The 57,671-nt window shown below is 43.5% G+C and carries 45 protein-coding genes and 2 riboswitches (2 of these 47 running past the window's edge); of the genes, 21 read left to right on the top strand and 24 right to left on the bottom strand.

From position 1 onward, the window contains the following. Positions 1-55, bottom strand: the 5' portion of a protein-coding gene (locus DFP82_RS05325; RefSeq protein WP_227686660.1) for a DUF2062 domain-containing protein. It extends 521 nt beyond the left edge of the window; the window shows 55 of its 576 coding nt (coding positions 1-55); it begins with the start codon at positions 53-55; its stop codon lies off the left edge, out of view. Between the two features lie 325 nt (positions 56-380). Here DFP82_RS05325 and DFP82_RS05330 point away from each other — a divergent pair, with 325 nt between their 5' ends. The 4 genes from DFP82_RS05330 (at position 381) to DFP82_RS05345 (ending at position 6,583) form a co-directional block, all read left to right on the top strand. After that, positions 381-3,392, top strand: a complete 3,012-nt coding sequence (locus DFP82_RS05330; RefSeq protein ID WP_110922696.1) for a ComEC/Rec2 family competence protein — start codon at positions 381-383, stop codon at positions 3,390-3,392. Positions 3,393-3,624: 232 nt separating this feature from the next. After that, positions 3,625-4,677, top strand: a complete 1,053-nt coding sequence (gene sppA / locus DFP82_RS05335) for a signal peptide peptidase SppA (RefSeq protein ID WP_110922697.1) — start codon at positions 3,625-3,627, stop codon at positions 4,675-4,677. 157 nt (positions 4,678-4,834) lie between these two features. Then, positions 4,835-5,725 (top strand): alpha/beta hydrolase, encoded by an 891-nt coding sequence (locus DFP82_RS05340; protein ID WP_110922698.1) that lies wholly within the window; start codon positions 4,835-4,837, stop codon positions 5,723-5,725. Between the two features lie 66 nt (positions 5,726-5,791). Continuing rightward, positions 5,792-6,583, top strand: coding sequence for a CPBP family intramembrane glutamic endopeptidase (locus DFP82_RS05345; RefSeq protein ID WP_245905647.1), 792 nt, complete (start codon positions 5,792-5,794; stop codon positions 6,581-6,583). Between the two features lie 66 nt (positions 6,584-6,649). On the opposite strand, the gene dusA is transcribed toward DFP82_RS05345, so the two are convergent. The 3 genes from dusA to DFP82_RS05360 form a co-directional block, all read right to left on the bottom strand. Further along, positions 6,650-7,624 (bottom strand): tRNA dihydrouridine(20/20a) synthase DusA, encoded by a 975-nt coding sequence (dusA, locus tag DFP82_RS05350; RefSeq protein WP_110922699.1) that lies wholly within the window; start codon positions 7,622-7,624, stop codon positions 6,650-6,652. A gap of 100 nt (positions 7,625-7,724) precedes the next feature. Beyond that, positions 7,725-9,026 (bottom strand): MFS transporter, encoded by a 1,302-nt coding sequence (locus DFP82_RS05355; protein ID WP_110922700.1) that lies wholly within the window; start codon positions 9,024-9,026, stop codon positions 7,725-7,727. Between the two features lie 250 nt (positions 9,027-9,276). Further along, positions 9,277-10,908, bottom strand: coding sequence for a phospholipase D family protein (locus tag DFP82_RS05360; protein WP_110922701.1), 1,632 nt, complete (start codon positions 10,906-10,908; stop codon positions 9,277-9,279). A gap of 620 nt (positions 10,909-11,528) precedes the next feature. Here DFP82_RS05360 and DFP82_RS05365 point away from each other — a divergent pair. From DFP82_RS05365 to DFP82_RS05380, 4 genes are all read left to right on the top strand, one after another. Next, entirely contained in the window at positions 11,529-12,803 is a 1,275-nt protein-coding gene (locus tag DFP82_RS05365) for an O-succinylhomoserine sulfhydrylase (protein WP_110922702.1), read from the top strand. Between the two features lie 80 nt (positions 12,804-12,883). Next, positions 12,884-13,213 carry a YbaB/EbfC family nucleoid-associated protein gene (locus tag DFP82_RS05370; RefSeq protein WP_110922703.1) on the top strand — a complete coding sequence of 110 codons (330 nt, stop codon included), beginning with the start codon at positions 12,884-12,886 and terminating at the stop codon, positions 13,211-13,213. 218 nt (positions 13,214-13,431) lie between these two features. Beyond that, positions 13,432-14,025, top strand: a complete 594-nt coding sequence (recR, locus tag DFP82_RS05375; protein WP_110922704.1) for a recombination mediator RecR — start codon at positions 13,432-13,434, stop codon at positions 14,023-14,025. Between the two features lie 136 nt (positions 14,026-14,161). Further along, positions 14,162-15,481 (top strand): ribonuclease D, encoded by a 1,320-nt coding sequence (locus DFP82_RS05380; RefSeq protein WP_110922705.1) that lies wholly within the window; start codon positions 14,162-14,164, stop codon positions 15,479-15,481. Positions 15,482-15,538: 57 nt separating this feature from the next. Here the strand turns inward: DFP82_RS05380 and DFP82_RS05385 are convergent, their stop codons facing one another. The 5 genes from DFP82_RS05385 to gcvT all read right to left on the bottom strand — a co-directional run bounded on the left by DFP82_RS05385 (position 15,539) and on the right by gcvT (position 22,018). Continuing rightward, positions 15,539-16,213 carry an esterase/lipase family protein gene (locus tag DFP82_RS05385; RefSeq protein WP_110922706.1) on the bottom strand — a complete coding sequence of 225 codons (675 nt, stop codon included), beginning with the start codon at positions 16,211-16,213 and terminating at the stop codon, positions 15,539-15,541. Positions 16,214-16,375: 162 nt separating this feature from the next. Then, positions 16,376-19,273, bottom strand: coding sequence for an aminomethyl-transferring glycine dehydrogenase (gene gcvP / locus DFP82_RS05390; RefSeq protein ID WP_110922707.1), 2,898 nt, complete (start codon positions 19,271-19,273; stop codon positions 16,376-16,378). 66 nt (positions 19,274-19,339) lie between these two features. Beyond that, positions 19,340-20,098: a nitroreductase family protein gene (locus tag DFP82_RS05395; protein ID WP_181416252.1), complete on the bottom strand. Its 759-nt coding sequence runs from the start codon at positions 20,096-20,098 to the stop codon at positions 19,340-19,342. 262 nt (positions 20,099-20,360) lie between these two features. Then, positions 20,361-20,741, bottom strand: a complete 381-nt coding sequence (gcvH, locus tag DFP82_RS05400) for a glycine cleavage system protein GcvH (protein ID WP_110922708.1) — start codon at positions 20,739-20,741, stop codon at positions 20,361-20,363. A gap of 98 nt (positions 20,742-20,839) precedes the next feature. Continuing rightward, positions 20,840-22,018 carry a glycine cleavage system aminomethyltransferase GcvT gene (gene gcvT, locus DFP82_RS05405; RefSeq protein WP_110922709.1) on the bottom strand — a complete coding sequence of 393 codons (1,179 nt, stop codon included), beginning with the start codon at positions 22,016-22,018 and terminating at the stop codon, positions 20,840-20,842. Between the two features lie 169 nt (positions 22,019-22,187). After that, positions 22,188-22,335, bottom strand: a riboswitch (glycine riboswitch). Positions 22,336-22,388: 53 nt separating this feature from the next. Continuing rightward, positions 22,389-22,528: riboswitch (glycine riboswitch) on the bottom strand. Positions 22,529-22,765: 237 nt separating this feature from the next. On the opposite strand from gcvT, the gene DFP82_RS05410 reads away from it, so the two are divergent. The 5 genes from DFP82_RS05410 (at position 22,766) to DFP82_RS05430 (ending at position 28,099) form a co-directional block, all read left to right on the top strand. Next, the gene (locus DFP82_RS05410; RefSeq protein WP_110922710.1) at positions 22,766-23,086 is read left to right on the top strand and encodes a YcgL domain-containing protein; all 321 of its coding nucleotides are present in this window, start codon (positions 22,766-22,768) and stop codon (positions 23,084-23,086) included. 259 nt (positions 23,087-23,345) lie between these two features. After that, positions 23,346-23,990, top strand: coding sequence for a hypothetical protein (locus DFP82_RS05415; protein WP_110922711.1), 645 nt, complete (start codon positions 23,346-23,348; stop codon positions 23,988-23,990). 356 nt (positions 23,991-24,346) lie between these two features. Continuing rightward, positions 24,347-25,210, top strand: coding sequence for an AAA family ATPase (locus DFP82_RS05420; RefSeq protein WP_110922712.1), 864 nt, complete (start codon positions 24,347-24,349; stop codon positions 25,208-25,210). Between the two features lie 105 nt (positions 25,211-25,315). Then, positions 25,316-26,539 carry a vWA domain-containing protein gene (locus tag DFP82_RS05425; RefSeq protein WP_110922713.1) on the top strand — a complete coding sequence of 408 codons (1,224 nt, stop codon included), beginning with the start codon at positions 25,316-25,318 and terminating at the stop codon, positions 26,537-26,539. A 363-nt stretch (positions 26,540-26,902) separates the two neighbouring features. Beyond that, entirely contained in the window at positions 26,903-28,099 is a 1,197-nt protein-coding gene (locus DFP82_RS05430) for a globin domain-containing protein (protein WP_110922714.1), read from the top strand. A gap of 128 nt (positions 28,100-28,227) precedes the next feature. Here DFP82_RS05430 and DFP82_RS05435 read toward each other — a convergent pair whose 3' ends face one another. From DFP82_RS05435 to DFP82_RS05465, 6 genes are all read right to left on the bottom strand, one after another. Beyond that, on the bottom strand, positions 28,228-29,043 hold the full coding sequence (locus tag DFP82_RS05435) for a phosphodiester glycosidase family protein (RefSeq protein WP_110922715.1): 816 nt from the start codon (positions 29,041-29,043) through the stop codon (positions 28,228-28,230). A 72-nt stretch (positions 29,044-29,115) separates the two neighbouring features. Continuing rightward, a complete protein-coding gene (locus tag DFP82_RS05440; protein WP_110922716.1) occupies positions 29,116-30,930 on the bottom strand; it encodes an FMN-binding glutamate synthase family protein in 1,815 nt (604 codons plus the stop codon). A gap of 203 nt (positions 30,931-31,133) precedes the next feature. Then, positions 31,134-32,258, bottom strand: a complete 1,125-nt coding sequence (gene rtcA / locus DFP82_RS05445) for an RNA 3'-terminal phosphate cyclase (RefSeq protein ID WP_110922717.1) — start codon at positions 32,256-32,258, stop codon at positions 31,134-31,136. A gap of 185 nt (positions 32,259-32,443) precedes the next feature. Beyond that, complete coding sequence (locus DFP82_RS05450; RefSeq protein WP_110922718.1) at positions 32,444-32,668, bottom strand: hypothetical protein; 225 nt, start codon at positions 32,666-32,668, stop codon at positions 32,444-32,446. Positions 32,669-32,872: 204 nt separating this feature from the next. After that, positions 32,873-34,630: a DUF4209 domain-containing protein gene (locus tag DFP82_RS05460; RefSeq protein WP_110922720.1), complete on the bottom strand. Its 1,758-nt coding sequence runs from the start codon at positions 34,628-34,630 to the stop codon at positions 32,873-32,875. A 175-nt stretch (positions 34,631-34,805) separates the two neighbouring features. Then, positions 34,806-36,038: an RtcB family protein gene (locus tag DFP82_RS05465; protein ID WP_110922721.1), complete on the bottom strand. Its 1,233-nt coding sequence runs from the start codon at positions 36,036-36,038 to the stop codon at positions 34,806-34,808. 287 nt (positions 36,039-36,325) lie between these two features. Here DFP82_RS05465 and rtcR point away from each other — a divergent pair, with 287 nt between their 5' ends. Together rtcR and DFP82_RS14805 are read left to right on the top strand one after the other, a co-directional pair. Next, positions 36,326-38,035, top strand: a complete 1,710-nt coding sequence (rtcR, locus tag DFP82_RS05470; RefSeq protein WP_110922722.1) for an RNA repair transcriptional activator RtcR — start codon at positions 36,326-36,328, stop codon at positions 38,033-38,035. 46 nt (positions 38,036-38,081) lie between these two features. Next, positions 38,082-39,074, top strand: a complete 993-nt coding sequence (locus DFP82_RS14805; protein WP_110922723.1) for a Hint domain-containing protein — start codon at positions 38,082-38,084, stop codon at positions 39,072-39,074. Between the two features lie 75 nt (positions 39,075-39,149). On the opposite strand, the gene DFP82_RS05480 is transcribed toward DFP82_RS14805, so the two are convergent. Further along, positions 39,150-39,977 carry an IclR family transcriptional regulator gene (locus DFP82_RS05480; protein ID WP_110922724.1) on the bottom strand — a complete coding sequence of 276 codons (828 nt, stop codon included), beginning with the start codon at positions 39,975-39,977 and terminating at the stop codon, positions 39,150-39,152. A 176-nt stretch (positions 39,978-40,153) separates the two neighbouring features. Between DFP82_RS05480 and DFP82_RS05485 the strand changes: the two genes are divergently transcribed. The 3 genes from DFP82_RS05485 (at position 40,154) to DFP82_RS05495 (ending at position 44,002) form a co-directional block, all read left to right on the top strand. Next, the gene (locus tag DFP82_RS05485; protein ID WP_110922725.1) at positions 40,154-41,338 is read left to right on the top strand and encodes an acyl-CoA dehydrogenase; all 1,185 of its coding nucleotides are present in this window, start codon (positions 40,154-40,156) and stop codon (positions 41,336-41,338) included. A 188-nt stretch (positions 41,339-41,526) separates the two neighbouring features. Further along, positions 41,527-42,735, top strand: coding sequence for a CaiB/BaiF CoA transferase family protein (locus DFP82_RS05490; protein ID WP_110922726.1), 1,209 nt, complete (start codon positions 41,527-41,529; stop codon positions 42,733-42,735). Between the two features lie 196 nt (positions 42,736-42,931). Next, complete coding sequence (locus DFP82_RS05495) at positions 42,932-44,002, top strand: histone deacetylase family protein (protein WP_110922727.1); 1,071 nt, start codon at positions 42,932-42,934, stop codon at positions 44,000-44,002. Positions 44,003-44,097: 95 nt separating this feature from the next. Here the strand turns inward: DFP82_RS05495 and DFP82_RS05500 are convergent, their stop codons facing one another. Further along, entirely contained in the window at positions 44,098-44,862 is a 765-nt protein-coding gene (locus DFP82_RS05500) for an IclR family transcriptional regulator (RefSeq protein WP_110922728.1), read from the bottom strand. A 217-nt stretch (positions 44,863-45,079) separates the two neighbouring features. Here DFP82_RS05500 and DFP82_RS05505 point away from each other — a divergent pair, with 217 nt between their 5' ends. Both DFP82_RS05505 and gabT read left to right on the top strand, forming a co-directional pair. After that, positions 45,080-46,579, top strand: a complete 1,500-nt coding sequence (locus DFP82_RS05505) for an NAD-dependent succinate-semialdehyde dehydrogenase (RefSeq protein ID WP_245905656.1) — start codon at positions 45,080-45,082, stop codon at positions 46,577-46,579. Between the two features lie 212 nt (positions 46,580-46,791). After that, positions 46,792-48,066, top strand: a complete 1,275-nt coding sequence (gabT, locus tag DFP82_RS05510) for a 4-aminobutyrate--2-oxoglutarate transaminase (protein ID WP_110922730.1) — start codon at positions 46,792-46,794, stop codon at positions 48,064-48,066. 73 nt (positions 48,067-48,139) lie between these two features. Here the strand turns inward: gabT and DFP82_RS14865 are convergent, their stop codons facing one another. Beyond that, entirely contained in the window at positions 48,140-48,271 is a 132-nt protein-coding gene (locus DFP82_RS14865; protein WP_281269543.1) for a hypothetical protein, read from the bottom strand. 120 nt (positions 48,272-48,391) lie between these two features. On the opposite strand from DFP82_RS14865, the gene DFP82_RS05515 reads away from it, so the two are divergent. Next, on the top strand, positions 48,392-49,834 hold the full coding sequence (locus DFP82_RS05515) for an APC family permease (protein ID WP_110922731.1): 1,443 nt from the start codon (positions 48,392-48,394) through the stop codon (positions 49,832-49,834). Positions 49,835-49,930: 96 nt separating this feature from the next. Here DFP82_RS05515 and DFP82_RS05520 read toward each other — a convergent pair whose 3' ends face one another. The 6 genes from DFP82_RS05520 to DFP82_RS05545 form a co-directional block, all read right to left on the bottom strand. After that, complete coding sequence (locus tag DFP82_RS05520) at positions 49,931-51,310, bottom strand: NAD-dependent succinate-semialdehyde dehydrogenase (RefSeq protein WP_110922732.1); 1,380 nt, start codon at positions 51,308-51,310, stop codon at positions 49,931-49,933. An 85-nt stretch (positions 51,311-51,395) separates the two neighbouring features. Next, positions 51,396-52,502: an agmatine deiminase gene (aguA, locus tag DFP82_RS05525; protein WP_110922733.1), complete on the bottom strand. Its 1,107-nt coding sequence runs from the start codon at positions 52,500-52,502 to the stop codon at positions 51,396-51,398. Positions 52,503-52,551: 49 nt separating this feature from the next. Further along, entirely contained in the window at positions 52,552-53,421 is an 870-nt protein-coding gene (gene aguB, locus DFP82_RS05530; RefSeq protein WP_110922734.1) for an N-carbamoylputrescine amidase, read from the bottom strand. 192 nt (positions 53,422-53,613) lie between these two features. Next, on the bottom strand, positions 53,614-55,107 hold the full coding sequence (locus tag DFP82_RS05535; protein ID WP_110922735.1) for a Na+/H+ antiporter NhaC family protein: 1,494 nt from the start codon (positions 55,105-55,107) through the stop codon (positions 53,614-53,616). 173 nt (positions 55,108-55,280) lie between these two features. Continuing rightward, complete coding sequence (locus DFP82_RS05540; protein WP_110922736.1) at positions 55,281-56,612, bottom strand: NAD(P)/FAD-dependent oxidoreductase; 1,332 nt, start codon at positions 56,610-56,612, stop codon at positions 55,281-55,283. Position 56,613: 1 nt separating this feature from the next. Then, on the bottom strand, positions 56,614-57,671 hold the 3' portion of the coding sequence (locus DFP82_RS05545) for a glutamine synthetase family protein (RefSeq protein ID WP_110922737.1). Its footprint extends 286 nt past the window's final position; only the last 1,058 of its 1,344 coding nucleotides appear in the window; the start codon falls outside the window, past its right edge; it ends in the stop codon at positions 56,614-56,616.

Consider the following 57,671-nt stretch of genomic DNA (forward strand, 5'->3'; position numbering starts at 1 on the left):
TTTCTAGAATTTTCTCTGGTGTAGGAAGCAGGCTTTTTAGACGTTTTTGGGGCACAAGATTGCCTTTAATCGTTAACTACAGCCCGACCAATTATCTTGATGGACTGTTATAAGGTAATATTATTAATAAAAAATACGGGTGAAATTATATAGTATGATAATGTCAGAATATCGTCATCGTACTATGTATGAGCAGTATAGGGTAATATAAATATAAATGCCATTGTATGACGTATTAGCTACCGCTCGTTTGGACTCGATTTTATGCCAATACTTCTCTGTGGTGGCAGGTTGTTTATGATGGTAGGTTGCTGCCCATCGTAACCAATGACTATATTTAGTCATATCATAATATTTATATCATCAAGCAAGGAGTGCTGGTGTATTGGTTAATCTGTAGCTTGATTATTAGCACTATGATGGGCGTGTTGGCAGTTTCAGATAATATGCCAATGAGTCTGTTGTCCATGGATATTGCTAACGTCTCTATCGTACCTTTAGCCCTAATGGCGCTTGCTATCGTTTTGATTATCCTTGTTCAATTCAATATACCTTCCGTCAATATTAACCGTTCCTCGCAAAAACATTCTAGCTATTCTCCACTTTATCCTAAACTATTATGTCGTATTGCTCATCATTTGGTAGTCGCTATATTAGCGATTGGATTGCTTATTGGTAGCACGATGCAAGCTTTACTCAGCCACCAGCAAGCAGAAATGACAGCCGTCACTGATAGTATGCGTGTGCAAGCGTTGGTGACCATTGAGGGGATAAGTGATAGCGTCTATGATGCAAATACAGAGAGTGGCTATCGACAAGTGGCGGTTATTAGTCATATATCACCGCTGGTATCAGAGTTAACATCGCAAGACTTAGATGATATTACCGTTGGTTTTTTAGGCGATGGCAAAAATAGCCTAAGTGACAATACTTCAAATAATGATACGTCGCATGATAACTATTCAGATAGCAGTGACAATGGCAATAAGGGTATAGAGTACCGTGTATTACTCAATGCTTATCCAAAAAAATCCCTATCTACAACGTCTCCAGATAATCATCAGTTTACAAAATTAAATCATTTGCAGCCAGGTGATCAGTTGTTTATGAGTTTGACGCTTGCACCACTGGCTACTTCTGAACAAGCCCTAAACAATCCGTCTGGTTTTGATAGCTATCGTTGGCTGCGAGGTCGTCATATTGATGGTATCGCAAATATATTGGCGGCTAGTACATTGCCCGTTACTGATGGCGATAGTGAATCGTCAAACATAGCACCTACTTCCGATAGCTATCTTCAACGTTTGCGTACTCGTATTGACCAAGGGCGTTGGCAATTGCGGCAGCATTTTCATACCGATTGGAGTGATAAAACCACAGCAGAGCAGCAAGCAAAAGCCGTCACGCTCAGTTTATTGACAGGCGACCGCAGTTTAATCAATCGCGATACTAAGGATTTGTATCAGCTGGCAGGTATCTCGCATTTACTGGCAATATCAGGGACGCATGTATTGTTTTTAGCGATTGTCCTAGCTGGAGGTGCGGTTTTACTTTTTGATCGATTCTGTCCAGTTGTTTATCGCTATATACCACGTTGGCAAGTGCGTTGGTGGGTGATGATTGGTGCTGCTTTTGTCTATGCATTATTCACAGGGTTTGATGTGCCCGCTGCCCGTACTGCGTGGATGCTACTGGCAATAGGCTTGATGCGTTTAACCTTATTACCTATCAGTACTATGCGTGTATTGTTTGCACTGGCAGTATTAATGGCATGGCTTGATCCTTATGTGCTATGGCAAGCAGGGTATTGGTTGTCTTTTATCGCAGTGGCACTGCTACTCAAATACGAAGACACATCCTATAAATATAGGCAAGCCTCTGTATTTACTCATCAAGCTGGCGCCCATAAATCCAATGCCATAAATGGCTTGGCTAAACGTATTTGGATGATAGGTAGACGCATATTTAAACTACAGTTTTGGTTGTTTATTACTTTACTGCCTATTACGTTACTGCTGTTCGGCAAGGCCTCACTATGGGGACTTTTCATCAATCTATTTGCTATCGGCTTATTTGGTTGGGTGATTGTACCGCTCAATCTGCTGGCAGGGCTTTTTTATCTGTTTTCACCTACTATCGCCGATAGTATTTGGGCGCTAGTCATTGCCATTATTGCAAGCTTGCATGAGCTAATGATATGGCTAACGTCATTACCTTCATTGTCAGAAGCATGGCTCTATACACCAGTGAATATGGCGATTTTGTTAATGGTATTGCTGAGCATCTTGCCTTGGCTGTTACCACGTGGGTTTGTCAGTCGTTGGCTAGTGTTGCCGCCATTGACTATGCTAATGATGACGGTCTATGCCAATCAGCAATCACTAACGATGACGCCAACGTTATATATACTACCAACGGGCGATCAATATATAAGCGCCGCTTTGTTGCAATATCCTATTATCAATTCTGAAAATACCAATAATGAGAGTGTCAGTTGGCTGTTTTTAGCTGATCATAGACCGAAAGCCACGCGAACGATGCCAAGTAACTTGACGGTAGAGAAGCTCTCGACGATGTTGGAGCAGCAATTGGGCAGTTTATCGATTAATAAGCTAGAGGGTATTACCGTACAGAGTGGTAGTGTTGGATTAACGGCTACGCTGACAACTGATGATAAGCGTGCTGACATCAATACTACAGGTTCTGAGTTATTACTATTGACGGTTGCACAGTTAAATCAGAAGCTACCTATTAATCAGTACTGGCAGGCAGGGCGTTTTGATCGTTGGCCTGCACTTCAGCGCTCATATAAGGTCACTAGTCAATCTAAGAGTAAGTCAAATATTAGCGTGCAAGGTTGCGAGCAGGGTAAAACATGGCAGCTACCAAATGGCGACTTGTTCATACAAGCATTGACAGGTTGGCGCACAATAGATGATGAAAGTGTTTGGGATTGCACGCTCGCTATAGATACTGGCCTACCGATACAAGTATTAAGATATAATGCCGCTGATCCACTCAGGTCATTACCTGCAGCTATACAAACACTGCCATCAAATATTTCACCATTGATGGATAGAACAGTGCCTACTTCATCACGTCTGGTTTTGAATGTAGATACTCATCAGCGTATTTGGCAGATGTGGGAGTTGCTGTGTTCAATGGAGCCACTATCTGATCAAGCAGCCACTGGTCAAACACCTATTAATCCAATAACCATTAATCAAAGAACAATGCCATCTAATACCACATGGCTGGGACACAGTACATCGCATATAACCGCCAATGTACTAGGCCTTCAAAGTATCAATGACATCATGACCTATGATGATAAAGCGCTGGAGGTGGCACTATCTATAGATGATAACGCTCAGAGCAAATTCTCATACTAAATTATAATAATACCTCTCAAAAAATTGCTCATACTCTTAGCGTTACAATATGGTGATATTTCACAGTTATACTATTGAACCATGATGGAAATGCGACCATACTTACCAACCTATTAATATAAATGACGCTTGCATTACAAATGCGTCGAGAGTAAGAACTAGCTTCTTACTACATTTATATTCTATATCATCTCTTTTATCGTTTTAGATTGTTTCTGACTTAGGAAGTTATATGCCCAACTGGCCACCAGACCCTAACAAACGTCCTGACACTTCGGCAAATCAGCCAGCACCCATGCAGCAATCAAGCCAACCGACTGGACAAGAGTGGCGACTGCTGGAAAACACATTGCTGGCTAGTGTGGTTGAACAGCGCCGCGCTCGTCGCTGGAGTATCTTTTTTAAATTATTGACCTTTGGTTATATCTTATTGATATTTTTGACCCTTGGCCGTGGTTGCAGCAGTGCCTCAACAGGCATGGATGCAGTCGACAACAGTGAGCCACATTTGGCCGTGGTTGAGCTACAAGGTGTCATCAGTAGCGGCGATGTGGCCAATGCCTATGATGTCAACGAAGCATTGACCCGTGCTTTTGAAAACAGTAATTCAAAAGCTGTTGTGCTAGATATCAACTCACCTGGTGGCTCACCTGTACAGTCTGATGAAATTTGGCAGACTATGATGGAGTTGCGTCAAGAGTATCCAGACAAAAAGCTTTATGCAGTGATTGGTGATATTGGTGCTTCTGGCGCTTATTACATTGCTTCTGCAGCAGACGAGATTTATGTCAATCCATCAAGTTTAGTTGGCTCTATCGGCGTGATTATGTCGAGCTATAATATCGAAGGCTTGATGGATAAAGTCGGCGTAAAAGATCGCACTTTGACCGCTGGTGAGTATAAAGATATCTTAAGCTTATCGCGTCCATTGACTGACTATGAAGAAGGTCATGTCGAAAAAGTATTAGCAAATACGCACAAGCATTTCATCGATGCAGTGAAAGAAGGCCGTGGCGACCGTCTAAAAAATCCTGAACAGAACAAGTTGTTCTCAGGACTATTTTGGACAGGTGAGCAGTCTATCGAACTTGGTTTAGCAGACAAGAAAGGTAGCATCGCGAGCTTAGAAAAAGAGTTAGATCTTGATACGGCGATTAACTACAGCCCAACAGATCCTTTTGAGTCATTTATGGATCGTTTTGCTATTAAGTTAGGTGCAGGCATTGGTTCTAGTGTCAATCTTGATGTCCTAACAAAAGAAGATGGCAATGTGGAGATGCGTTAAGCATTTTGTATTTTAGATTTACTGTGTATGATTGATAAGGCTGAGCGTATGATTATGCTCAGCCTTCTTATTTATATATTAGATATGTCAGGTATGTCAGATTTAATCATGATAAATGACACATAAGCTATCCATAATGATTCGATGAGAGCCTGTTATGACTGATGAACGCAATTTTCAGACCTTTGCCACTTTACCTATCTCTAAAATAACAAACAAACCTGTTATTCATTTTGCGCATGCCAACGGAATGCCAAGTGCTGTTTATCAGCCATTTTTTGAGAACTTAGCAGAGTTTTTCACGATTGAATATATTGCAATGCTGGGCGATACTCCAGGTTATCCCGTAGATGATCACTGGCGTAGTCTCACAAACCAAATTATTGATAGTGTGAAAAGCGCTTGTGAGAAACATGGCGTCACACAAGTAGTGGCAGTTGGTCACTCACTTGGGGCAATGTGTACCATGCAAGCATTGTATCGCGAGCCAAAGTACTTTGCGCAAGCAGTCCTCATGGATCCACCTTGGATTTATGGCAAGGTCAGTTTGTTCTGGCATTTAGCAAAGACAGCAGACAGACTGCCGTTGATGAAGAACCGTTTGATGGATAAGTTATCACCCGCTGGAATATCTAAGCACCGCCGTGATGTGTGGGATAGTCGAGCGGATGCTTATGAACAGATGCGCCATAAGGGGTTTTTTAAGAATTTTGATGAGCGCAGTTTTCAAGGCTATATTGACCATGGCTTACACCAACGTGCTGACGGTAAAGTAACCTTGGCCATTCCCAAATCTAGCGAAGTTGCCGTATTCCGTACCAACCCATCTTGGTATTGGCTGGCACCAAACCGTGGTCCTAAGGTACCTGTTACCTTGATTATTGGTGAAGACAGCATATTCTTAAAACGTCACTTCCCTCAGCAAGTGCAGGCACGGTTAGGGGTGCCTTATACCACTCATGCAGGTGGTCATATGTTCCCGCTTGAATATCCTGACTCTGTATCGCTGCAAGTATTGTCATTGATTGAGCAGCAACTGTTAAAATAGTCGCCAATTCTTATTGATGATTTTTATAGACATGGGCTGAAAACCAGACTTTTGAGTAACGACTTTATGCTAAAAAATGCTACTGACGCAAACAAGCAAGTTGCATCGCTTAACCATGTACCACTGTTTTCACACTTGGGTGCATTCCTACTGACGGTAGGCATGGTGATGGTGTTTTTTATCAGTCAGTTATTAGGGATATATGTCGCTGGCAAGTTGGTGTTACCTGCCACTCAAAACGCAACAGTAGGCGATATATTCTTATTTGGCGGTAATGATGGCACGGTTGTGAGCCTCTCTATCATTATAGGTTGTGTGTTAATAACAGCGATTACTGTCTCTGTCATTCGTTTGAGGGGAGGCAGTGTGCGTCAGTATCTGGCGCTAAAGTCATTTTCACCTGCGGCAGGGCTGAAAATGGCTGGGCTGCTATTGATATTTATGATTGCCAGTCAGGCGTTGACGTACTTTCTCGATGAGACGCCATTGGTATTTGTGGATCCGCTATACCAATCTGTCAGTTCGGTATGGCTGTTGGTCTTTGCAATGGTCATCGTTGCACCATTATATGAGGAGCTGGTCTTTCGTGGTATCTTGTGGACGGCTATCGCAGAACAGTTCGCTGATTCCTCTTATTCAACAAAGTATCGAGGCGCAATCGTTGCCAGTATTGTGACCAGTTTGATATTTGCAGTGATCCATGTGCAGTATGGTATTTATGAAATCAGCACCATTGTCGTATTGGCATTGGTATTTTGCTATGCACGTGTCAAATCAGGGTCGTTATTATTGCCAATACTATTGCACATCGCTAATAACGGTGCGGCGATGTGGCAATATATGGCGCAAGCAGCTTAAATAAACAGTTATGGTTCCTAACGTTTGAATATATCTTTATTGTCGTTCTTATGATGATAAAAGCGACTACATATCAGGATTCAATAAGAAGACTTCATCTGCCGCGCGTTTGATATCATCAATGGTCAGCTGAGGTTTGCCACTCAATGCCTGACGCCATTTACGTGCACCCATAAGTCCTTGGAACAATCCTAAATAATGACGTGTCATCGTAGGTAGAGGCTCACCTTTGGCGAGTTGCTCTTCGAGGTAGGGATAAAGCTGCGATAGAATCTCTGAGCGTTTAGGTGCTGGCTCGTCGCTCCATAAACTATTGGCTTCTGCTAATAAGTAAGGATTGTGATAAAACGCTCGTCCAATCATGACCCCATCGATATGCTGCAAGTGCGTTTCAATATCAGCGATGGTGTCAATCCCACCATTAATCTCAATATCAAGTGCTGGAAAGTCTTGTTTGAGGCGATACACATCTTCATAGCGGAGTGGTGGTATCTCGCGATTCTGCTTAGGACTCAGCCCTTGTAGCCACGCAGTACGTGCATGAACGATGAATCGCGTACAGCCAGCCTCGGCGACGGCCTGCACAAAATCTACCATAAACTCATAACTGTCAAAGTCATCAATACCGATGCGATGCTTAACCGTCACCGGAATATCGACTGCTGCTTGCATATGTTTGACTAAGTCTGCAACTGTATGAGGCTCTGCCATTAGGCAAGCGCCTATCTTATTATGCTGTACGCGATCTGATGGGCAACCAACGTTGATATTGACTTCATCATAACCATGCTGCTGTGCAAATTCAGCGCATTGAGTCATCTCGCCGTTGTCAGCGCCACCTAGCTGCAACACTAACGGATGCTCTTGTGTATCAAAGCGCAGATGGCGTGCGCGATTGCCATGTATTAGGGCACCCGTACTGATCATCTCTGTATATAAATACACGTGTGGATTAAAGAGCCGTGCAAAGTACCGATAATCTGTGGTTGTCCAATCGATCATTGGTGCGACAGAGAGTCTTTTATTGGTCATATCAACCATGATTGTTAAGCCTTAATATTCTAATCTTTGAGGGTGTGGAGTTTCGTGCAAAAATGTTTATACCAAATAACGGTACAAATATTTTAATGAGTATCCCGATCTAGATAATCTGGTCGATTTTTTTGGCTTCTGGCAAATTATAGAAGTAAATGCCCATTATTATTCCAATAAAACCGATGAACGCAATGTAGAGTGCTGGTGAGAAAGCCACATAAAGAGTGGCATAGCCAAGCCCGAAAGGTACTAACACCCCGACAATGCCGTACGCTATATTATAACAAAAAGCCATTCCTGTGAGTCTGACATTGGTTGGAAATAACTGCAAGATAATGGCTGGTATCATACCAATGATGCCAGCACAAAATCCTAACAGCGCATACATAATGAGGATGTAGTCACCGCTCAACTGTAGATGATAAAAGAATGCCAGCATCTGGACGATTAATAGAATAGAACCAATGGTCAAAATTTTACCAAAATTTTGATGGTTAGAGATTATTCCATAAAAAATACAGCCAAGAATCATGAATATAATACCTAGACTGTGTGAAAATCCGAACAGGTCGCTATCTAACGTAAAGTGCATCTCAATCAAATCAGGCAATAAGAGTACGACCACAGTCGTTACGCTAGAAACAATAAGCGTGAGAATCATACCAATAAACAGTGAATGTTTGCAGTGCTTGAAGAGTAGGCGGAATGGTTTGGCAACATAGTCGTTTGGTTGCGAGTTTTTCATTTCAAGGAAAAACGGCGACTCATCAATCCATCGCCATGCCAATAATGGCATAAGGCTTAAGGCAGCCGCGATGAAAAATGGTAAACGCCAACCGTAATCAGCCAATTGCGCCGTCGTCATGGCACTGGTCAGCCAAAGAAAAAAGGCATTAGAGAATAATACCCCTACATAGAAACTGGCACTGACATAACTACAGACGACCGATGAATAAAGCCGTGGCACATGCTCTGCTACAAAAATCCAAGCGAGTGGTACATAAATACCAAATGCCATACCTTGTATAAATCGTAAAGTGATAAATAAGATGGGTGCAATCAAACCCCATTGTGCATAAGTAGGTAAGCTTGCCATTGCCAATAGGCTGAGTGCAGTGACTAATATACTGATTAGTAGTATGGGTTTGCGACCTTTTATATCACCATAACGGCCAAAAACAATGCCACCAATCGGGCGTGCGAAATAGCCAATCGTAAACAGTCCAAGCCCTTGTATCTTTGTAATAGTCGGGTCGATGTTAGCAGGAAAAAAAGCGGCCGCCACAATATCTGAGATATATAAATAAATCAAAAAATCAAAAAACGCCACTGCACTACTAAAGCAGATAAACATTACTGTATTTCTGTCTCTAGAAGACATCAGTGCATATTGGGAACGGGAAGGCATAATAGATCACGCATATATAAAGGCATTCGTTAAGCCGGTTATTATCTAGATAACCGGCCATAATAAAAAACGACAAATCAGTATGAATAGATAGTGATTTGTCGAAAAAATAAAGGTTTGGGAGCTAATATATGAATATGATGAAACAGATGTCTAAGTTACAAAGGTTCTGAGAGTAAGCGAAAATCACTCACTCAGTCATTCTAATTTACCTCTAAATAGTCATTTCGAGGGTTATCAAGTATGAGCGCTACAATAGCCAGTCAATAGGTAACCATGACATGATAGTCAGCCAAACATGATCACTGACATCGACACGCGGCTCTGAATCGTAAACCACTTTTTTACCATTTTCCATGGTTTGCCACTGCAGGTTGCCATTGTCTAATAACTTCACTTCATAAGCTTTGCTTAATAAATCGTCGCCAAGTGCGCCATGCAACTGTCTCGCTAGCTCATCATCATTGATAATCACACCCATTTCGGTATTGATATTGGCAGATCGAGGGTCAACATTATATGAGCCAATGAATACTTGGTGGTCATCAACCGCAAAAGTCTTTGCATGTAGGCTGGTTGAAGACTGACTGCGCGCTTTCCACAGCTTATTTTCACGTTGTTCTTCAGAAGCAGTCGATTTTAGCTCATAGATTTTGACACCGGCACTGAGCAGGCTAGGACGCCATTGGCTATAGCCGGAATGCACAGCTGTTACGTCGGTTGCATCAAACGAATTGGTTAAGATTTTGATATCAACACCAGCTTCGGACAGTTTTACTAGGGTATTGACGCCGTCTTTAGTAGGCACAAAATAAGAGGAGATAATCGTTAGCTGCTTGGTTGGTGTACCTAGTAATGTCCGTAGTTGATGCACCAAATTGGTGTCAGCAGGGACAGCTTTTGTCAGTTTACCAACATCATCACTCAAAAACTGCATGTCTGTCCAACGAAAGGGCACACGCTTATTGATCAAATCGCTGTCTATCGTTGAGTCTTCGATGGCTGTTTTATAAATCGTTAAATCGCTTTCTGACTTTTTGTCATCTAAACCAAGTTTGTCTAACGCTGATAAAAAATCAGACGGTGCGCTATCATCAGCGGTGACTAGAGTTTCGATATCAAATGATAGTGGTGATGACCAATAACTGGTAAAGCTGTTATCAATGTCTGCGACTACTCTACCAATCAGTAAAACATCTAAATCGGCAAATTGGCTGTTTTTATCATTACTTAGGTATTCATCGCCAATATTACGTCCACCAATAATAGTAATCTGCTTATCAAAGGTCATGCTCTTGTTATGCATACGGCGGTTGATACGTGGCAAGCCCGTGACGTAATTCAATGTTTGAAATTTACGGTGCATAAGGGGGTTGATGATACGTACCGCAATATTAGGGTGGCTGGCAAAACGCAGTAAATGCTGATCGAATGTCGCGTTATTATTAAAATCATCTAATAATAAACGCACAAGCACGCCACGCTCAGCAGCTTTCCATAAATCTCTTAACAGTAATTGGCCTGCTTGATCATTGTGCCAAATATAATACTGTGCATCGATATTGCGTGTGGCCATATCCGTCAATATACTGCGAGACGCAAATGCATTGGCACCAGTCACGATAGGGTGGTAGCCTGACAATTCTGGATGAATATCATTCTGCTCACTAACGGCTGCCACTAGATCGATGTTGCTGGTTATAGATGTTTCATTGTCTTGGCTGCTTTTAGGTTGATATAGAGCATCGACCCGCGCTGATAGTGCTTGGCTTTCAGGCAGATGTGGTTGCTTCGGTAAGCTTTGGCACCCAACAAGTCCTAAGGTAAGTCCAAGCGTTAGACTCAACGATAGATTACTTGGATCTATACTGAACATCGACATAAATGAGTTACCTTAGTGAGCTTTAATGTAATAAAAATTCCGTTAAAAATGAGCATGATATATCTGTGTTTGCTGACAGAAAATAGTGCCAATTATGGGACAAATAATAAAACTGCCCAAGGTGGAACTTAGATCGCCGCTAAGCTTATCAGCTGTCGGCATCTATGCCTATTATAAATACGTTATTTTTGTTAGATTTAACGGCTCATTTATTGGTTGTTTAACTACTCTTTAATCTTTATTAATCTTCAAACCTATCTTGATATAGAGGTATATCGGTATTCAAAAATAACATTTGATAATCATCTGAAACCAGCTGTTTGGAATAAGTTGGCATGATATGATAACGCTGGTGTATTAGGGCGTGTCTTCATTTCAAAAATGGTGATAAAAATGAGATAAACTGCCGTCAAACAAGAAAAATAGCGCAGATGATATCGGGATATTAACCGGCTATTTGACGATGTTTGGCAAGATTTAGCCATTTTTAGCCCATTGAAATGACTATCGAGTGAATTGAAGACACGGCCTAGGTCAATAATTAAAAAATAATCAGTCATTTTTATTACAGTCAAATTTATAACTATCAAGTCTATAACTATCAAAGTAACGGAAGATTTATGAGCCAGTCGCAAACCAATGATGAAAGCAATGCAAACAAATTAGATCCAAACTGGCGCAACGATGCCTTAGATTTAGGGCTAGATTATGGTATGCAGACCATTGCCGTACGAGCAGGGCAACATCGTACGGACGAAGGTGAACATTCAGAGCCTATTTTTACCACTAGCTCTTATGTTTACACGTCTGCTGCTGATGCCGCTGCGCATTTTGATGGCACCAAGACGGGCAATGTTTATTCACGTCATACCAACCCAAGTGTACGTACCTTTGAGCGTCGTCTAGCCGCCCTCGAAAATGGTGAGCGCGCAGTTGCGACGGCTTCAGGTATGGGTGCGATTTTGACCATGTGTTTGGCCTATTTGAAAGCAGGCGATCACCTACTGGCGGCCAATCAATTATTCGGTTCCTCTATTGGTCTATTCAACAACTATATGGCCAAGTTTGGTGTTGAAGTTAGCTACGTTGATTGCTTCGATAACGAAGCATGGGCGAATGCCGTTCAGCCAAATACCAAGGTTATTTATTGCGAGAGCCCAAGCAATCCGTTGGCGCAGATTTGCGACCTTGGTTATCTCAGTCAATTATGTAAAGCCAATGATATTTTATTGGTGGTTGATAATTGCTTTGCCACGCCAGCATTACAGCGCCCGTTAGATTTGGGTGCCGATGTGGTGATTCACTCTGCAACTAAATATTTAGATGGTCAAGGTCGAGTACTTGGCGGCGCGCTGGTCGGTAGCGACAAGCTCATGCAAGAAGCGTTTACCGTGGTACGTTCAGGCGGTATTAGTATGAGCCCATTTAACGCTTGGGTGTTTACCAAAGGCCTTGAAACGCTTAAATTGCGTATGCAAGCACATTGTCAAAATGCCAATCAAGTGGCTGATTTCTTAGTCAATCACCCTAATGTAAGTACCGTGCATTTCTCAGGATTGAGCGATCATCCGGCTCATGAGCTTGCTACGCGCCAACATCATATGAAAGGTGGCTATGGTGCTATCATGGGTTTTGAAGTAAAACCAACTGCTGACCTTGACTCAAAAGCTGCCGCTTGGCATGTCATTGACTCAACACGGATGGTGTCTATCACCAATAACTTGGGCGATGCGAAAACAACCATTACCCATCCGGCGACCACCACACATTTCCGTCTGACTGCTGAGGCTCGTGCAGAAGCAGGCGTCAAAGATGGTCTTATCCGTCTGTCTGTAGGTTTAGAAGACGTAGAAGATATCATCAAAGATTTGGCGCGTGGTTTAGACAGTTTGTAAAGATAACGGTATAATCGCTGTTAGCACCTTATATTAGTAAAATATCAATCATTTATTATTAAAAAACAAAAGAGGCAACTATGAATATTCAAGCATTAATGCAACAAGCACAAACGATGCAAAAGAAAGTCGAAGCAAACGTTGAAAACGCTAAGAAAGATCTTGCCAATAAAGAAGTGCACGCAGAAGCGGGTAGTGGTCTAGTAAAAGTAACTATGACTGGTCGCCATGTCGTTAAGCGTTTAACCATCGACCCAAGCTTGCTCGAAGACGAGCCAGACATGATCGAAGACTTAATTGCTGCTGCTATCAATGATGCCGTTCGTCAAGCAGATGACTTGTATGAAGAAACCATGGCTGGCGCAACATCAGGTATGGGTTTACCACCAGGTATGCAAGGCATGTTCTAATATCTATTCCAAACATAACATAACTTGTTAGACTTACTGAACCCACTAGGTTGGTACTAGTCTTCCAAGTTATTTTTAATTTTTGGTATGGATAGTCAGCTTGTTTTATAGTTAATTGGCGATATGTCAGCTGACTATAATGTCTAGTAAATGGGGTTGTTATCGACACGATACGACCCCATTTTTATAGCTACGGTTTATAGATAAAGGAAGTGGTTTTGCTGACAGCCAAATTTGATCAGCTGGTCAAACAGCTACGTATTTTGCCAGGCGTCGGGCAAAAAAGTGCCCAACGTATGGCGTTACATCTGCTCACCAAAAAACGCCCACAAGGCATGGCGCTCGCCCAAGCACTTGATGATGCGATGCGTGATATTGTTGAATGTCAGCGTTGTCATAGCTTCAGCGATGAGGCTATCTGTCCGTTGTGTCAAGATCCTAGACGTGATGATGGATTGTTATGTGTGGTCGAAACGGCTGCAGATGTGATGGCGATAGAGCAGACAGCAGGTTATCGTGGACGTTATTTTGTCTTAGGCGGGCACTTATCACCTATCGACGGCATCAGTGCTGATGATTTAAATATTGATCAGTTGGTCTGGCGTGTCAAACAAGAGCCTGTCGAAGAGTTGATACTGGCTACTGGTACTACTGTTGAAGGACAGACCACCGCACACTTTATCAGTGAAGCAGTTAGCCGTCATGTCAATAAAGTCACGCGCTTGGCGCAAGGCGTACCGATGGGCGGTGAGCTTGAGTACTTAGACAGTATGACGCTTGGTCAAGCCATGCAAAACCGCTCATTTTTATAGACTTGTTATAGTATTTTTATCACCGTCAAGTCTTGCCCATTTGATTTTATGGTACTGTTATAATTGTTTTATTATTTCATTTTATCAAAACGTGGTTTAGCGTTTTATTTTCTCTTATTTATGCAGGTATCTGCCCGTGTCCAACCATGTTTCGAACGCTTCTACCCATTCAAACACTCAAGACGACGCTTGTGTTGCCAATGATGATGTATCCCGTCAATCACTTAATACCAACGTCGATTCAGCAGTGTTACCGCCACAACCAGATATCGATGCGTTACTAGACATCGCTGATGAAGCTGCTGTCACATGGGTGCGTGAGCAAGGTGGTCTGGCTCAAGTCATTGATGCATTGGCTACTTGTGGCCGCGTCGCATTAGATACCGAATTTATCAAGCGTGATACGTATTATCCACGATTGGCTTTGGTTCAACTGAATACAGGTGACCATATTTATTTGCTAGATGCGCCGCAGTTGCAATTGGCTGAACTGTGGCAGGCGCTGAGTGAAGTGGATGTAGCTATTTGGCATGCATGCGGCGAAGATTTAGGTATTTTTTATCTGTTGTCTGGTTGTCCGCCATTGACTAATATATTTGACACGCAAATTGCGTTGTCTTATTTAACTGGTCAACTGCAGATGGGTTATCAGCAAGCGCTTGATGATCAGTTGGATATGCATATTGATAAAGAACAAAGCCAGTCAGATTGGCTACAGCGCCCGCTATCGGATGAGCAAGAGCAATATGCGATTGATGATGTGCGGTTTTTACCAGCGTTGTATTTAAACCTTGAATACGAGCTAAAAAAACAAGGTCTGTACGATTATGTATGGGCAGATTGTCAGCTTTATGCCAGTGATTTGTATAATACGCAGCACGTTGAAGATGATGCGATGTACTTAACGATGGCAGATTATCGTTATAACTCGCAGCAGATGGCGATACTCAAAGGAGTTGCTACGTGGCGAGAAGAGCTGGCACGTGCGACCAATCAACCTCGTACGTTTGTGATAAAAAAACAAGCAGTACGCGAAATTATCACCGAAAAGCCTAACAGTATGCGAGAGCTTGCGCATAAAACAACGATGCATCGCAGTATGTTGCGACTGTATGGTGAAGAGTTGCTGAAGGTCATCAAAGACGCAAAGAGTTTGCCACCTGCTGAGCATCCCGATTGTCTATTACCACCTTATCGTTCAAAAAACAAAGTCCTATCAAAAGCCGTGCAACAAGCGATAGATGATCAAGCGCAGAAAATCGGTGTGCCTGCTAATGTGCTGATGCGTAAAAAATGGCTCGCTCAACTGTATGAAGTTGTGGCTTTCAACAAAGGCATCAGCGAGTTACCACAAGGGCTAAAAGGTTGGCGCAATCATTGGATAGTGCATACCTTGATTCCAGTCATAGAGAAGCACAAAACTGAATTACAGCAAGGTATGGGGGTTCATGCTTAATAAGCATGAATGTCTATTGGAGTTTGAGCGTTGTCAATCATCAAAATGTTATAACGATCAGCGTTCAAATTGTCCATTTTGTAAAAAATACATTGCCTGTTTCGCAACGGATTTGTGGACTAGCATACCCGTATGTGAGACATGCATCACGATATGATCGGCAGCTGTATCAATCTTAGTCTCTGAGATATAGACCGTGCCATCATGAGCGAGCTTTTCTGAGGGTGTCTCTACGTCCGCTTTACGCAATTTTCGATTATGATAGGCTAGGATAGGTTGCCCTAAGCCTTGCGCTTTATTGCCAGCTATGACGCCAAGTTCAATACCTTTTGGCAAAGGCGCAACCGTGCCATCCAAAGCTTGCTCGTATGATTTACCGACAATCGAAGGAGTGAGTCGCCAAATATAATCGCCACTAATGCTGCCATTATGTGGCGTGCCTAGAGTCACACAGCGTCCAATTTTCCACTGAGGGTAGTGCGCTATAAAATCACGAATAATTAGCCCGCCTAAGCTATGACCAATGAGGTCAATTGGCTTGGCAGGATTGTGATTGCTCTCAAGCCAAGCGTTTAAACGTTGACTATTAGTCTTGATTCCATCACGCATACTGCGATAGCCGTATTGATGAGTCTCAAAACCTGCGGTTTGCAAACGTTTGGCTAATGGTCGCATAATCCATGCTGTTTGATGCAGGCCATGAATAAGAATAACGCGATTTTTCTGTTGCATGTTTACTCCAACACCATAAAAGTAATTTTGTGATACTCATCAATACTATCATCATTTTCTGATGTTATTTAATAGTGTACACACAAAATAAAACCTCCAAGCCAGCTACTGACTTGGAGGTTTTTTTATAAAAAACTACTTATGATTTATCAAAGACTACGATTACAAATAGTTTTCGATACTTGGGCAAGAACACATGAGGTTCTTATCGCCATAAGCGTCATCGACACGTGCTACGCTTGGCCAGAACTTATGAGCGCGGATATAAGGAAGCGGGAATGCAGCTGTGTCACGGCTGTATGGGTGCGTCCATTCGCCGCTAGTCACCATAGCAGCAGTATGCGGTGCGTTGACCAATGGGTTGTCTTCTAGCGTCCAACCATTTTCGCCAGCTTTGGCTTGTAATGCTTCGGCCTTGATAGACTTGAGCGCGCTGATAAAGCGGTCTAGCTCTTCTTTTGACTCAGACTCTGTCGGCTCAATCATCAAGGTGCCAGCAACTGGGAAGCTCATCGTTGGTGAGTGGAAACCATAATCCATCAAGCGCTTAGCGATATCGCTTTCACTGATGCCAGTATCTTCTTTTAACGGACGAATATCGATGATACATTCGTGAGCGACGCGGCCGTTTTTACCTGTATATAGCACAGGGTAGTGGTCTTTTAGTTCAGCGGCCACGTAGTTGGCATTTAATAGTGCCATCTCAGTCGCTTTTAGCAAACCATCACGGCCCATCATGGCGATATACATCCATGAGATTGGTAAGATGCTTGCTGAACCATAAGGCGCTGCCGATACTGCTGAGCAGTCCTTTTGCGCGTTATGCACAGGGCTTAGCGTATGGTTGGCCATAAATGGTGCTAAATGCGCCTTCATACCGATAGGACCCATACCTGGACCACCGCCGCCATGTGGGATACAGAAAGTTTTATGCAAGTTCATGTGCAGTACATCTGCGCCGACATCTGCAGGCTGCATCATGCCTACCTGAGCATTCATGTTGGCGCCATCCATATAGACCTGACCACCATGCTTATGAATCAAATCACAGATATGACGAATGCCTTCCTCGAACACACCATGCGTTGATGGGTAAGTGATCATCAAAGCACCTAGACGCGCGCTATGCTCTTCACATTTAGCAGTCAAGTCATCGATATCCACGTTACCATTGTCATCAGTTTTGACCACGACCACTTTCATGCCCATCATCATAGCAGTTGCTGGGTTAGTACCGTGCGCTGACATTGGAATCAAGCAAACATCACGGTCAGTCTCACCCAAGGATTCATGATAGCGGCGGATGGCAAGCAGACCTGCATACTCACCAGAAGCGCCAGAGTTTGGCTGCATAGACACATCATCGAAACCAGTAATGGCTTTGAGTTGGTCTTGTAAGCTATCAATCATTGCGATATAGCCAGTGACTTGATCACGCGGTGCAAAAGGATGCACATTGGCGAATTCAGGCCAAGTGATCGGTAGCATCTCACTGGTCGCATTCAATTTCATGGTACAGCTACCAAGTGAAATCATGCTACGGTTCATCGCCAAATCTTTGTCTTCAAGCGACTTCAAATAACGCAGCATTTCATGCTCGGTGTGATGCGAGTTAAATACTGGATGTGTCAAGATATCATCGGTACGTAAGTGTGCACTATCAAGCGATACACTGGCTGCTTCAGGCAAATCATGTGTTTTGCTGACAAACAGCTGAGTTAAGACATTAAAGTCTGTTTGATCACTGATTTCACTGAATGAAACGGCTAGTTTGCTGTCGCCCAGACGCCATAAGTTGTAACCAACATTGTCCGCGTTTTCAAAAATCTGAGTCGCCAGACTTTCTGAACCACAATCAACCACAACGGTATCGAAGAACTGATCATGTACCACATTTAAGTTGCTGTCGTTAGCACCTTTAATGACATCTGCAAAGGCAGTAGCAAATGCATGGATACGCGTGGCGATACGTTTAACACCAGTTGGACCATGATACACAGCATACATACCTGCCAAGTTGGCAAGCAATACTTGTGACGTACAGATGTTTGAGTTGGCTTTTTCGCGGCGGATATGCTGCTCACGAGTCTGTAATGCCATACGTAGTGCAGTATTGCCTTGCGAATCTTTTGATACACCAATGATACGGCCAGGCGCTGAGCGTTTGGCTTTGTCAGAGAAAGCAAAGTAAGCCGCATGTGGACCACCGAAGCCCATTGGGATACCAAAGCGCTGTGTGCTACCCAAAGCTACGTCTGCACCCATATCAGCTGGTGATTTTAGTAGCACCAAGCTCATGATGTCACTAACGACACTGACGTAGGTTTTGTTTTCTTTAACAGCTGCGATGACGTCTGTTAAGTCTTTTACATCACCTTCAACACCGACGTATTGGAATAATGCACCAAAATAATCGCCAGCTTTAGCAGTTTCAAAATCACCAACGACCACTTCCCAACCAAAGTACTTAGCACGGGTATTGATGACATCTAATGTTTGTGGATAGACACGATCATCAACAAAAAACTGCATCGATTTGCTTTTGCTCACGCGCTTTGACATCGCCATGGCTTCAGCAGCTGCAGTTGCTTCGTCAAGTAATGAGGCACCAGCAAGTTCAAGACCTGTTAGATCGATACAAACTTGTTGAAAGTTAAGCAAGGCTTCTAGACGACCTTGCGCAATTTCAGCTTGATAAGGGGTGTAAGCGGTGTACCAACCTGGATTTTCGAGAACGTTACGCTGAATGACAGCAGGCATACGCACAGGCGAGTAACCTTGACCGATATAGCTTTTCTTAACGGTGATGTCATCTGCCATCGTACGCAGTTTCGCTAATGCGGCATGTTCACTCATCGCAACTGGCAAGTCTAACTCTTTGTGCAAACGTACTGGCTCAGGCACGGTATCATTGATAAAGCTGGCCATATCTTGATAACCAACAGCGCTCAGCAGATCAGCTTGCTTGGTGTCATTTGAACCTAAATGACGGTAGACAAATTCAGCTTCGTTGAATAGTCCTTGAAAAGTATCAAACGTCGGGTTTTGAGAGATAGTCATGATAGTCCTTGATTAAGGGAGTAATAAAGTAGTAAAGAGATTAACTAAAAATAACGGCGTGGTGCATTAGACGTAGTGCACAAACTGATCTTGATCAAAGCGGTACTGGGTGTCGTAAACACCATTGTCAGCGCGCTCGCCAGCACCAATCATCATAATGATATGTTGATCGTTGTTTAAACCTAATAGTTGCTTCATGGCAGGCTCATCGAAGCCGCCCATCGCACAGCTGTCAAAGCCATGTGCTCGTAATGCTAGCATTAGGTTTTCCGCCGCGAGCGAGGTGTTGTTGGTTGCCCAGTTTTTGGTGTCTTCAAAAGTATAATAAGGCGATTTAATCGGACCTTTTAAGCGTCTGACCACTTGAGTCGCGCCCCATTTAGCCGCTGATACCACATTAACTGGACCCCGTAAAAAGTCCAGTGCGACGACTTTGGTATAGTAGTCTTTGACCTTTTTTGGTACAGGCTTGTCAGGGTATTCACGTAGGATTTGCTGAGCATGACTTTGCCAGATATCAGTACGAGCGACGACCGCGATCAGGCGTGCTGATGTCTCTGCCGCGTTTTGATTCATACAGTTCTTCACCGCACGTTTGCGATTATCAACATCATCGATGACATAAAATTCCCACGGCTGTAGATTGCTAGAATTCGGCGCCAACATGGCCAAACGCAAACAGTCTGCTAATACATCATCAGGTATGGGCGTGTCCGTAAAACGACGAACAGAACGGCGTGATTCAACCACGTCGCGAAACGCTTGTAGCTGCGGTGTATGAGTAGGCGTTGCAATGTTGTCTTTAAGGTCAGTGTTGGTGCTCATATTAGGATCCATGCTGGGGATTGAATGATCAACTTGAGTCATTATTGAGTGCACTTCTTCAATATCATCTGACAAGTGATTGATACGAATAAATCAAATAGCGGTTGGAAGTAATAAACGGTATGCAGGTTTTGAGAGTAAAGCGTACAGATACCAGCTGCTGCTAGTATCTGTCATTATTCGAGTTTTCGATGTAATAAGGTATGATAAATAGTGACCTCTAACCCTAGCGCTGCTAGTAGATTAGAGTGTCGGGCTGATATTACAGCTCGTTTTCGTACTCATCAGCAGTCAGTAATGCTTCGTAGTCAGCGATGTTGTCAGGCTTCATTCTAAAGAACCAACCTTCACCATATGGGTCAGAGTTGATGATTTCAGGATCATCTTCTAGTGCTTCGTTGATTTCCACAACTTCACCTGAGATAGGGGCATAAACGTCAGAAGCGGCTTTTACTGATTCAACCACTGAGATTTCATCATCAACAGCGATGATGTCGCCGACGTCTGGTAATTCAACAAATACCACGTCACCCAGTAGGTCTTGAGCGTGGTCAGTGATACCAACAGTGATAGTGCCGTCGTCTTCTAAGCGTAACCATTCGTGGCTGGCAATGTATTTTAGTTCTGCTGGGATGTTGCTCATGGTCTCTCTCCTACGTGATAGAGGTTAATTAACAAGAATAGTAAAGCAAGAGTAGTAAAGCTAAATCTAATAGAGGCTAATAATAGAATTTATAAAGCCTATGAGTCAAACTGCTGCTTGCCATTACGGACAAACGGTAGTTTAAGAACGCGTACATCAACGAATTTACCTTTGCCGCGCAGATCAACTTGGACGTTATCATCGTCTGATACGCTAGCGGGAATACGGGCAATCGCGATTGAGTTTTTGAGGCTAGGGGAGAATGTACCACTGGTAATGATACCAGTCTGCTCATTGTCTGTGCCTTGATTGATGGTCACTGTCATGCCTTCACGCAATACGCCGCGAGTCGTTAGTAGTAGACCCACTTGCTTCATTGCAGTGTTGTCATCTTTTGACTGCTTGCGTTTGCTAACCATGGCAGCACGGCCGACGAAGTCACGCTCGTCTTTTAGCGCTAGTGTCCAGCCCATGTTGCATTCATAAGGGCTGATCGAGTCGTCCATGTCATGACCATATAGGTTCATACCGGCTTCCATGCGCAAGGTATCACGTGCACCGAGGCCCGCAGGTCTGATGCCATTGGCTTTTAATTGCTCAAAGAACGTTGGTGCATCATCGCCATGCATGATGACTTCGACACCATCTTCACCTGTGTAACCAGTACGCGCGACGAACCAATCTGTGCCTTCGATATCTGTTAAGTCAGCACCAACGAAAGGCTTGAGTCCTGCTAAGGTATCTGCCCAGCTAGGTTTGGCTTGTGCCAGTTTCTCTACGGCGTTTGGACCTTGAACAGCAATCATCGCAAGCTCAGGGCGCTCAGTGATAGCAATGTCAAAGCTTTCGGCGACTTTATGGAACTGTGCCATGTCTTTATCGCGAGTGGCAGCATTAGAGACGATACGGTATTCAGTGGCTTCTTCATTCATTAGATAGACGATCAAATCATCGATGACGCCACCTTGCTCATTTAGCATGCCAGAGTAGAGGGCTTTACCGACAGTTTTTAGTTTCTCAACATCGTTGGCCAGCAGTTTCTGTAGCCATGCTTTTGCATCGCTGCCTTTGATATCAGCCACGACCATATGTGAGACGTCAAACATCCCTGCGTCAGTACGAACGGCTTCATGCTCTTCTATTTGTGAGCCATAATGAATCGGTAATTCCCAACCAGAGAAATCCACCAGTTTGCCGTCACTGTCGACGTGAGACTGATATAGAGGAGTGCGTTGAGGCGCTTGATTTTGAGCTTGGTTATCTTGAGTATCGGTCATAACAAATCCTTATGTGTACATCAGTCATACTCAAAAAGTATAGAAACGGATGCGCATTATCATAGTAGTGAGAAGCAACATTGCAAGGCGCAAGTATTACATCAAAGGGTGGCACAAAAAATAAATAGAAAACCGTAGACCAAACAGACGCTGAACGTCGGTTTAAGCAATAGCCCTATCTGTCCTGTGACCTGAGATTTTCAACACGAATCATCACTATGTGGTTTTTAATCTAAACCTGCTATTGATGATAGCGTATTTTCTCCCCTTCGGTGGGTAAAACGTCGTCCGTTTTACCGCTCTCCAGATTTGTTATGCCTAATGTTTGAGTTATGCACGCTTGATGGCGTTTAACTAAACAATAATGACATGTGTTTTTTCAGTCCTTTTACCTGAGCGATTGGCAGGGTAGATGCGCCTTCGGTGGTCGTATAGCAATTATAGACATCGTATGACCAATGCGGTTTGATACGAGGCAGATGCTTACTGACTCTCTCCTGAAAAACGCTTTTATTATGAAAGGTTAATCGTATTTTTACAAGACATGAACCACATTAAAGTGGATAATTTTGGCAAAAATGACTTTTTGAGAGGATTATCAATACAAGTATCAATAAATAGACGGTTTTTACGTCTGTGAAATTGTAGGAAATGTGGAGCGATTACTGAGACCAAAACATAAAGCGACTACTGATAATCGTCCAAAATATGCTAACCTATGGCGATAGTTTCTGATAGGTTGTTTTTATGCATTGCGATATTTATAAATTTCCAAAACATGACGATATGTATGTCTATATTGCTCGCCCTGATTATCCAGATGATACCGATGAGATTAGGGATTGGTTGGGTGTTTTGCCCAAAGATTTCCGTGCAGGCTTAGGCCGTAGTAAGTTTGTCATGCATCTAGATTTGGCAGCTACGCCAACGCTAGCCCGTGTCGATAAAGCAGAAGTATTGGCAAAACTAGAGTCACAAGGCTATTTTGTGCAGATGCCGCCGCAAGATGTCATGCGTCGCCAAGCAGAATTACGGGCCCGTGAAGCGCAAGATAATATTTACGACTAGTGTCTTTATTTTAAGGAAATGGTTGCAAGGTGACTTTAGACAAATCCTTGAGACGAGCTCCTTAGAAAGTAATCAATAAAACGTTTAGTAAACATTTGGTCACATGCATTTTGGTAGAGAGTCGTGATAAACTAGCAGCCTATCAAGTGTGCATGTCGATGATGTATTCGTTGTTACTGATTATAGTAGGGCAGTATCTAATGTCTGCCTGCAAAAACGAAAAGACGCACAATTTATAAACGCAAATAGTGAAACGCGTATGGACTGGTTAAAAAATATCGTACATCTCTTACCGTTAGAAGCCATCAGTGATATTCTCGGTGAGGTTGCTATTTGGTGGGGGCAGATGGTCAAAGACGTGCCACCTGCCGATCTGCCAATGTATGCTTACCTTGGCGGTGTCGTTATCGTATTGGTATTATGGTTATTGGTCGCTCGTATGCTGCCAAAGCCAATAGGCGGTATGAGTTGGATGGTACTGTTTGCTGTTTTATTAGCGCCTGGTACTGCTCTGAATGACCCTAGTGTATTAGCACCTGCTAGCATTCACGTTGTCTATTCTATTATGATGAAAGATTTTGCTGGTGCGATAGCTGGCATGGTGCCGATATTGGTGGTGCTAGTGGCGGGATTGTTTGTTGGTTTTATTTGGCAACTCATCCGTGGTGCTTTTGAATCGAGCTTAGACAAAGCACGTAGAAGCAGTGCAGAAGATACGCAAGCGACGATGCAGTTGACGACAGGCAGTTATTTGCCAGGAAGTGATACATTAACTGAACAACCCGATGTCACTCCGCAGTCTGGTAAAACACCTTTAGCAGTTAAGGCCGAAACAGAGGTCAGCTTAAAGAAAGACAGTAGCTTAACGAAGAAGTCCAAGATGGATAAATCGGATAAGTTATAAAGCGGTTGTTCATAATGAATCTTTTGAAACGAAGTTAAAGTGCTGAAGTAGTAAAATAAGACTTTATAAAAAAGACACCTTGCGTGTCTTTTTTTTTGAGATTTTTTACCCCTCCTGAGAGAGATAGTCGGTTCAATATAATTTGGATACAAGGAAGGCGAGTGAAAGCATTTAGCGTGATGAGAAGTTCATACTATGTTTATTAATCGCGAAGCTTAGCAATCGCGAACGCATGAGTATTTTGGCAATGAACAAGGCTGTGCTAATCTAAATGATAATTTATTTTCCATCGATTAGTTTTAATAATTTGATGATTCCTAACAGCCTTAATGTATAACAATAACTGAGACTCGATTATGACCACGACTGACAAGACTAAGAAAAGCTTTACCGGTACCAGTAGTTATATTGCTACTGATGATTTGCAGCTAGCGGTAAATGCAGCAATGACGCTACAAAAGCCTCTACTAATTAAAGGTGAGCCGGGCACCGGTAAGACGCTATTGGCCGAAGAAGTTGCAGAGAGCTTAGGGATGCCGCTCATCACTTGGCACGTAAAATCGACCACCAAGGCCGAGCAAGGATTATATGAATATGATGCGGTATCGCGCCTGCGAGACTCACAGTTGGGTGATGACAAGGTCTATGACATTGCCAACTATATCAAGCCAGGTAAGCTGTGGGATGCATTCACCAGCACAGAGCGCAGTGTGCTGCTGATCGATGAGATTGATAAAGCCGATATCGAGTTCCCAAATGACTTGCTACATGAGCTTGATAAGATGTCGTTTTATGTATATGAAACGGGCGAGACCATCACGGCTGAGCAGCGCCCAGTGGTTATTATCACGTCGAACAATGAAAAAGAGTTGCCAGACGCATTTTTGCGTCGTTGTTTCTTTCATTATATTGACTTCCCTGAAGAAGAAACCATGCGTCAAATCATTGATGTACATTTTCCTGATATTCAAGAAAAACTGGTTAATGATGCGCTCGATATCTTCTATAAATTGCGTGGTATTCAAGGTCTTAAAAAGCCGCCATCAACGTCTGAATTGGTCGATTGGTTAACGCTATTGCTTGCTGATGATATGGCGCAAGCAGAGCTAGAAGAAAACTTGCGTGGTGAAAAATCCATTCCGCCACTATATGGTGCGTTACTGAAAAACGAAGCGGATGTGAGTTTATTGCAGCGTTTTGCCAATATGATGCGTCGCTAGCCTGTCAGCACTAGAAGGCGACTTAACTGCCTCGTTATCATGGTTTGAGCTTATAAACACTAGGCTCAGTCATAACCCAATCAGCCAATAAGTGATGCGTAGCTTATGTTTATCAAACTGTTTTATACCTTGCGTACTTACGGCGTGCCAGTCAGTACGCGCGAGCTGCTCGATCTCAATGCCGCGTTAGATAAAGGGCTGATGATGCAATCGCATCCTGAAGATCCAGCACTGACTACTTTTGCTAGCCGCGAAGATATGTATCGGCTGATTCGACTGTGCATGGTCAAAGACGAGCGCCACTTTGATAAATTTGATCGGGCCATGGCGGATTATTTTGAAGGCGTCGACAGTTTAGATCTGGATGAGTTATTGGCCAAGCTGACGGACGTGCCTAAAGAATGGCTGGATTTAAAACTAGACCCAAAAAATCTGACAGAAGAGCAACGTCGACTACTCAAAAAGTATGGCTCGCTAGAGGAGTTGATGAAGGCGTTGGAAGAGCGTCTAAAAGAGCAAAAAGAACGTCATCAAGGTGGTAGTAAATGGGTGGGGACGGGCGGCACTTCACCATTTGGTGCCTACGGCGATCATCCAGAAGGCGTACGGGTCGGCGGTGAGTCACGAAAACGTAGTGCAGCAAAAGTCTGGGAGCAGCGCAAATATCGCAATCTCGATGATGATAACTTGCTAGGTACACGTCAAATTCAGATGGCGCTGCGTAATCTGCGCCAGTTTGCACGTACAGGTAGTGCCGATGAGCTTGATATTAAAGAGACCATCAGGCGAACCGCAAAAAAAGGCGTGCTTGATATTCATATGCAGGCGGAGCGCCGAAACCGTGTCAAAGTGCTGATGCTGTTTGATGTGGGCGGTAGTATGGATGTCCATGTCGAAGCGCTTGAAAAACTATTTTCTGCGGCAAAAAACGAGTTTAAAACCTTAGAGTTTTTTTATTTTCACAATTGTCTTTATGATTATGTGTGGAAAGACAATAACCGTCGCCATAGCGCACCAATGCCAACCTATGAGCTGCTCAATAAATATGGCCGAGAGTATCGCGTGATATTCGTTGGCGATGCGTCTATGTCACCCTATGAGTTGATGACAGTAGGAGGTAGCGTTGAGTATATGAATAACGAGGCGGGTATCGTATGGCTGAAACGGGTACTGGATCATTTTGATAAAGTGGCTTGGCTCAATCCAGAAAATCCGACATATTGGCAATATACTCAAACCATCGTTGAAATCAAAAAACTCGTGGATAACAAGATGTATCCCATGACCTTACATGGCGTGGAAGAGATGACCGGTTACTTAGCACGATAGTTTTGACGTTTATGCTATAGTCAATCCTCTATAAACTGGATACGGTGTCAGTCTCGTTTAGTCTACTACTTGTAGTACTTTCACTCGCCTTCCATGTATCCAAATTATATTGAATCGACTATCACTTATAAAATCTATTAGTTCTGATTGAAGCCTTATGAAAGCAGCCGTTATGACGAAATAATGGCTGCTTTTTTTGTTTAAAAATAAGCAATATGACAATTCGGCATTGGTATACTCAGTAAAACATGATAACATTCATTTCAAATGAATCTTATAAGTGTTCTTATTTAAGATATTTACTTAAAGATTCTTATCTCCTGTTTTTTAATATATCAATTCGACCACACACTGAGAAACAACATGGCCTCACCAAAGACTTTAGAAATCGTCACAGCAACCGTTCCTGTACTTGAAGAACATGGCGTTGCGATTACCACCGTATTCTATAGAAACATGTTTAATGAGCATCCTGAGCTGTTAGATATTTTTAATGAGACCAATCAAAAACTAGGACGTCAACAGACCGCTCTAGCTACAACAGTATTAGCCGCTGCCAAGCATTTGGACAAATTGGCCACGCTATTGCCACAAGTGACCCAGATTAGTCATAAACATAGAGCGTTACAGATTTTGCCTGAGCATTATCCTATCGTCGGTAAGCACTTGATCGGTGCGATAAAAGAAGTGCTAGGAGAGGCAGCCACTGACGACATCATTACCGCTTGGACAGAAGCTTATGATGAGATCGCATCGGTATTTATTCAGATTGAACATGGCATGTATAAAGAGGCGATGTGGCAAGGATTTGCGCCTTTTAAAGTGACCGAAAAGGTAGCGGCTGCTACGGATATCGCAGCCTTTACAGTAGTGCCAGTGAACGATAATGAAGACAGTAATCAAGATATTGACCTGAGTAAACTGAAGTTAACCGCTGGTCAATATATTACGGTGAAAACAGATCCAGCAGACAGCGATCATATTGCGCTGCGTCATTATTCTTTATACTCTGCCAGTACCGAGACAGGCATTCAGTTCGCTGTTCGACGTGACAACCGCAATGAGCATCATGGCTTGGTCTCTAACTATATGCACGACCAATTAGAAGTGGGTGACACGGTTTTATTATCGGCTCCAGCTGGTGACTTCGCGCTTAATCAAAATTTGGTACAGCAGAATGAGATTCCGTTGGTATTGATGAGTGCCGGTGTGGGGGTAACACCTGTGCTGTCTATGCTAGAGGCACAAGTACTGGCCAATCCGAAACGACCTATTGTTTGGGTTTATGCGTGCCAAAATGCCACACATCATGCTTTTTCTGCTCAGGTAAATGAACTACTTGAACAGGCTGAGCGCGTAGAAAAGCATATTTTTTACTTTGAGTCTGGGCAGCTATTAGATGCTGCATGGCTTGAAACATTGCCTAAGCCTGCCGATATCTATGTATGTGGATCAATGCCATTTATGGAAAGTATGATTGATGGGTTAGTGGGATTAGATCATGGTGTCGATAGTGTCCATTATGAACCGTTTGGCCCTAAAATGAGCTTGGGTGGTTAGTTTTTAGCGATTGTTAACCATTAATTATTACCAATAACAAAAAAAGCACTTGGATGACAACGTCATTTCAAGTGCTTTTTATTGAACGCAATATGAGATAGATATTAACATTGAAATATAGATGCGTATTACTCTTTATTTTCAACCACACCAATCATGACGCCCATCTCTTTTTTATCATGCTTATCAATGCTAGGCGCATATAGTGCCGATGCAATTCCACCATCTAAAAACAGTGCATTTGGGCAGCTTAAATTGTTTTTAAATAGGGATGCAAACTGATAAAACGTGACGGGTTCATCACTATTCACAAACTGTATGCTGCCATCACTACAAACGCCTGCACCATTACGAATCTTAAGTGAGGTGCTATCAGGTTTGAATTGTGGATGTATCTCGTTATTGATGACGAGCATGGGGCCTGATTGGGTCGCATACCAAGGCTGTGCTTTGCCCTCTGCAAGCAACTCATTTAAGGCATTACTTTCTGTAATCTGTACCTTCCCAGACTTATCCCACCACATGACCCCATTGGGTAGCAGGTGAAAATTACCGCCGCCTTCGTTGAGGTTTAATGCACGAACTTCTTTACCTTCAATGATGGTGTAGCCAATCGGTGCATAGTCTTTATTGTACATACCCGCATTCATGGCAAAGCTAAGCGCTTGATTGCTTGGTAATGTCGACATCAAATTATCAAAAGTTAGCAAGGGTTGCGCACTCTCATACTGTTGCCAAAACAACTTTAATGAGTAACGGCCATCAATCAATGCTTCTGCTTTAATACGACAGGCACTATAAGAAAAAGGGGCATCCTGAGACTGGCAAGACCAGTTTTCTGTGTCGCTATGAGTGGCAGTAGTATCTATTGGTTGGCAAGCGCTGATACTAAATGAGAGCAGGGCGACTGTGCATAAAGGTAAAGTATGAGAAAAACTTGGCATTAATTATGTGTCTTTTGTCATAAGGAAAGAGATATCAGTGGTCATGGCTCACCGATGATGAATCGCTAATGCTTACTCACTGCTAGGGGGGAAGTCGCGAAAGGTATTATTGACATTACCCATCATGATACCAGTAGTATTATTGTTTGCTTGATCGTTTGTTGCTTGATCGCCTGCTTTTAAAGTTGGCGCTTGCGTTTGTTTGCCTGTATCACGCGAGTCCTTATTGTAGGCAATCAATGCATCATTATCGGCAAGGAAGCTATCCGCTGTCGACATCACCCACATCTGATTGAACACGTCTGCACGGGCACTTTGATCAAGTAATGCACCTCTATCGGTGAAATAAAAGAACTTCGACAGCAGTTTTATCTGTCCATCTTCTAAACGACGCGCAATATGGTAAGGCTGTAGTTGGCTTGGATGCTGTAAACCGACTGCACCAACGATACTGGCAAGTGATTTTAGCGTATTCTTATGGAAGCTTGCGACACGCTCGGCTTTGCTTGGGACATCAAGCGCTTTTTGGCGATATGGATCTTGGGTAGCGACACCTGTTGGGCAAGTGTTGGTATGACATGAGCGAGATTGAATACAACCGACCGCAAACATAAAGCCACGTGCTGAGTTACACCAGTCTGCACCCAAAGCGATCATACGAGCGATATCAAAACCAGAGACGATTTTGCCGCTCACACCCAGTCGCACTTTGTCACGAATACCTGCGCCGACTAAAGTGTTATGAACCAGTAAAAACCCATCAACCATCGGCATGCCGACATTATCCATAAACTCGACAGGTGCGGCACCAGTACCACCTTCAGCACCATCAATGACGATAAAATCAGGATAGTTATCCATCTCAATCATAGCTTTGACAATCGCCATAAACTGCCAAGGCTGACCAATACAAAGTTTGAAGCCAACAGGTTTGCCACCAGATAATTCACGTAACTGCTGCCAAAACGCCACGAGTTCGCGCGGGGTACTAAAAGCGGTATGTGAAGAGGGTGAAATGCAATCTTGACCAAGTGGTACTTGACGCGTATCAGCAATCTCTTGGGTGATTTTCTCCGCTGGTAGCACGCCGCCTTTACCCGGCTTAGCGCCTTGCGATAGCTTTATCTCGATCATTTTGACTTGCGGATCAACGGCTTTTTCAGCAAAAGACTGTGCATCAAAATCGCCATTGGCATCGCGGCAACCGAAATAACCTGTACCCAGCTCCCAAATCAAATCGCCACCGAACTTGCGATGATGAGGGCTGATCGCACCTTCGCCCGTATCATGCGTAAACCCGCCAATTTTTGCGCCTTGATTGAGTGCCATAACAGCATTGGCAGACAAGCTACCAAAGCTCATTGCTGAGATATTAAACACCGACATCTCATGCGGCTGCTGACAACGTTCACCACCAACCATGATTTTAAAGTCTTTATTCTCTAGAGGTTGGCTAACCGCTGATTGCAAAAACCACTCTTTGCCATGCGCATATAGGTCATCTAGCGTACCAAAGGCATTGGTATCACTCACGTTTTTGGCGCGCTGATAAACGAGCGCGCGCTGCTGGCGTGAAAACGGTACTTGCTCTTTGTCATCCTCTAACAAATACTGACGAATCTCAGGACGAAAGTCCTCCAATACATAGCGGATATGACCTGCAACCGGATAGTTACTCAGTATGGCGTGCTTGGTTTGAAGCAAGTCATAAATGCCCAGAGCAACCCCAAATCCACCAATGAGAATTAGCCACCAATTGAATAGCAACAGCCCTGCTAAAAACAGAAGGACAGCTGCGGCAAAGGTGCTGTAGCGTAGCAATACACCCGTCAAATAAGGCAAGTTACTTTTAGGCTCAGGATTTAAGTTGGTACGAGATTGGGGCATAGCGAGGCTCGGCTGTAAAACAGGAAAATTAAAAAGCGCGATAATTATTTATGATAGATAAAACAGTATGTCTCAAGCATCAATACTTATGATATCGAGAGCAAATAATATTTATCTTAACTTATAATTAACGCGCATATTGTACGGTTATGATATCACGGCTTAGGGGTAATTGAGTAAGGTATGATTGTGCCATGACTTTCTCAACAAATCACTCGCACCAAAGTTTTCTGCTCATCAACCGCTTCAAACTTAATGTCAACGGGCAAAAACTGCTTAATCAGCCATGCTTGAGTTTCCGTGTGTTGGCTGATGATTCGTGCCGTAAATTCGCCACCACCAGATAAAGCTAATGGCAATAGCAACTGGTCTGTTAAGTACTCATCAACCAGCGCATCGGTTTTGAATAGATAGCGTTTGACTAAACCTGCTAAGCGATAGCCCATCTTTTCCGCTGACGTACGCTTTTCACCCAGTAGTGTAAATATTTCGTGATGCAGATGATCGCCACATTCATGAGTAACCTGCGCATAGCAAGTATTGCCTTCACCGATACCGTCTAGCTTATTAGCTCTAGTAGTAATAAGTGAGGCATCCACTCCGCTTTCAAGCAGTACGGATTTAGCGCTGGCAAGTTCACGTTTGCCAATGTCATATTCTAAATTTAGGACACTGGCTACTAATGCGATATTTGACAGCGCTCCACGTTCGGTTAGGTGTAGTGGCTTGGCATCAGCACGGCGCATAAACGGTGTAATGGTTGCTTTAATCACGCCGCCACCGATGGGCGCAAAGCCTGCTTGCACACATTCAATATTCACTTGCATGCCCAATTTCGCCAATGCAGGCACAAATGCGTGTTGCAAAAAGTCCGTGGTTGGCGCTAGAGGATTGTGCGTACCGCCTTTTATACTCAATGTTGAGTGGACACTTTGATCTGTATTGGCAAAAAGCATGGCAGGGAGTAGCGTTTGTAGCACGAGACTGGTACTACCAGCCGAACCAATATCAAAATGATAATCACCTGATCGAATCGCACTCGGCGCAAAGCGAAACGATGAGCTGCCTAACGCTGCACCTGTCACGGTGGCATTTGATATCTGTTGTGACGCTTGTACGCACATCAAGTGTTGACGCATTAGCCCAGGTTTGGCTCGCCCAGCACGGATATTGGTCATTTCTATGGGTATGCCTGTTAGCATCGATAATGAGAGAGCGGTACGAATGATTTGTCCGCCACCTTCGCCTGTGCTGCCGTCTATTTTTAGGGTTGCGCTCTTGGTGCTCGCAGTATGGGCACTGGCAGTACTGGCGCTTTGGTTGGACATAAAGCTCATTGGTACACTCTCAAAGTTTAATTTTTCGTAAAGCGGGATGTGATTATTTTATCGTGCGTGCTTAAGTTGCTATCAATTACTATCAATTAAAAGGGCCTAAAAAATACGGTATGACGCATATTTTTTAGGCCCTGTTCATCTATCAACTATCAAGGTTTAGCTTTAGATATCAACGCTTAGCCGTTGAATTTCTTCGCTATTAGATCTTTGATAAACGCCACAACAGCAGCGCTGTGCTCAGAGTTTTTGATCTCATCTAATAGCTCAGCTTTTGACATGCTTTGGTATCTCTGTATGTCTTCGCTGCTGATGTTTTTTGCGCTGTCGATCAAGCCTGATAGGCCATTTTCATCGTTATCACCGCCTGTTACAGCGCCTAACATATCGTTCATGTTCATCATGGGTATTGCCTCGTATAAAAGTAATTATCAAATGTCTCAATGTGAAAATCGTTATAAAACTGCGCCGTGGTCACATACCATGCACACTTTAGTTTACCGTATCTATATTCGTTTAGGGGTATTAAAGTCGCTCATGCAAATGATTTGCGCCAACTTGTTTGCATATCGCTACGGATCAGTAGAGCTTTGGCTAGTTTCATTCTACTAAATCTGATGTGCTATATTGTTTTCAATTGATTTTATAATCATTCGTAAGGTTAGAAACCAAGCATAAACACTTCCTGATGTAACTGCATGTGCGTCATCTAGTAATCCATGGGCAATATTATTGCGTAAATTAAACCCCTTAGAGTCTGTAAATAGAGTCTTAATTTCAAAATATAGATTTTCACCTAGCAAGCTAATTAGCTCTGGAGAATTCATTAATGTACTTAAACCATTTTCAGTTTCAATACCATTTGCAGGATCGATGTAGGTTGTTTTAACGCCTGAATTTTTTAGAATCATTCTAATCATATGTTCAAACTGAGGACATAGTACATGCGTTGAAGTATAGTAATCTTTCTGAAACCCTGCATATAAAGCATGACCCATTAACTTCTGACGATTAAGTGGAACAATAGGAGCTTGCTTACATAAGTCTTCTAGGTAATCACGTGTAAATACATGTTCTGAATTAATTTGATCCAGTGCGGGTAAAACTTGACTTTCTACAGTCAAGTTGATTCTAGTCATTAATAACTTAATAGCATGGTCGTTTTTGCACTCTTCTATACTGTTAGGGTCATTTATATCAATGCCTTTATTTATTGCTATAGTACGACCATCAACGGGTGAAACTGCTCTACTACCTCCAAGAAAATCTATTACACTAGGGTGGTACTGTTCTCTCATTCCCTGATAGTCTGGTTCATCAACTATATTTATAAACCTTTTCAAGGCTTCTGATAAATTAGTAGTACCAGTGACACGACTAATTGCTTGTTCAGTAAATTCAGAAACATCAATTCCAGTTTCGGTCATTTGCATAGAGTTTAGTCCAGACAGGTTTGCATCATTAATTTTTTGTCTTATTCTATTAATGCTTACTTCAGTTTTTAAGTTTTCACGAAATGGTTGTTCTACACCCTGAAAAGCATTAAGGGCTTTTTTATAAAAATCACAAGCTGCTAGACCACTATCTAGCATTCTATTATCAGCATGTACCTCAAGATAAAGCCCTTTTTCATTGTTAGCTTCGGACTTACTTTGTTTTTTCTTAGACTTATGATATGAATCAATCACAAAATCTAAATAATCGATAGCTTGTGTCATTTTCACGTGAGACTCAGTTTTTTTAGACTCCGCTATTTGCTGCATCTTTTTAGCAAGTATATATTCTTCATTCTTATTCAAACCTGAATCGAGAATAACTCTAGCAATACCAAGTTTGAAGTATCTTTCATCGGTACTATTATCTATTTCTAATAGTAAATAAGTATAAAGCTCATTAATTTTAACCTTTTGATTTGTTCCTAGAGCAAGTATTGTTGCTCTTCTAAAGCAGGCTAAAATATCTTGGCTAGCAAAATTTTGATTTAAATCCATAGATGTTGCTGAATCAATAACCTGATGGACGTATGTAATATTTCTATGTTCATGGCATAACCAAAGTACATCAGCAACTCTATTTTTCAGCAGTGGTTCATGAATATCGTCTATTATATCTGTAAGCCATTCTACTTTATCTGCTACGATATTTTGAATGTCTCCATAAGGAGATACTTTATTATTTGCATCAAAATCTAAATGACAAAGCTGTGCTAATAGGTTGAATATTTTTGCTTGGCTTTCTTCACTATTATTTGTAGATTCTTTAGCTAAAGCTAAAAGGTGTTCAGTTAGTGAATAATATCCGTAGTATTCACCTTCCGCTATTTCATAGTTCCAATTTTCTTTTTTTAACTTTTCTTGAATATTCATCAAAATTAATCCTTTATTATAAAAGTGGTATTTCAGAGAGACTAGTTAGATGGTAACTTCTAATAACTGACTAGTTGCGCCTCTCATTATAATTTTTAATTATTGGTAGCTCATTAAAGCATATCTTGATTCTTGCGAAGCTAAAAAGGTCTCCCAGACCTTTTATTAACGCTTCTCACCCTTTAACACAAACCACCTGACGCAAGGTATGTACTACTTCTACTAAATCACTTTGCGCTTGCATCACGTCATCAATATTTTTATAAGCCGCTGGAATCTCATCAATCACATCCGCGTCCTTTCGGCATTCTACACCCGCAGTCTGCGCAATTTGATCGGCGACCGTAAATACCTTTTTCGCCTCGGTACGTGACATGATACGACCTGCACCATGCGAGCAAGAGCAAAACGATTCTTCGTTCCCTTTACCGCGCACGATGAATGATTTGGCACCCATTGACCCCGGAATGATCCCGTATTCACCAACGCGGGCACGTACCGCACCTTTGCGGGTCACAAATATTTCTTCGCCGTAATGTTGCTCTTTTTCCACATAGTTATGATGACAGTTCACCGCTTTTACGGCTGCATCAAACGGCTTAGGTATGATTTGGCGTAGGGCTTTGATTGCTTTTTCCATCATGATTTCACGGTTTTTAAAGGCAAAACGCTGCGCCCAACCAACGGCAAACCAATAATCATCAAAGTGCTCTGTACCCTCGGCAAAGTAGGCCAAATCTTTATCTGGCAAATTGATAAACCACTTGCGCATGTCCTCACGTGCCAGCTCAATAAAGTAGCGACCGATGGCATTACCCACACCGCGTGAGCCTGAGTGCAGCATGATCCAAACTTGATTGGTTTCATCAAGGCACACTTCGACGAAATGGTTACCCGTACCCAGCGTACCCAAATGGTTAAGGTTATTGGTATTTTTAAGTTTAGGGTGCTTTTGGGTTATATAGTTAAAGTCATCAACCAGCGTTCCCCAACCGTTCATGACGGTGTCGTCAGGGTTTGCCCATGCACCCACATCGCGGCGTGACCCACGACCACGCGTTTTACTACGACCATGTGGAATGGCTTTTTCAAGCTCCGTACGCAGACCGAGCAAGCTATCTGGCAAATCGTTTGCGGTTAGGGTAGTTTGTACGGCCATCATTCCGCAACCGATATCGACGCCAACGGCAGCCGGAATAATCGCTTCTTTGGTTGGTAATACCGTACCGATAGTCGCGCCAATACCGACATGCACATCAGGCATCACCGCAAGCCATTTATATACAAACGGCATTTTTGAGGCTTTGATCAATTGGTCGTGTGCTTTTGGATCGACAGGCACGCCCTTGGTCCAAAGTCTGATCGGCGTTCCACCATCTTGCATGATGTTATGAGTGGTTGGTTGCATGGTGTGTTCCTTAGCGTTGCAAAGTGTGTTTATTACGAAAGATAATTCTTACTTTATATAATGCTAAGGGCGTGCCAAGTTTTAATGAATTTTAATATTATTTTTTAAGTATTTGATATTATTGATTTAAAATATTTAATTTTCCCCATTAAAAAAATAGGGTCATAAAAATTTATTTATAAAATATTCTATTAGTATAGTATTTATTCTATATATCGATATTTTTATCTTATAACGCTCATACTAAATTTTCGTACATGCACCAATATTCTGGATGATTGAACTTTATGTCTAACAAAACAGCCGTCATCGGCTTCCTTGGCACTACCTTAGATAATGGCTTTAATGATAAACGTTGGCAACGTTGGCGTCCAACCGTCAGTTTGGGTCTGCATGATGAGCTGCTCGTCGATGAGCTGCATATCTTGTATAGCAAGCGTGATAAGCGGCTGTTTAAAATAATTAAGAATGACGTGGCACAAGTCAGCCCTAATACTAACGTGATTGGTCATCATGTGGCATTGATTAGTCCGTGGGATTTTGCCGACGTTTATGCTGAGCTGTATGACTTTGCCGCAGGGTTTGATTTTCAGGAGAATACTGATTACTTGCTGCATCTGACCACGGGTACGCACGTGGCGCAGATTTGCTGGTTTTTATTGGTAGAGGCGGGATTTATCCCAGCTGATTTGATTCAGACCTCGCCTTGCCCAAGACCTGACCAAGCCGATCCGCAAGGGCGCTATCAAGTGATTGATTTGGACGTCTCGCGCTATGATGGCTTGCGTGAACGCTTTGAAGCAGAAAAACAGCAACATTGGCAAACCTTGCAAGCCAATCTAGTCACCCAAAATGCCGCTTATCAAAAGCTCATCTCCGATATCGAAAAAGTCGCCACCCGATCAACTGCACCCATACTACTGATGGGAGCAACAGGGGCGGGCAAGTCGCAACTGGCAGGGCAAATCTACGCGCTCAAAAAAGCCAAAGCCAGCAGCATGCAAGGCAAAAACACGCTTGAACAATTCATCGAGGTCAACTGCGCCACGCTGCGTGGTGACACCGCCATGAGTGTGCTGTTTGGTCATGTCAAAGGTGCATTTACGGGCGCTGCGACGAGTCGAGATGGGCTACTAAAATCAGCGGATGGTGGATTATTATTCTTAGATGAGATTGGCGAGTTGGGGCTGGATGAGCAAGCGATGCTATTGACCGCACTGGAGGAGCAGCGCTTTTATCCGCTCGGTAGTGATACGCCGATTAGCGTGTCGTTTCAGCTGATGGCAGGCACCAATAAAGACTTGCGGCAAGCGGTCGCTAATGGCGAGTTTCGAGCGGATTTGTTTGCGCGTCTCAATACGTGGACGTTTTTTCTGCCATCACTCAAAGATAGGTTAGAAGATTTACCTGCTAATATCGACTATGAGCTAGCGCGCTTGGGTAGCGCGCAGCAGCAGCAATATCGATTTACCCCAGAAGCAAGGCAGATGTATGAAGCTTTTGCGATGAGTGCGGATGCGACATGGCAAGGCAACTTCCGTGATTTGACCGCCAGTATGATTCGCCTGACCACGCTGGCTGAAAGTAAGGTGATCAGGAAAGTAGACGTACAAGCGGAGATTGAACGCTTAACGCATCTTTGGGAATTGCTTGACAGTTCAAACGGCTCTAATAGCTTAAACAGCGGTAATGTTAGGACTAAAAATAGCCTAAGCAATAACAGCTCTGATTCCGTTTTAAATAGTGAAATCGTTGAGCAGGGTAGCCATCATATTTTACGCCAATATCTCGATGAAGACATGCTGGCGACTATTGATCCATTTGATGTAGTGCAACTGGCGTATGTGATTGAGGTTTGTATCAATCATAAAAACCAAGCGGCGGCGGGGCGCTATCTGTATGCCAACTCACGCGATAAGCTAAAAAGCCCGAACGATAGCGATAGACTGCGTAAGTATCTGATGAAGTTTGGGCTGCGGTTTGATGAGCTAAGTTAACATTATGCATGATGATTAAATAATAGTTTTTAAAAAAGGAAATTCGATGAACAACACAGGATTTGTCGCAGGTACATTGGTACATACGGATAAAGGGTTAGTACCGATTCAAGATATTAAAGTTGGCGACTTAATTTTATCAAAGCCTGTACTCTCTAAACCTGAAAGTGGCATTGGTGACATAGAATATAAGCCTGTCATAAGTACGTTTACATCCCCGAAAAAGGAAAGAATCTTTAAAGTTGAATACTTCAACGAAACGGTAGCCGAGCAAGGTGAGAAGGGTAGGAACTATATTTTATGTACCAGTAACCACCCATTTTGGGTCACTCGCCAGCCTGAAGATACGGAAGGTGAATGGTTATCGGCGGAGCGTTTGCCAGCTGGATATCTAACCTCTGCTCATGGCGATACGATTGCACTAGATGATTATTCGTTTCTTCCTGTACGTACCTTGCCCAATTTTTCTGAAGGCTGTGCTTATGCTCAAAGTATCGAAGAGCATGATATGTGGGAAACAGATGGCCTGATTCAGTTTGTGAAATTCGCCGATAATGATTACCAGTTTGTTAGTTTAGCTAGTACAGAGGAAGGATTTAGAGAAGTTATAAAGACAGTCAATCTACAGACTTCAGATGCTAAGTTGGTTATTAATGAAAAGGCACCCTTTATTATAGACCCTGAGCTTTATAAAACATTGAATGTGAGGTTTAGTCAAGATAAAGATCCTGCTACACACACAATTGGTAAGTTTATAAAAGAAATGTATTCACCTTTAATTTTTGATGGAAGGGTAGTCAAAGATAACAGTATTGGTGATGAAAAGTTATTTGAAAAGGCCCTAGCTAACATTGAAAGATATGGTGATGCAACAGGATTATTAGAGAGTAGTATTCACGAGCAGATGCGACGCTATAACGATATCTGCCCTAACCCTTATGAGGATCATGTCTATAATATGGAAGTGGCAGACCATCATACGTATTTTGTCGGGCATGATGCGGTGTGGGTGTTGGATGCTAAAGAGCCAGCCAATTAACCAGCTTTTTAGTCTATATCAATAAAAAAGCATTATGACTGGCTAAAAGGCTTATATCTTCATCATGTCACTGTTTTAAACGCCACCACCAATTCGCTCCGCCAATGCCTGCAATTTTGGCACTATCATCGCCGCATAATCATCTGCTTGCCAGTTGGCACTTGGCACACTGGCATTGAGTGAGTAGGTATATTGTCCAGTCGCAACATCAAACACACCAATGGCTACCGCCAATATGTCAGTAGAAAACTCCCCATCTGACACGGTATAGCCGTATTTTTCATAATGCTCTGCCGCATTGGCTAGGGCAGTTTGCGCGTGGTTATAATCCGCTATAGATAAATGCTCTTTTAGATTGCTACTGATCACAGTCTGTCTCGCTTGTGAGCTTACCGCATAAAAAGCGCGTCCAATAGCAGTATGTGCGACGGGTACAGCTGAGCCAACTTGTAAGTTAACTGATAGGCGAGCAGGGCTACGACAACAAGCGTGATAGCGCATCTCTCCTTCGACTTCGGTCGCCAGATTCACTGATACTTCATTCTCACTAGCGAACTGTCGCAGTAATGGCTCAGCCGCTGCGACCATATCGTGGCGACTCCACGCGGTCGCACTTAGACGTACAGCGCTACTGCCCAATTGATACTGTCCGTGTTCAGTGACACGTAAAAAACCAAGCGTGGTTAAGGTATGGATAAGGCGAGTAATGGTCGCTTTTGGTAGCGCTGTCATCTGACACAATTGCTGATGGGTGAGTCTATCATCATGTTCAAATGCTGCGAGTAAAGACAACCCGCGACCCAGTGCTGTAACGAACTGTCGATCATTATCTTCCTTGCTTTGTTCAATCGTGGTCGTCATTCGTTCCAATAGCGGAGTAGCTGTTGATAAGAGTTTCGTCATTTTATACTCATCTTTTTGGGATAAAGGTTTACAGAGTGGCTAAATTTTGCTTAAATGGTTTTAAATTATGAAACTAAGTTTCGCACAGCGGAATTATGAAGTCAATAGCCTATTAATCTAAACCCTTTATTAATCACTATTCGTCGGTCAGGATGACTGATATCAAGGAGCTCCACATGGCAACATCTACTCGTCCAAGTTTTGATTGGGAAGACCCATTTTTATTACGTGACCAGCTCACTGATGAAGAACGTATGGTGACAGACAGTGCCCGCCAGTTTTTTCAAAATGAGCTCATGCCAGGCATTTTAGAGGCCAATCGTCACGAGAATTTTGACCGTAATATCATGCGTCAAATGGGTGAGATGGGTCTGCTTGGTGTGACGATCGAAGGTTATGGCTGTGCTGGTTTATCGAGCGTTGCCTATGGTCTGATTGCCAAGGAAGTGGAAGCCGTTGATTCGGGTTACCGTTCAGCGATGAGCGTACAGTCAAGCCTAGTGATGCATCCTATTTGGGCGTACGGTACTGAAGAGCAGAGAGAGCGTTATTTGCCTAAGCTGGCATCGGGTGAGTATGTTGGCTGCTTTGGTTTGACTGAGCCAGACTCTGGGTCAGATCCTTCATCGATGTCGACACGTGCGCGTGCTGTGGATGGCGGTTATGAGCTGACGGGCAATAAAATGTGGATTACCAACAGTCCTATCGCTGATGTGTTTGTCGTTTGGGCAAAAGACGATGCTGGTGAGATTCGTGGTTTTGTTTTAGATAAAGGCATGAAAGGCTTGTCTGCGCCGAAAATCGAAGGCAAATTTTCACTACGTGCATCAGTCACGGGTGAGATCGTCATGGACAAAGTATTCGTTCCTGAAGCCAATGCTTTCCCAGATATCCGTGGTCTAAAGGGACCATTTGGCTGCTTAAATAAAGCCCGCTATGGTATCGCATGGGGTTCGATGGGAGCAGCAGAATTTTGCTGGAAAGCTGCTCGTCAATACACGTTAGATCGTAAGCAGTTTGGTCGTCCGCTCGCGGCAACGCAGCTCGTGCAGTTGAAGCTTGCCAATATGCAGACAGAAATTACTTTAGGTCTACAAGCCGCGCTACGTGTGGGTCGTCTGATGGACGAAGACAATGCCGCACCTGAGATGATTTCACTTATTAAACGTAATAACTGCGGTAAAGCACTGGATATCGCACGTATTTCTCGTGACATGCATGGCGGTAATGGTATCTCTGATGAGTTCCATGTTATCCGTCACGTCATGAACTTAGAGGCTGTTAATACTTATGAAGGGACACATGATATCCATGCGCTTATCTTAGGTCGTGCGCAGACAGGTATTCAAGCGTTCTTTTAAGCGTTTTTAGCTAATAGTTTTTGGTACAACTGTATTTTATGACGTACGTTACTGCTTAGCTTTTTATCAAAAGAGCATTAACAGTAGCGTACGTTTTTCAGTTGTTCTTCATGATTTAACGGTTAAATAGCTAAATCATGAAGAACAATTTTATGATTGAAAAATACGCAACACAATAAGGGAATATTATGACTGATATGGCTAAAATGCCAGAGGGCGCATTGCATGGTATCAAGGTGCTTGATTTGTCGAGAGTGCTGGCTGGCCCTTCTTGTACTCAAGTACTTGCTGATCTTGGTGCCGAAGTCATCAAGGTTGAGCGTCCTCATATCGGTGATGAAACGCGTCATTGGGCACCGCCAACATTCAGCGATGACACCTCCGCTTATTACGCTACTATTAACCGCAATAAAAAATCGCTGACAGTTGATATCACTACGCCAACAGGGCAGACAATCATTAAGCAGCTAATCGCTGAGAGTGATATTTTGGTTGAGAACTTCAAAGTCGGTGGTCTGAAAAAATACGGCTTAGATTATGACAGTCTAAAACAAGACAATCCACGACTGATTTATGCGTCATTGACAGGGTTCGGGCAGACAGGTCCTGACGCCAAGCGCCCCGGTTATGACTATATTATCCAAGGGCTTTCAGGTCTGATGAGTATCACGGGCCCTAGTGATGGCGAACCGCACAAAGTTGGCGTCGCAGTGGTCGATTTGTTTGCAGGTTTACAGCTGACGATTGGTATTCAGGCGGCACTGCTGGCGCGTCAAAATACTGGTGTTGGACAACACGTCGATGTGGCGTTGCTCGACAGTGCGCTTGCCATGCTGGCCAATGTCGGTATGAATCATTTGGCATCAGACAAAGTGCCACCCAGACTGGGCAATCAGCACCCCAATATCGTACCTTATCAAGTGTTTGCAGGTCAGGGCGAGCAGCATTTTATTTTAGCCTGTGGTAATGACAGTCAGTTTGCCAAACTGTGTGACGTACTCGCAGTTGATTGGTATACCGATGAGCGTTTTACGACCAATCCACAACGCGTTGCCAATCGAGGATTGTTGTGCAGCGATCTGACTAAGCATTTTGCCAAGCAACCTCGCACCTATTGGCTAGAGGTTTTAGATCAAGCAGGCATTCCATGCGGTGCGATTCATAACGTGGCTGAGGCCTTGGCCATGCCGCAAGCTCAAGCCCGTGAGATGATCGTTAATTTCACCGAGCAAGGCAGTCCAGTCAGAGCACTTGGCAATCCTATTAAGTTGTCTGCATCACCGGTCACTTACCGTACGCCACCACCGCAGTTGAGCGAGCATACTGACAGTACGTTGGTAAATTTAGGCTATGATAAGGCTACGATAGCCAAGCTAAAAGCCGATGGGATTGTTTAGTCATTCTAAGTGTCTATTTTTAACAATAAAATGGCAAAAAATAGTCTTGCCTCCTTCTGTTAGTATTGGCGCAGTTTTAGTTATTAGCAGTGTTTATTTGTGAATGTTCAACACGCTTTAATATCAGTAATGCCAAACACTGAAAATAAAATAGAATGTCTCAAACATGATGGTGTCCAACAAAGGAGTGTTAAATATGAAGATCTATAGTCATGAAAATTTAAGTCTGCATAGACCGCTGCCATATTTTTCTTATGGAAAGATGCATGAGCCGTTAGAGATACCAGAACGTATGGTTGAGTTTTTGAAAGCGCCAGCAGCATTGGGCTTAGAGGTGACGACTGCTATCGATGTTGGCATCACGCCAATATTAGCGGTACATGATTTTGGTTATGTTGAGTTTCTTAAGCATGGCTATGATGAATGGATGGCAGTAGAGGAAGACTTGGGTGCGCAGGTGCAAACAGGGATTTTTGTACCTTATGACAATCCTGGTATTGGAATTATGGCAAAAGCAGCTAAGTATCAAGCAGATGATAGTGCGCCAATCAGTGAGCACTCTTGGACCTCTATCTATTGGTCGGCACAGACTGCGCTCAATGCAGCTGAAGCACTGTTAAATGATGAGAAGCCAGAGACAGAGCGTGCCGACAGTCATATACAGCTTTGCTTTTCACGGCCGCCTGGTCATCATGCTCGAAAAAGTGCTGCGGGTGGATTTTGTTATCTGAATAACGCCGCCATCATCGCTGAACATCTACGCCAGAAATATAAAAAAATCGCCATTATCGATACCGACATGCACCACGGACAGGGTATCCAAGAAATATTCTACGACCGTAAAGACGTGCTATATACATCGGTACATGGCGACCCCGTTAACTTCTATCCCGCAGTGACAGGGCACGCGTTTGAAAAAGGTGTAGGCGAAGGTGAGGGTTACAACATCAATTTCCCAATGCCACATGGCACCGATGAAGCGGGATTTTTTGAGTATGTTGATAAGTCCATCGAGGCAGTGACACTATTTGACCCTGATATTATCGTTCATGTTTTGGGGTTTGATGTTTATGAAAATGACCCAGAAGCGAGATGCGCCGTGAGTACGGAAGGCTTCAAGGTGTTGGCACAAAAGATGAAAGCACTAAATAAGCCATTGATTGTCTTAGTCGAGGGTGGTTATTACATTCAAAAGCTCAATGACAATTTGCAAGCATTTTTATCGGGGCTTATCTCAGAAGACAACAGTAATAGCCAGCTGACATAATCAATCTAACTTAAAGCTCAGTAGAGTTAGAATTAAAGTAAATCGATAGCAGGGTTTGTCTGTCGTAACAGACCCTGCATCTATACTTTTATACTTTATGAATGAGTAATCAACCCCAAACGCTGTTCAATTTGCTCAGCCAATTCAATCAATACCGCACTCACTTCCTCACGTCTAATCTCATACTCTCCCTGCAAAAAACTTACCGCCATACCAGCAATTGCAATACCTGATGCATTACGAATGTATGTGCCCAAGCAATACATGCCGTCACGTAGCTGTCCATCGTCCAGTGAGATACGACTCTCATGAATATCGTTAAGTTCAGTAGCCAAGCAGTCAAAGTTATCGACTCCATTTTGAGTGATTGGCGTAGGAAATACCCCTTCGTACAATGAATGAATAGCATCCATCGTCAAGGTGGATAGCATGGCTTTGCCCGTGGCAGAAAACACCGCAGGTACACGCACACCTGCACGGAAAGTAAAGCCGAGCGGGGCGGGTGATTCATGGCACGCCAAAAATACCACTTCTCCCAAGTCCAGTTTTGACAACGTCACAGTATGCTGCAGCAGCACAGGATATTGCATAATAAGGTCTTTAAATAACTGAATGACCCCTTGCTGCTGCTCGTACTTGCCCGCCCAGTACATTAGATATGAGCCCAGATGAAAACGACTATCAGCATCTTTATAAATAACGTGTTTGCTTAATAGGCTTTGCAAAATATTGTGGGTAGAGCTGCGAGGCAGTTCAAGCTGCTTAGCAATATGAGCAGCAGTCAGTGGTTGAGGGCTGTCAGTAATTAAATCTAAAATCTGAAACGTTTTGTCCAAGGCTGGAACGGCAGTTGTGCTCATAAAGTAACCAAAAAGTGAAGTGAGGGAAACATAATTAGGATAATAGCAAAAATTTCAATTAAAAAAGGAATAAGGGTTGCAAAGTGTCTCGTATCATTCCTATAATGATGTCTCACATATGGAATTGTTGTACAGTATATTGAACAATAAGTCGTTTATCAATAACTGTTTTACTCCTCTATCAAGTGGTCATCTTATTAAGAGTTATAAATTGGCAATGAGCTTGCCGACAAGGAGCATTACTATGACAAAGCCCACATCAAATATAAAATTATCCAATTCAGATTTGCTTAAACAACAGTGTCTAACCAAAGACGGTTGGCATGGTTCTAGCGATGCCGCGACCCTCGATGTAACCAACCCTTTTAATGATGAACTCATTGGCACAGTGCCAAGCCTCACCACCGAAGACGTCAATGACGCTGTTGCCTATTCTCATGAAGCGCAAATTGTTTGGGCAGCCAAGACTGCAAAAGAGCGTTCAGAGCTATTGCAAAAATGGGCAGACCTCATCGACGCCAATAAAGAAGATCTCGCTATCATCATGACGGCCGAGCAAGGTAAGCCCTTAACTGAATCACGCGGCGAAATTGGTTATGCCAATAGCTTCATTCGTTGGTTTGCAGAAGAAGGTAAGCGTGTCTATGGCGACGTAATTCCTGCCAATAGCACACAGCTACGTCACGTCGTGCTCAAACAGCCAGTCGGTGTTTGCGCTGCTATTACGCCTTGGAACTTTCCAGCAGCGATGATTACCCGTAAAGCCGCCCCTGCATTGGCAGCTGGCTGTACGATTATTATCAAACCTGCGACTGAAACGCCATTTTCTGCATTGGCACTGGGTGCATTAGCAGAAGAAGCGGGTATTCCAGCAGGTGTTATACAGGTAGTGACTGGAAAATCTTCGGTGATTGGTGAAATCCTAACGGGTGATGCACGTATTCATAAGCTGTCATTTACAGGTTCTACGGAAGTGGGTCGTACGTTGATGGCTCAGTGTGCACCAACCATCAAAAAACTGTCGTTAGAGCTAGGTGGTAATGCCCCGTTTATCGTCTTTGATGATGCAGATCTTGAAAAAGCAGCGACAGGTCTTATCGCGTCTAAATATCGTAATGCTGGTCAGACTTGTGTTTGCGCTAACCGTGTCTATGTCCAAGACAGTATCAAAGATGAGTTTTTAGACATATTTGTCAAAAAAGTCGCCGAGCTAAACGTCGGTAACGGTATGGATGAAGGCGTCGATATCGGTCCTCTCATCAATAAAAAAGCCCTAGATAAAGTACAAGCGCTACTCAAAGATGCATTAGATAAAGGTGCAAAGCTTATCACTGGTGGTAGCACTAACAGTGCCTCAGAGCTGGCATACAATCCGACCGTTATTACGGATATCAGTAGTGATATGGATATCGCTTCTGAAGAAATTTTTGGCCCTATCGCTACCATCTTTACCTTCAAAGATGAAGCAGAAGTTATTCGTGCTGCTAACGATACTATCTATGGCTTAGCGGCTTATTTCTACAGTAGTGATTATGCTCGCTCATGGCGTGTGACGGAAGGCTTGGAGTACGGAATCATCGGTCATAACACTGGTCTGATTTCTACAGAAGTAGCACCGTTTGGTGGTGTGAAGCAATCAGGCTTTGGTCGTGAAGGCTCAAAATACGGTATCGAAGATTACGTAGTAACCAAGTACTGGTGTTCTGACGTTAGCTAATATAGTCATTCCACTATATTGAATCGATTATATAACGATCGCTAAAACGTAATACCCATTTTAATGGTAGCCATTGTGATGGTACTAATGATATGAGTACCAATTGCAATGACATCGATAGTAATAATATTGATAGTAATAATATTGATAGTAATAATATTGATAGTAATGAATTTAATACAACCAACACCACATGAAAAAAGGACATTCTGATGACCACGAACACCCAAACCACTAACGAAGCATTACTTGCCCGCCGTAAAGCTGTTTTACCTACCGGCCTTGGTATCGCGTTTCCTATCTTTGCCGAAAGAGCAAAAAACTCAGAGATTTGGGACGTTGAAGGCAATCGTTATATTGATTTTATTGGTGGTATCTCGGTATTAAATACTGGTCATAGTCATCCAAAGATTACCCAACGTGTGCATGAGCAAGTCGACAAATTCACGCACACTGCTGCACAAATTGTTAGTTATGAAAGTTATGTCGATCTTGCAGAAAAACTGTGTGAAAAAGCACCTATCAGTGGTCCAACCAAAGCATTGTTTTTGACCACTGGTGCTGAAGCCGTCGAAAACTGCATCAAGATCGCTCGTGCGAAAACCCGTCGCCCAGGCATCATCTCTTTCGTTGGTGGCTGGCATGGTCGCACCATGATGTGCATGAGCCTAACTGGTAAAGTATTGCCGTACAAAAAGAACTTTGGCCCAATGCCTGGTCCTGTCTTCCATGCATTGTTCCCTGCCGAAGAGTTAAACATCACAGAAGCACAGGCACTGCATAGCCTTGATATGATTTTCCAAGCCGACATCGATCCAAGCGAAGTAGCGGCAATGATTATTGAGCCTATTCAAGGCGAGGGTGGTTTCCATCAAGTAACACCATCATTTGCCAAAGCATTACGTGAGATTTGTGATGAGCATGGCATTGTCTTGATTTTTGATGAAGTCCAGTGTGGCTTTGCCAGAACGGGTACTTTGTTTGCAGGCGAGCAGTTAGGTGTGGAGCCAGACTTGATGACCACGGCTAAGAGTTTGGCTGGTGGCTATCCTGTATCAGCAGTTATTGGTCGTGCCGACATTATGGATGCACCGCAAGTAGGTGGTTTGGGTGGTACGTATTCTGGTAGCCCGATTGCGTTGGCGGCAGCATTGGCTGTCATAGAAGTGATTGAAGAAGAAAACTTGCTTGAGCGTAGTGTCGTGATTGGCGATACCATTGCCGAATTTTTAAAAGGCTTAAATCTAAGCAGTATTGGTCATATTCGTTATAAAGGTGCCATGCTAGCATTTGATTTGGTTGATAGCGAAGGCAAGCCAGACGCTGCTGCCACTGCTAATCTTAAACAGAAATCTTTTGAGCAAGGCTTGCTACTAGCGTCTTGCGGTATGTATGGCAATGCGATCCGCGTAATGGTGCCATTGACAGTTGAAGATGAAATCCTACAAGAAGGCCTTGATATCATTGGTGGTATATTAACTGCTTAATTTGAACAGCAATGTTTTAAAGGCAGTTATTTAAAAGCAATGGTAAGCCTGTCCTGAGAGTAATTAAGAGTACTTACTCTGAGTGATTGAATGAATAACGGCGCCTTGCATGACAAGCCGCCGTTATTTTTTTGAGCGGGCTTTTATTATGACCGAAATACAAGGTCAATACAGGGAATGAATAAAGCGATTTAACCCCATTCATAGGTGTGCCCTATGAGAGGGTAAGTACGGAAAATAACGATAATGGGCTATGCCCGAACACACTAAAGCCAGTTTAGCTTTGACGGGTTAATCTGGGTGACACATAGACAAGGAGTAAGTTATGTCTGGACTAAAAAAATCGCTGGGGATGTTTGATATTATAGCCTTAGCATTTGGTGCTATGGTAGGTTGGGGTTGGGTAGTACTGGCTGGCGGCTGGATTTTATCTGCTGGTACGTGGGGCGCGATGTTAGCGTTTTTATTGGGTGGTTTGGCAGTGATACTGATTGGTGTGACTTATGCTGAGCTCGCTTCATCAATGCCTATCACGGGCGGTGAGCATACTTATACCCACCGAGCATTAGGGGTCAATGTTTCCTTTATCTGCTCATGGAGTATTCTATTTGGTTATTTCTCAGTCGTCGCATTTGAGGCAGTCGCCTTGCCGACGGTGGTTGAGTATTTTATTCCCAATTATAATCAGGGTTATCTTTGGACGATCGCTGGTTGGGATGTCTATGCCACTTGGGTAGGTGTGGGGATGCTGGGATCAGTGATTGTCACATGGCTGAATGTACGAGGTATGGAAGTCAGTGCATGGTTCCAAAAAACAGCGGTTGTAGGGATCTTGTTTGTCGGTATATTACTGTTCATTGGCGCGGCATTATATAATCCTGCGACATCGACTGCGATACAAGCTCCGGCGTTTATTGGTGGCGCTGCTGGCGTGATGGCAGTTATCGTGATGGTTCCCTTTATGTTCGTCGGCTTTGATGTGATTCCACAAGCGGCTGAAGAGATTGATTTAACCCGTCCTAATATCGGTAAATTCCTAATCGTATCAATAACGATTGCGGTACTTTGGTACATCGCAGTTGCATGGAGTGTGGGTACCACATTGCCATTGATTCAAGCCGAAAACTCTACGTTGGCGACCGCTGATGCAATGACCAATGCGTGGCATGGTAAATGGGCAGGTATTCTACTGGTTATCGGTGGCGTATTGGGTATTTTATCAAGCTGGAATGCGTTCTTGATTGGTGGTAGTCGTCTACTATATGCAATGTCAAAAGCGCATATGTTGCCAGCATTCTTAAGTAAATTACATCCAAAATACAACACACCTGTTAATGCGATTTTATTGATTGGTGGTTTAGCCACGCTCGCGCCATTATTTGGTCGCAAAATGCTCGTGTGGATTGTTGATGCTGGTGGTTTTGGTATCGTCATTGCTTATACTTGTGTTGCTATCTCTTTCTTAGTACTGCGCTACCGTGAGCCTGATATGGTACGTCCATTTAAGATACCTGCAGGTAAACTAGTGGGTATGATCACGATCGCACTAAGCTTTGGCTTATTAGCACTATACATGCCAGGTATGCCATCTGCGCTTACCGCTATCGAATGGTGGATTTTCTTTGGTTGGACAGTGTTAGGTGTGGCGCTATATGGTTATGCAACCATTAAGTACCCTGGCAAAAGTGAAGCCATCATGGCAGAAGAATTGCGCGAATTAAAAATCGTGAATCAGCTATGGTTGAAAGACAACCCACCAAAGAGTTAACTCTATTTAAAATACCCATTAAAAAAGCCTAACGTTTAACGTTAGGCTTTTTCTGTTTTAGGACAGGAATAGAGTGTTTAGATTAATACATTTATTTTATGCGCTAGCTTTATTACGAATCAGCTTGTAGTTTAAGAATTCAGTAATACCTAACGTGCCTAACTCGCGACCGAAGCCTGAGCGTTTAACACCACCGAATGGTGTATTGGCTTCACTACCAGATGGGGCATTGATAGTGACCATACCCACTTCTAATTTCTCAGCGATTTCTGCGGCCAGTTCTGGACTTTGAGTCTGAATAGAAGCGCCAAGACCAAATGGCACATCGTTAGCGATTTGGATGGCATGGTCGACATCGCGAGCTTTATAGATGACGGCGACAGGGCCGAATAGCTCTTGACGATAGACATCCATTGACTCAGTCACATCCGTTAGTACAGCTGGGGCAAACCAAGCACCTGGCTTATCTTTTACTATACCGCCTTCTACTAAAACAGTAGCACCCGCTTGAATGGCACTGTCTAGTTGCTTTTGAAGACCCTCAGCCGCCGCTTTTGAAGACATTGGTCCCATAAAGGTTTGCTCATCTAATGGGTCTGCCAATGTCATGGCACGTACGTTATCAGTGAATTCTTGCACGAATTGATCATAAACGTCATCGACGATAATTAAGCGTTTAGCCGCATTACAGGCTTGTCCGACATTACCAAAACGACCTGAGATGGCTCTTTGTACGGCTTTTTTGATATCTGCATCAGAAGTAACGATAAAGGCATCAGAACCGCCAAGTTCTAAGACAACTTTTTTGAGTGCGCCGCCAGCTTCTTTTGCAACTGCTTGACCTGCACGCTCAGAACCCGTCAATGAAACACCCTGTACGCGTGTATCGTTGATGATGGTCGCTGATTGCTCATTGGTCGCAAAGATATTGTTATAAACCCCATCAGGCATGCCTGCGTCTTTCATAATATCGACGATAATTTCGGCTGTCTTAGGGCATTGCGGTGCATGCTTTAGAATAATAGTGTTACCCGCCATGGCGTTTGGCGCGACGAAGCGTGCTACTTGATAGTGTGGATAGTTCCAAGGCATGATGCCTAGTAGTGCGCCTACAGGGCGTTTTTCTACAGAAGCTGTTCCTGTATCAACGTCGATAGTATTAGGCGCTAATAGCTGCTCAGCATTGTCTGCATAATAGCGATAGATGTCAGCGACCAGACCAATCTCACCTTTTGCTTGAGCGACTGGTTTACCCATCTCATTGGCGACGATACGTGCTAGCTCTTCTTGACGGTCAAGATAGATATCAGCGACTTTATGAAGTAGTGCACTGCGTTCATTTAGTGGAACATGACGCCAGCTTTGATAAGCTGTGTCCGCTTGCTCAATCACTTGTTGGATATCTTGTTCGGTTGCCGTAGGGTAGGTGGCTTCGAGTTCGCCTGTGGCTGGGTTATTTACTTGATAATCGCTCATAAAAAGTCCTTTTGTTTACATTTTATTTTTGGTTATGTTTAAAAACTTATATTTAGAAAGCCATGTATAAAATACATAAATCTCGTTATTGCACGTTGGCGATAGGCTGCTGCTGAGTAATGCAGTGGATATTGCCGCCGCCAAACACAATCTCTTTCGTTCGTACTCCAACCACCTGATGCTCAGGGAAGATTTTTTCAAGCTGCTCAATCGCTAAACTGTCATTAATATCATCATATTGCGGCACAATGACACCGCCGTTACAAATAAGAAAGTTAGCATAAGAGGCGATACAAATATCGTCCGTATTACGAGACTTGGCATCTTCTGACTGGGTAATATCAGCATTGTCAGGCAAGGTTACATATTGCTTGGTACAGCACAATTTATGCACTTTCAACTTTCGGCCTTTGGCATCAGTCATCTCTGAGAGCTGCTGATACGCCTTTTGCGTGGCTTCATAAAATGGATGCTCAGTATCATCAGTAAATAAGCAGACCACTTCGCCAGGTCGCGCAAAGCAGGCAATATCATCAATGTGCCCAGTGGTTTCATCGGGATCGATACCGTCATCAACCCATAGCACTTTTTCGACATTTAAGTGGGATTTCAGCATGTCTTCAATTTGTTGCTCATTCAAGTGAGGATTACGCCCAGGACTGAGCAAGCACATGCGGGTGGTCAATACTGTGCCTTCGCCATCCACATGAAACGCGCCACCTTCTAGTACAAAACCATCGGTACGGTAGCGCTTTATACCCAAACGCTCACACAGGCGCTCGGCAAGCTTGTCATCGTCATCCCAAGGCGTATACAAACCATCGTAATCGCCGCCCCATGCATTAAACGTCCAGTCGCAGGCACGCAAACCACCAGCATCATTGATTAAGAATGTCGGCACAATGTCACGCGCCCATGCATCGTTACTTGGCATGGGTATCACATCAATATTATCGGGCAGCTGCGCACGGCACGCCTCAAAGTCATCAGGCATTACCAGTACGGTCACGTCACAAAAACGTTTGATGGCTGTGGCAACGGCTGCATAGGCAGCTTTGGCTGGTACAGCTTGTTGGCGCCAGTTATCAGGACGATAGGGCCATATCATCCAGACTTTTTGTAAAGGCGCAAATTCTGCTGGCATGTAAAAGCCATCTTGCTTTGGTGTTGAACCTGTCATTAATGTGGACATAAAGTCACCTTATCGCACTCAAGCGCTTATAAAAATATGGAGAATGGGTTTAGCCGTGCGTTAATAGTGTGCCGTACATTGATGGACGACGATCACGGAACACGCCCCATTGACGACGCTGTTCTGCCAGTTCATCCAGATCAAACGTGGCCATAATAAATTCGCTTTTATCGGTTGAGGCTTCTTGGATAATCTCGCCGCGCCCATCAGTGATGAACGAGCTGCCATAAAACTGCATGGTGCTGTCCGTGCCATTTTGGCTGATGGTTTCTTCGCCAATACGGTTAGAAGCGATAACAGGCATGAGGTTAGCCGCAGAGTGTCCTTGCATACAGCGCTGCCAGTGGCCCGTTGAGTTGATATTTAGGGTTGGCTCATCACCAATAGCGGTTGGATACAGCAGTATCTCTGCACCCATGAGAGCCATGCTGCGCGCGCATTCAGGGAACCATTGATCCCAACAAATACCAACGCCGATTTTGCCATACTTGGTGTTCCAAACTTTAAATCCCGTGTCACCAGGCGTGAAGTAGAATTTCTCTGCGTAAGGAATGCCATCTGGAATGTGCGTTTTACGGTAAGTGCCCAGTATTTCGCCATCAGCATCAATAATGGTCACGCTATTAAACAAGGTGTTGCCTGATTTTTCATAAAAGCTGATAGGCAGTACCACTTCAAGCGACTTTGCCAGCTCTTTAAAATGATTGATGGCCGTATTGTGCTCGACTTCGGTAGCCAAGTTAAAATATTCAAAATCATGTACTTGGCAGAAATAAGGGGTTTCGAATAACTCTTGTAGCAAGATGATATTGGCACCAGCTTTTGCAGCTTCAGTGACCAATGCAGTGGCTTTATCGATGTTTTCTTGTTTGTCCCAAGTGCAGGCGATTTGAGTGCTGGCGACAGTAACTGATCGCATGGTATAGCTCCTTGATTATAATTTGTCTGTTGTATGAATAAAATAAAGTGTCATAAAGTGAAGTCTGGTTAGAGTAACGGCTTAAATAATCGTATATTTAAGCCGTATTATTGCTAGTCGTCGTATCATAAATCATAGGACGTTTGAGTACAGGGTCTTTTTAAACACAAGGTTTTTTTAAACATAACGCCTTTAGGCCATCATAAAACCAAGTCCTAAGAAAGTAGCAACCGACAGCACAGCACCAAGCATCGCATAAGGGAACTGCGTGAAGGCATGCTGCATGGGTGAACAACCGGCACCCTGTGCCGCTAGTAATGATGAATCACTAAAGAAACAAGCATGACTACCAAATGATGACGCCGATAATAAAGCACCGATGACCAATGGCGTGCTAACACCTAATGCCGCTGCTACTGGAAATACAATCGGCATGGCAAGGACATATAGGCCCCAGCTTGATGAAGTTGCAAAGGTTAAGAAAGCCATGACCGCGAAAATAACAGCAGGGAAGATAATGATCGTCATGTGCGGTGAGATAGCGTCAATGACATACATAGTCATACCAAGCTCATCATTGATTGCTTTTAGGAAAAAGCCACCGATAACGGTCGATAATGGGTACAACATGACTTTGAAACCTGTAAAAATCGACTCTACTTGGGTCTCAAAACTCAAAATACCTTGTGCCCAATAGACTAAAACGGTCACAAAACAGGTAAGCAATGCACCTCTTAATAAATCCACTTCAAAGTAAATGGTTGAGACGATAAGCAAGATCATTGGGAATGCAAAGTTAAAGATATTGGCTTTGAATGATAACGTACGTTTGGCTTTGACATTTGACACCAACTGCTCATCGATGAAGTCTTCTGGAACAGGATTGCCTTCTTTTGCGCGTTTCTCTGCACGTTTCATTGGGCCCCAGTCACCGATGATGCCGTAAGCGACCAAGAACACGATAAGTAGGGCAAACCAAGCATACGCCATGAATGGAATAGAGCTGATGTAAAGCGACATACCAGCGCCGTCTGCTGCGACACCATTCTCTTCTAATAGGCCTGAAAAGTAGACCGCCCAGGTAGAGATAGGAACGATTACACACATAGGAGCAGCGGTAGAATCGACGATATAAGCGAGCTTTTCACGGGATACGCCATAAGTATCCGTCAGTTTTTTTACTGAGGTTGAAACGGCCAAACAGTTTAGGTAATCATCGATAAAGACCACAACACCCAATGCAAAGGTCGCGAGTAACGACTGTCTGCGTGATTTAATAATTCTTTTGAGCCATTCACTAAAGCCGTCTAAACAGCCACTCACTTCTAGCAGTTGAATAAGACCACCCATAAGACCACAAACGAGCACGATCCAAATGATGGTTTCGTTACCGAGTACGGCTGAGATATTATCTGCAAAAGGGGAGACCAAATCGAATGGGTTGAGCATGACAAGGCCAGCAACACAGCCTGCAATCATTGACTCAAAGGGACGTCTGGAGACGATGGCAATGATGAGTACTAGCATGGTGGGTAGTAAGGAGAGGATCCCCCAAGATTCTGATGGATCGCGGCTGGATGATAACCAAACAAAGGCAAGATAGATGGCAATTCCCACTACGACAGTGAGAAAAACTCGTTTGTTATGATACTGTTCTTCAACCGCATCATTAAGTTTCATGTTCATGGTGACGTTCCTTGTGTGACATTATGGCTTATATAGAGAAGATCCTGTTTTAAGGTAATGATCGATAGGAAGTACGAGTGGACTTCCTATCGAGATAGTAATAACAATCCATTGCATTAATGGCTTCAATATCTTGCTTATCATTAAGCAGAAAATCGAAGCCATTACGTTACTTATAAGCCAGTCTTGTCCTTTAGCGCGTACCACCAGGATCCCATCATAGAGTAGGGCACTCGTAGTGCGCGACCACCAGGGAAAGGAATCCATGGAATTTTTGCAAAGGTATCAAACTCTTTGGTATTGCCATTGATGGCATCGGCCAATATCTGTCCAAACAGATGCGAGCCTGTCACGCCATGTCCACTATAACCGTGTGCAAAAAACACCCGATCATGTAGCTTGCCCATCTGCGGCACCCGCGAAAAAGACAAGGCAAAGTTACCGCTCCATGCATAGTCAATTTTGACATCGCGCAGCTCTGGAAAAATCTTGTTCATGTTGGGTCTGATTTTTGCGGTGATATCAGAAGGATCTTGACCACCGTAGACCGTACCACCACCAAACAACATACGCTTGTCTGCTGAGAGGCGGTAGTAATCCAAAATATAGCGAACATCTTCGACACAGACGTCCGTTGGCAGGAGCTTGTCGGCCAAATCTCCTAACGGTTCGGTGGCGATAATTTGGGTCGATACGGGCATGACACGGTCAGTCAGCTTAGGAATGACTTTATTTAAGTAGGCATTACCGCACATAACCGCTTGCTTACAAGTGACCGTACCAAACTCAGTGATGATTTTGATGTGGTCGTCAGCATACTCAACATCAACGACCAAGGTATTTTCATAAATAGTGCCGCCACGTAATTCAATGGCAGCCGCTTCACCAAGCGCAAGATTTAGCGGATGGAAATGTCCACCAGAATGATCGATAACGCCGCCTACATACGCTTCTGACTTTATATGCTCTTGCATACCATATTTGTCTAGCATTTCACGGTCATGCATACCATGACTTTCCCATAGTGCATGCGTTTTTTGTAAGTCTTTTAATTGGCCATTGTTTAAAGCGGCAAAGATATTCTTTTCTTTTAAATCGCAGCTGATGTCATAGTCTTTGATCAGTCGGCGAATGATTTTGCCACCGCGTGTGACGAGCTGACCGACAAAATCGGCGTTTTGTTGACCATAAGAGCTCTTGATTTTTTCTAAGCTGGCATTCAGACCGTTGACAATCTGACCACCATTGCGGCCTGATGCACCCCAACCAATCTGTGCGCCTTCTAGTACGACCACTTCGTGATCTGTCTCCATGAGATGCAGCGCCGTTGATAGGCCACTATAGCCACCACCCACCACGCAAATCTCAACATGAATGTCATTTTCTAGCTTCGGTCTATCTGGTTTAGGATTACGACTGGCAGCATAATAACTGTCAGGATATTGCCCATTATCCGAGTAGTGTGGAATATTGCGCGTGTTGTTAGACGGCTTGCTATTTGACATATTAGACATCCTGTAAATAGGTGAGGTATTCAAGGTTGGTGACTTGCTGAGCAAAGCGCATGGCTTCTTGTTTTTTAACCGCAATAAGCAGTTCAATCATCTCGCTTGGAAATAGTGCATCAATGACGTCGCTGTTTTCAAACTGACGGATGGCTGATAGCCAATCTAAAGGCAAGGTTTTGAGATCTTCTTCATTATAAGTAATGCTATTGATTGGATCCGGTGCTTCTAGTTTGTTTTCGATACCATATAGCATACCTGCTAGTACCGCACTACAGACCAAATAAGGGTTAGCATCTGCGCCTGATACGCGATGCTCGATACGGCGTGCTCTTGGATCGCCACCAGGGATACGTACGGCTGCTGTGCGGTTTTCATAACCCCATGATACGTTGTTTGGTGCCAATGTACCTGGTGCAAAACGGCGATAAGAGTTGACGTGTGGTGCAAACAGTAAGGTGCAATCTGACATGGTTTTCAATAGTCCAGCGACGGCATGACGTAGTATATCCGAGCCTTCTGCTGAGCCATCATCAAAGACATTGTTGCCATCTTTATCTAATAAGCTGCAATGTACATGGAAGCCATTACCTGATTGTAGACCAAACGGTTTTGCCATAAAGGTAGCAGTGAGCTTACGACGAGCAGCGACCGCTTTGACCACTTGTTTGAATAGTATCGCATCATCGGCAGCTTTTAACGGATCATCGACATGTAGTAAATTAATCTCAAACTGACCACAGCCATTCTCAGCTAATGCCGCATCAACAGGAATATCGAGTTTCTCACACTGAGCATAGACTTCGTCTAAAAACTCATCAAACTGTAATAAATCATTGATACTTAGAATAGAGGTTTTGTTTAATCTCAGGCCGCTTTTTGGACGAATAGGTGGTTTTGGCGTCTCGCCTTCTGTGTAGTCCACCAAATAAAACTCAAGCTCAGTCGCCATGACTGGGGTCAAACCAAGCGCTTTGAATTTTTTGCTGATGTAGTCCAAAACGTGTCTGGCATCACCGTAATACGGTTCATTGTCTTCGGTATAAAGCCAAACAGGTA

Origin of the sequence: Psychrobacter fozii (assembly GCF_003217155.1) — a bacterium.
GTDB lineage: Bacteria > Pseudomonadota > Gammaproteobacteria > Pseudomonadales > Moraxellaceae > Psychrobacter > Psychrobacter fozii.

What these genes read in the sequence shown, in the direction of transcription:
- sppA (WP_110922697.1), top strand. Translation starts at nt 3,625, where the DNA reads ATGCCCAACTGGCCACCAGACCCTAACAAACGTCCTGACACTTCGGCA.
- DFP82_RS05340 (WP_110922698.1), top strand. Translation starts at nt 4,835, where the DNA reads ATGACTGATGAACGCAATTTTCAGACCTTTGCCACTTTACCTATCTCT.
- DFP82_RS05345 (WP_245905647.1), top strand. Translation starts at nt 5,792, where the DNA reads ATGCTAAAAAATGCTACTGACGCAAACAAGCAAGTTGCATCGCTTAAC.
- dusA (WP_110922699.1), bottom strand. Translation starts at nt 7,624, where the DNA reads ATGGTTGATATGACCAATAAAAGACTCTCTGTCGCACCAATGATCGAT.
- DFP82_RS05355 (WP_110922700.1), bottom strand. Translation starts at nt 9,026, where the DNA reads ATGCCTTCCCGTTCCCAATATGCACTGATGTCTTCTAGAGACAGAAAT.
- DFP82_RS05360 (WP_110922701.1), bottom strand. Translation starts at nt 10,908, where the DNA reads ATGTCGATGTTCAGTATAGATCCAAGTAATCTATCGTTGAGTCTAACG.
- DFP82_RS05365 (WP_110922702.1), top strand. Translation starts at nt 11,529, where the DNA reads ATGAGCCAGTCGCAAACCAATGATGAAAGCAATGCAAACAAATTAGAT.
- DFP82_RS05370 (WP_110922703.1), top strand. Translation starts at nt 12,884, where the DNA reads ATGAATATTCAAGCATTAATGCAACAAGCACAAACGATGCAAAAGAAA.
- DFP82_RS05385 (WP_110922706.1), bottom strand. Translation starts at nt 16,213, where the DNA reads ATGCAACAGAAAAATCGCGTTATTCTTATTCATGGCCTGCATCAAACA.
- gcvP (WP_110922707.1), bottom strand. Translation starts at nt 19,273, where the DNA reads ATGACTATCTCTCAAAACCCGACGTTTGATACTTTTCAAGGACTATTC.
- DFP82_RS05395 (WP_181416252.1), bottom strand. Translation starts at nt 20,098, where the DNA reads ATGAGCACCAACACTGACCTTAAAGACAACATTGCAACGCCTACTCAT.
- gcvH (WP_110922708.1), bottom strand. Translation starts at nt 20,741, where the DNA reads ATGAGCAACATCCCAGCAGAACTAAAATACATTGCCAGCCACGAATGG.
- gcvT (WP_110922709.1), bottom strand. Translation starts at nt 22,018, where the DNA reads ATGACCGATACTCAAGATAACCAAGCTCAAAATCAAGCGCCTCAACGC.
- DFP82_RS05410 (WP_110922710.1), top strand. Translation starts at nt 22,766, where the DNA reads ATGCATTGCGATATTTATAAATTTCCAAAACATGACGATATGTATGTC.
- DFP82_RS05415 (WP_110922711.1), top strand. Translation starts at nt 23,346, where the DNA reads ATGGACTGGTTAAAAAATATCGTACATCTCTTACCGTTAGAAGCCATC.
- DFP82_RS05420 (WP_110922712.1), top strand. Translation starts at nt 24,347, where the DNA reads ATGACCACGACTGACAAGACTAAGAAAAGCTTTACCGGTACCAGTAGT.
- DFP82_RS05425 (WP_110922713.1), top strand. Translation starts at nt 25,316, where the DNA reads ATGTTTATCAAACTGTTTTATACCTTGCGTACTTACGGCGTGCCAGTC.
- DFP82_RS05430 (WP_110922714.1), top strand. Translation starts at nt 26,903, where the DNA reads ATGGCCTCACCAAAGACTTTAGAAATCGTCACAGCAACCGTTCCTGTA.
- DFP82_RS05435 (WP_110922715.1), bottom strand. Translation starts at nt 29,043, where the DNA reads ATGCCAAGTTTTTCTCATACTTTACCTTTATGCACAGTCGCCCTGCTC.
- DFP82_RS05440 (WP_110922716.1), bottom strand. Translation starts at nt 30,930, where the DNA reads ATGCCCCAATCTCGTACCAACTTAAATCCTGAGCCTAAAAGTAACTTG.
- rtcA (WP_110922717.1), bottom strand. Translation starts at nt 32,258, where the DNA reads ATGTCCAACCAAAGCGCCAGTACTGCCAGTGCCCATACTGCGAGCACC.
- DFP82_RS05450 (WP_110922718.1), bottom strand. Translation starts at nt 32,668, where the DNA reads ATGATGAACATGAACGATATGTTAGGCGCTGTAACAGGCGGTGATAAC.
- DFP82_RS05460 (WP_110922720.1), bottom strand. Translation starts at nt 34,630, where the DNA reads ATGAATATTCAAGAAAAGTTAAAAAAAGAAAATTGGAACTATGAAATA.
- DFP82_RS05465 (WP_110922721.1), bottom strand. Translation starts at nt 36,038, where the DNA reads ATGCAACCAACCACTCATAACATCATGCAAGATGGTGGAACGCCGATC.
- rtcR (WP_110922722.1), top strand. Translation starts at nt 36,326, where the DNA reads ATGTCTAACAAAACAGCCGTCATCGGCTTCCTTGGCACTACCTTAGAT.
- DFP82_RS14805 (WP_110922723.1), top strand. Translation starts at nt 38,082, where the DNA reads ATGAACAACACAGGATTTGTCGCAGGTACATTGGTACATACGGATAAA.
- DFP82_RS05480 (WP_110922724.1), bottom strand. Translation starts at nt 39,977, where the DNA reads ATGACGAAACTCTTATCAACAGCTACTCCGCTATTGGAACGAATGACG.
- DFP82_RS05485 (WP_110922725.1), top strand. Translation starts at nt 40,154, where the DNA reads ATGGCAACATCTACTCGTCCAAGTTTTGATTGGGAAGACCCATTTTTA.
- DFP82_RS05490 (WP_110922726.1), top strand. Translation starts at nt 41,527, where the DNA reads ATGACTGATATGGCTAAAATGCCAGAGGGCGCATTGCATGGTATCAAG.
- DFP82_RS05495 (WP_110922727.1), top strand. Translation starts at nt 42,932, where the DNA reads ATGAAGATCTATAGTCATGAAAATTTAAGTCTGCATAGACCGCTGCCA.
- DFP82_RS05500 (WP_110922728.1), bottom strand. Translation starts at nt 44,862, where the DNA reads ATGAGCACAACTGCCGTTCCAGCCTTGGACAAAACGTTTCAGATTTTA.
- DFP82_RS05505 (WP_245905656.1), top strand. Translation starts at nt 45,080, where the DNA reads ATGAGCTTGCCGACAAGGAGCATTACTATGACAAAGCCCACATCAAAT.
- gabT (WP_110922730.1), top strand. Translation starts at nt 46,792, where the DNA reads ATGACCACGAACACCCAAACCACTAACGAAGCATTACTTGCCCGCCGT.
- DFP82_RS14865 (WP_281269543.1), bottom strand. Translation starts at nt 48,271, where the DNA reads ATGAATGGGGTTAAATCGCTTTATTCATTCCCTGTATTGACCTTGTAT.
- DFP82_RS05515 (WP_110922731.1), top strand. Translation starts at nt 48,392, where the DNA reads ATGTCTGGACTAAAAAAATCGCTGGGGATGTTTGATATTATAGCCTTA.
- DFP82_RS05520 (WP_110922732.1), bottom strand. Translation starts at nt 51,310, where the DNA reads ATGAGCGATTATCAAGTAAATAACCCAGCCACAGGCGAACTCGAAGCC.
- aguA (WP_110922733.1), bottom strand. Translation starts at nt 52,502, where the DNA reads ATGTCCACATTAATGACAGGTTCAACACCAAAGCAAGATGGCTTTTAC.
- aguB (WP_110922734.1), bottom strand. Translation starts at nt 53,421, where the DNA reads ATGCGATCAGTTACTGTCGCCAGCACTCAAATCGCCTGCACTTGGGAC.
- DFP82_RS05535 (WP_110922735.1), bottom strand. Translation starts at nt 55,107, where the DNA reads ATGAACATGAAACTTAATGATGCGGTTGAAGAACAGTATCATAACAAA.
- DFP82_RS05540 (WP_110922736.1), bottom strand. Translation starts at nt 56,612, where the DNA reads ATGTCAAATAGCAAGCCGTCTAACAACACGCGCAATATTCCACACTAC.